The sequence below is a fragment of the Butyrivibrio sp. XPD2006 genome, assembly GCF_000420865.1.
GTDB lineage: Bacteria > Bacillota > Clostridia > Lachnospirales > Lachnospiraceae > Butyrivibrio.
In genome coordinates, this window is sequence record NZ_ATVT01000019.1 from 1 (window position 1) to 57,671 (window position 57,671).

A 57,671-nucleotide genomic window follows, 5' to 3' on the forward strand; every position below is an offset into this window, starting at 1 on the left:
ATGGGATTTTTATGAGAGTGACAGGATCCATGCTGGGCCTGCCCATGTCGGATGAATACTTATCTTCAACAAGGTCATATATAAATGACCAGTCAATGGCTTTATCGATAAGACGTAGCATGTGGTCCTGGGGAACCAGGTCATCCATGCTCACAAACTGCATCTGTTCGCGTTTTCTTTCGGTATTAGAAGTCATCATAAAGGCAATCCCCATTCCCAACTTTGATACTTCTATTATACCAGAAAAAGTGCCTCAATCCCAGATAAATACTGGGTTCATGACACTTTTACAAAGAAAAATCCACGGCGAATGCCGTGGACTTTGTCTACAGTCTGAGCCCCCACCGTATGGTGAGGGCTATTAGCACATTTATTCAGTTATCCTTCGATTGCTATCAGATTCTTTTCAGGAATCTTTTTATCAATGGCCTTCTTGGGCACTGTCAGTGTAAGTACGCCATGTCTGTAGGTTGCCTCGATATCCTCTTTTTCTACATTCTCGCCTATGTAGAAGCTCCTTGTCATGGATCCTGCGTACCTCTCCTGGCGGATCAGTTTGCCTTTCTTGTCGTTCTCATCACGATCAAGGCCTTTGGCAGCGTTGATGGTGAGATATCCGTTATCCAGTTCTACTGTTATCTCCTCTTTCTTGAAGCCCGGAAGATCAATTGATACCTCGTAATTATCATCCTTCTCACGGATATCGGTCTTCATCATACGACCGGCCTTACGACCGTAGAGCTTGCGCTCCATGCCATGTTCCATGTCTTCGAATTCCTTCATGTAAGGGAATCCAAACAGATCATCGATAAAATTCTCTTCAAAAATACTAGGTGTTAACATAATGCTTACCTCCTTTGCACATAAACAATTGGTTAACTGTTAATGAGCATTGGGACGGAGGGTTTAGATCACAGGAAACTGTAAGTCCTAATGGTCTTCTCTGTTCCTTTGTTCTATAATCACTATAACACCATGATTAGCACTCGTCAACCAAGAGTGCTAATTTGGATAAAAAGAGCTTGTATAAAGCAATACAAATTTAATCATCCTCTTAAAACCTACTCACACAGAGCCTCAAAGAACTCCACCAGCGCCTGATGACCTGATTCGTATCCTTCCGGATATTTCTCGGCTCCGGATGACATTATCCATCTGTTGTTTTCATATCCTGCAAGCAGCGAAAATCCCTGATCTTCTACGGAATAATTCTTTTCTTCATCAAAGCCGTCCCATTTATAGATCTCTTTTTCACTTATCAGGTTCTCAAGCTTTTGAACAACCGATATATCTACAGTTTTCTTCGTTTCCAGACCTTCACCACTCACTTCGAATTCCACTGATCCTGTCTTATTCTTTGTAAGATAGTATGTCTTTTTTCCACATTCCGGAGTTTTATATGTATATATGAAATACTCGATGTTTCCTATAACGCCGGGATTTTCCTGTGCAAAAGACACATCATAATTGTCACAAAGTTTTTCAAAGAAAGCTGTAAGCGCCTTATGACCTTCATTATAGGATGATGGCTCTTTTCCATAACCATGTGCAGACAAAATTCTGCCATCAGAATATCCGGCCGCCAGTGAGAAGCCGTACCCATCCATCAAGCCATTGTCACTTTTGTTAAATCCATTCCAGGTATAAATTCTGCTTTCATTGACAATTTCGGTAAGCTCATCCAGACAGGAGGAATCAACGTAGGTATAGATATCCAGATCGACTCCGTTTCCACCTGTTGCTGTAAAAGCCACCGTACCGTCATACCGGCGCACTAACTCATAGGTGTAGTAGCCCCCAAAGTAGCTTCCGTAGTCATAATAGAATGCTGTAATGTCACCTTCCGGCTCTTTGGCCAGCCTATTTCCGGAGGAGCTGAAATTCCACAGAACAAGCAAGAAAACTATACAGGCAATCACACCCCCAAGTATCAAAAACTTTTTCTTATCATACATATGCAAGACCTCGCTTTGTCTCTTTATAAAGTATACACATAAAGAAGCGAAATTGTTGCGGTTATACAAAAAATGGTCCCTTGCCTCCGTCCCCAGGGACCAAAAAAGGAGCCGGCGGATTAACGCCAGCTCTTTTCACGTTCAATTCTTTCATTCTTCGATTCCCACTTTGGAATGGGAATGTTCTTATGTAGTCTGTCAAGAATAGTGTCCAGGCTCTCAGGAATATGATAAAAGTAGCCCTGCCCGAGTTCGCAGCCTGCATCCAGGAGGAACTGCCTTTGCTCTTCGGTCTCCATTCCTTCGCAAAGGGTATGGATTCCCAGCTTGTGAGCAATATCGATCATCCCCTTGATGATGACCTTGTTGGCTCCGTTACGGGCATCCATGTTCATCAGAAGATTCATATCAAACTTGATAAGGTCTATGTCAAAATTGCTGAAAACATTAAGAGATGAATATCCGCTTCCGAAATCGTCCACCCAGAGTTTATAGCCACTTTCCCTTATCTTGGCGAGCTGCTCATAGAATGCATCTGTAGCCGTAGCCAGTCCCTGCTCAGTGATCTCAATTATAAAATAGCTCTTGTCTATGCCATACTGGTCGATATTGTACTCATCGTAAATTCTGTTGAGTTCCCCGACAACATCTATATAGTCAAAGTCCTGCCTAGAAAAATTGATAGAAACAGGTAATAGCGGAAGCCCTTCGTCATAGCGGATTTTAACTTCCTTACATACCGTTTCAAACATATAAAGATCCATCTCATGGGTAAGATGATACTTATCAAGGGCAGGTATAAAATCATCCGGCCTCACCATTCCATAGACAGGATCCACCCACCTTGCCAGAGCTTCAAATCCCATACCGTTGCCGGATTCTATGCGCAAAAAGCACTGGTAAAAGACCTTTATCCAGCCCTCTTCCATAGCCTTATCAAAGTTCTCGACTATATATCTCTGATGATTGTATAAAGTATCATCTTCTGCCGTATAGAATCTGTAAAACTTGTTCAGATCCTCACCAACCAGTTTATTTGCTCTGATAGCATGATCAAGAGCTTCAGTATATGAAACTCCCTCATTGCCCACATAAACTCCGATATTTAATCCCGTTGTTGTACCATAAGCCCTGATCTTGATCTTTGAATTTATATCTTCAATTTTGCTTATTATGTCTTCTTCGCCACTATATTCATCGATAACAGCAAAATGATCGGAGACAATACGCACAACTATACCGTGAGTAAACTCTTCCATAAGAATATTGGCGACCAGGATCAAGAGATCATCGCCTTTTTCGAATCCATATCTCCTGTTGTAGGACTGCATGGAATCTATATCAAGATAAAGAACCACCGGTATTTTACCTCTGGCGGTAATTTCCTGAATCTTGCTGTCTCCGTTCTTGTTAACGTAATTGATGTTCGGAAGACTGGTCAGGCTGTCAAAATAAAACTCATCCTTCTGAAACAGCTTATACCTATTGGATATTTCCAGAAGTGTATCCTCATGCTTTTGAACATCATGGTAAACGATGAAGGCCAGATCTGTTCCATCCTCCATTTTTTGCCAATATCCGATAGAGTGAATAAGATGATATCCCACATCTCTTCTGGCTCTAAAAGTAACGTCATACTCAGTTTTCTTGTCAAGGAAATCGTGGCTGATCGCACGGAGTTTATCCCTTTCACTTGGATGAACTCTTGCGAACAGGCCTTCTTTTAGTCTGCCACCGTAATATCCGTACCAGTCTTCTCTGGATGCGCCATAGTAATTAATAAAGCCATCAGAAATAGCAAGTGGCTCATAATCGCCGCTTGCTGAAGGTCCCATAACGATCATCGGAACTTTGAGACTCTCATATGATTTTTTTATCTCATCAGGGAAAATGTACAAAGGTTTCTCCTTACTCCCAACTTAATCATTTAATCATACAAGACCATTGTACATGCAGACGATAACAAACAACTAAAATATTGATAAACTTTAAGTTAATTTTTCCTTGCATCCTTTGGAATCAAAGTGAACTGATGACTTCTAATACCGTAAGGACAGCCTCACGATCCATTTCTTTGTAATCAACCATTTTCGGATTGCCGGTGCGCTGCCTGAGTTTATTTTCTCTCTCAGAAAGCTCATCAAGCGCATCCCAATCTATAAGACAGGCGTGATGGCGCAGTACCATGTCTTTTCCGACAGAAAGACGCGGAGCGTCGCCCTCTCCTGACTGTTTCCAGGCTTCCAGCTTGCTGACATAATCTTCAGCTCGCTTGCTCCATTCCTCACGGCTCATGTCGCAAAACTCCATGGAATAATGGAACGCACACCATCTCCGGTGCTCTGACTTGGCCAGATTTTCAAGTGTTTCGGGATTTAAATCGTTCTTATCCTTAATACCCAGCTTTTTAAACAGCGCTGACAGATAATCTGCACTGGCACGACTGCTCATTCTGCTGTAGTAATCGCAGTTCATCCAGTTCTGATCAGCAGATCCCTGATTGCCAAGATAATGATGGTTGATCTGTTTGGCAATCTCGTCCATAGCTCCGCCGTAGATGAATTCGGCATCCTGCAGATAATATGACTCTGCCTCTCCTTCCAGCCGCTGGTAGATTACTCCAGACCTTGAACAACGCGCGATTGGCAGCAAGTTACCGGCTCTTTTCAAAAGAGCTAACAGTTCATTTGCAATTTCTCTGCTCTCACGTTCCACTCCGACAGCTACAACTATGTAATCAAGCTCTTTTGCATGTTTTCTGACAAAATTGTAGGACTCAGCACTCTGCGCAGCATACGGATGGAAGCTGACATCATACTGCTCCAGCATAGTGGCATAGCGCTCTTTAAAGAATCCCGCGCGGATATCATTCTGCGGGTCAAAGACATGAACATGGAGGGTACTTCCCTCAAACTGGCCATTTGCAATGATCTTACGCAAAATCTCCTGTCCGGTCCTGCCAAAGCCATAGATAAGCACATTCAGATTGTTTTTGGCACGTCCTTCATCGTCAAAGGCCATCACATCACACAGCGGGAATTTCTGCATCAAAAGTCTTGCTACCAGCTCTTCGCACTCAAACACTTTGACGAAGCCGTAGCCGTATCTTTCGCCCTTTGCCAGAAGAACTGCACCATCAAGCTCCTCCTGTCCAAGCAGAACGAGAGAAGTCTGATGCGGCTTTATTCCGTTTTTCTTAAGGCAGTCCCTTAGATCAAGCGCAAATGTGAGATTGCTGTTAATATCTTCCGATAAAGCGCTTAAAGCAAGCCTTCCGCGGCCTTTCTTGACTGACAGCTTTTTAAGCAGCTCTTTTCCCGGCTTCTGAGCCCATTTCTCTTCCAGCAGAATGGATTTCATCTGCCTGATTGCATTTCGCTGCTCCGCGCCGGCTTTCCCCACAAACACAACCTGAGTTCCGCGTTTCTCCGACAGAACTCTTCCGATTGCAAGTGATGTATCATTGACTCCGTAGATAAGCTCTATGTCACTTACCATATTCAGCAAAAGACGGAGTCTGCGGACCATTCCTTCTCCGAGAGCCAGTATGGCTGCACTTGCCATTGAATAGTACGCCAGAAAATGCACCAGCCAATAAAAGAATGTACACACCTCCAGCGGAATCTTCAACAGTCCCTGCGCAATACCAACTATCTGCTCCATCGGGCCGTTGACACCGACAAACATCCTTCCTACTGCTATAAGTGTGGGCAGGATTGCCATCATTGGACTCTCTGAATTAACGGCAGCCATTTCAACATAATAACTGCTATAGAAAAAGATTCCACCGATCACGGCGATAAAGAAGGATATTCCGGTTATTCTTTTGCGGCTCTCAACCCCCAGTGCCAGATATATTACAAGCCCGGCAAACATAACCAGGGATAGCACCAGCACCAATAAATGCATGCCGGTAATACCATTAAATAAAATTGAATTGTTATTGATCAAAGTGTCTCCTCCCCCAGAGCAGCGGCCAGTTCTTCAAGCACTTCCCAGGACGATTCATCTAGTTTTTTCTCTTCGTAGCTCAATTCTTCAAACGGTACTAATAAAGGATGCAGACGCATCTCATTGTCTCTTTTTTCATTATACTTCCAGTTATTAAGATAGTGGAAGCGGCACCAGCGCTCATGTTCAAGCCACCAGCATTTCTCTTTCTCATCATCTGACAGGCTCTTATACTTATCACCGGCTTTTTTACAAAGATCTTTAGTGATATTTGCGGTATCGGCATCAGGAATAAGCAGACCAACCTTGATCCTCAGATGCTCTGCAGAAGCAATGCTTGAAGCACGCTTCCAGCCGGACAGTTCATCCCATGTGCTGCCCTTTCCGGTTTTCTGACGATACAGCTCATTTAACATGATGGCTGTGCGGTCAATACCATTCTCCATAACGAGATCTCTTGTAAGCAGCTCATCATCTGCGCCGAAACAAATTGTGCCTTCAGGAGCAGTTTCAGAGCGGACATAAATCCCGGCTCTCGTAGGGAAATAATGCATGAGTTCAGCCGCCATAGTGGCATTTTTCGTCATATCGTCGCTGCAGATTATTATACGATCCGCACGGGCGAGCAGGTCATTATCATCGTTCCAAGCTCTCTTTTCAAAAATGACGCAGTCCCTGTCTTTGGTTGCTTCATCTACTGCTACTGCTTCCTTAAGAGATGAGTGGTCACGTCTAAAGTTGTCCCAATCCCCAAAAACATGATATTCAACAGTGTGATTAGGCGGAAACACATTGATGATCAGTGCTTTTTCAAGCATCTGCGCTGCAAAGTGTCCGTCTCCTATCAGAACTACCGTCTTTTCTTGTGCCCTTAAAGGGTTGCGTCTGAAATAGCTTCTGGCCGTGAGATCGCCACAGTCAAGAAGTTTAAGTTTTCGTGGAAAATCAGTAGAACAGGCATCGTTCTCGCAAGTTACATCGATTGGAAAATCATTACCTGCATCATTTATCAGATTCTTGCCGATATTGATGTTGCTCCAGCCGTCTTCGCCCAGAATAAACACGTGACAAGGCTGCAGTCCCGGGCACTTTTTAACCACCGCATCAAGACTGCTATCTACTACCAGAATATGTTTGAGCCCTTCCAGCAGATCATCGGAAAGGACCTTGTTTTCTCCAAGGAAAATCCATGCAGCTTCCGGCTCTTTTTGAGCAATAGACATAGCCAGACCGCATGAACGTGAATCATATGTATTAAATATATACCACGGTCTTTTGCGATTTCTCCGCATCCAGTAAACCGGCAACAACCTTCCGTAAAACACTGAGATAACAATACCAATGATCCAGGCCATGATACCGGCACTCATGATCATAAGTATTGCTCCAATAAATCTTCCTACAGGAGTTACCGGCGCTATATCACCATAGCCTACCGTGGTAAGCGTCGCCATCAGATACCAGATAGCATCAAATGCATTTCCAAATCCTGATGCCTCATCTTCAACATGCAGAAGTGAAGCCAAAAGAACAACATATAATAATATGAGTGATATTATAATGATCGCAATTCGATTACGTTTAAACTTCATCTATAGATACTCCCAACTCTACTTTTTCAAATAATTGCTGTATTTCCCCATATACTACAATACCAAATAGAGGGCTAAAATCAAACTATCGGCTCACAATTTTCTGTCTGATGCCAGAATTATGCAGTTCCATTTCTGTGGGCAAATGATTAAACTGGTGTTTCTGTATATCTGCCTAAGGATTGCCTGACAGAAATGTGTCTGCATAGAAACCACGCCCGGCTTCTCATTGAGCATATTTATCGCAAGTATTCCGTCATCGGATGTCATCTGATATGCCAGCTTGAGTGTACCTTCCGAGAGAAGGCTCTTTGACGCCTTGTTTCCGTCAAAAGCATCAAAAATGATGAAATCATATTTATTATAGTTGCTGTCAACGCCGCATGCCGCCAGCTCTTTTGCCTTATTGGCGATAAATGCTGCTCCGTCGTCGACAACTGCCTTGATCCGGTCGCTTTCTTCAAAGAAGAAGTACTTTATGGCAAGCTCTACCATCTTTTGATCTTTTTCAACAACAGTCATCTGCCCATCCGGAACACAGTTAAGGAAGTATCCGGGAAAAGACATTCCGCCTCCACCGATGAGAAGTGCCCTGTTGAGCCCATCATATTTAAGAGATATCTCTTTTAACGTCTGCATATAGTAAAACAGCGGGTCCCGGTCGCTTCTCTCATCGAGATATATCCCCGATTCTCTTATTCCATCATATGTAAGAAGCCTTACAGGCCTTCCGTTCTCCATACTGTCCGTTATTTCTATATGTCCGTCTTCTGATCTGTACAGGATCTGCGGGACAAAAGAGAGCCTTAGCTTCTGAAACATTGTTAACTTCTGCATTTTAGGTCTCCTGTCGGATTGTTTTGGATTTTATATCCTCCGCTGTATAGGCCAGATGTTCTATCTTTTCATACTCTGAAGGGCACAATGTCCGGATCTCATCCGAATCAACCAACCTGAATCCATCGTACGTAAATTTAGGAGTCGTCGCACATGACATGAAGCAGTAGCTGCTTTTGTCCAGGTTCTCAGCAGCAAAGATGGCACCTTTGGGAATGATCGCCATAGCTGTCTGCCCCTCTCCCATGCCTATAATAGACTCAGAGACTCTCCCATCAACTATCAGCGTGATCTTCAGTGCGCCTCCCTCATGGTGATACCAAATCTCATCGCAGTCGATCTGATGAAAATGAGATATATCTCCGCCTTCAAGAAGGAAATATATACTTCCCATAAAAGCCCGCTTATCATGCGCAAACAGAGAAGTGTAAACCTCTGCAAACCAGCCACCCTCCGGATGCCGCTCAAGTGAATACTTCCTGATAAGTTCCTCTGCTCTTGCCATCTTCATCTGCTCCTCCAGTCTTTGCCTGTTCCTTACATGTTAGCAAATTCAGGCGAGTTTTTCACTTACAATCCGTTTACCTGTCTATCTGCCAAAATGACCCCTTACCCCCGTCCCCAGGGACCAAAAAAGGATGCAAGGCGAACTTGCATCCTGATTGGTTAATCTTCAAATATTTCTTCGATGGCGTCCTTCAGGACTTCGGAGATGTCAGCACCGGACAGCCATGCAAGGAAATCGGTGTCGTTCATGCGACTTAGAGCGCCAAATACCATGTCCTTCACAAGGTTGCTGATCCAGGCTCTGTCGAGAAGCTTAAAGACTTCCTCTTTGTGGTTGTTTCCGGCAAGCTTAATGCCTGTTACTTCGGCAAAAGAGCCTTTGGAAGCATCAACATCCTTAAGCTCCATCACAATTTCTTCCCCCTCGGAAGAAACCGCACCAAGGACTTTTACCTTATAATTCCTCTTATCCGGAACAAGCGATAGATCGCCAGCTACCGGATTGACAGTAAACTTCAATGTATCGCCCTCGCAGGATACCTCGAAAAGAGTTGTTGCAAACTTACCGCCAAGGTAATCCATGCTGCTTCCGTCGTCTTCGTAGAGCTCGTACTTACCGTCAGCACCGGCTACAACTAAAATCTCCATATCTTTAGGATTGGCCGTTGTGTTGCTGCGGTCGTCGGTTGCCAGAGGAAGAATACCTCCCTCCTTCATCAGTACGGGAATTGAAGCTATATCTCTATAGAGCTTTCTTCTCTTGCCGCCGCGGTACACTCTGCCCGTGAGGATATCAACATATCTTCCCTCAGGGATAAGCATATTCACGCAGCCGAGCCTTAATCCCTCGTCAGCAGGCGCTGTAATCGCACCAACTATAAGGTTTTCTCCATATCCGTACTCAGATCTCACGGAATATGCATCCTCACACTCCGGATTGTCGTAGTACATGGGCCTTACAAGAGGCTTATCATCTTTGTAAGCCCTGTAATTCTCAGTGTAGAGATACGGGATCAGTCTGTGCCTGAGTCGTAGGAAATTCTGCATAACTGTGTGATACGGCTCCTCGACTGTCCATGGCTCCTTGTTAAAGAAGGGGCTGCTGGTACTGTGAAGTCTCATGATCGGTGAAAATACGCCGTACTGGATCCATCTGATGAGTCGTTCGTTGCTCTTATCCCCCATCATATGGCCGCCTATATCATGGCTCCACCAGCCATAGCCTATGTTGCTGGCATTAGCGGTGAAGAAAGGCTGGAAATCCAGGCTCTTCCATGTACACACGGTATCTCCGGAAAATCCTACAGGATATCTGTGGCTTCCCGGTCCTGCGTATCTGGAGAATATCATCGGTCTGATATTCCTGCCCTCCTGGTCCTTGTAATGATAGTGATTGAGCAGGATCAGCGGATCCACATCCCCGGCTTTCCTGCCGGTTCCCTGTTGCCAGTCAATCCACCAGAAGTCCACTCCGTCCTCCTCGTAGGGATGCATGATCTTGTCAAAATAAGCATCTCTGAAGGCCGGATCTTCAAAGTCAAACTCCACTGTGGACTCTGTCGCAGGATCCACGCCCATTGATGATGCCACCTCTTTATACATATCTTCAAATGCCCTGACTCCGTCTGCGGGATGAAGGTTCAGTGTCACAGCAAGTCCGCTCTCATGCACATGCTTTAAAAATCTCTTATAATCCGGGAACAGCTCTTTATTCCAGGTATGTCCAGTCCAGCCTGAGCCGTATTTGGGATCGACCTCGGTAACGTGCCAGTCCATATCAATAACTGCCACAGCAAGAGGAATCTGCTCTTTTTCAAAGTTCTCAAGCACCTTGTTGTAAGACTCCTCAGTATATCTGTAGTATCTGCTCCACCAGTTGCCCAGTGCATATCGCGGGATCATAGGTGTCTTTCCGCAAAGTGCATAGAAATCCTTAAGTCCCCCGTAGAAATCCCTGCCATATCCAAAGAAATAAAGATCAAGGGAATCAGCCTGTCTCTGCACAAACTTCCCATCCCTGTTGTCATCGTCATATACAATAACAGGGCTTGAGGAGTCATTTATTACAGCATAGCCGTCTCTTCCGAAAATTCCGGCTTCCAGCTCGCACCCTCCGTCTTTGTTGTCGAGGGTTCTGGCTGTTCCTCTCATATTTCTGCCACTGCCTGTATTATCATGACTGTAATGCCAGGTGGTTCCAAAGCTCTTTAGCTCCACAGAAAGGCCATAGGACGAGAATTCCTCCTCGTTGTACTTAAGAAGAAGCTCATCGGTTTCCACATATAGAAACCCATCCTCATGCCTCATGCTCTTTATATCGCACTGCAAATCCCTGTTTGCCACCATCATTGTAAGACGGTCTTCAAACTTTCCGTTTTCGCTGTATTCAAGCCTTATCAGTCTGTCTGTCAAAACGCAGATCCTGTACTTGTCGCCGCATACCATGTAATTCATTACGTTCTCTCCCAAATTTAATCCAGTTTTATGATATATGCTCCGCACGCCGGAACCTTTATCGTCATATCTCCGTTTTCACATTTTGCGTCAAAAGACCTGCCAAATTCATCCACGTCTCCCAAAGCCCCGTTCGCTCCGATCTCCCAGAGAGGAACAGTCACATCTCTGTCCTCATCTTCCATTGAGATGATTCCGAGATATCTTTCACCGTTTAAAAATCTTGCAACGGCAAGGATACGACCATCGGCCAAAAGAACCTTTCTTCCGCCCTTTGCAAAGGCAGAAACAGTTCTTCTCAGCTCGATCATTCTTCTGTATAATTCATAACGTGCGTTATCTTTATCCTCAGCTCTGTACCAGGGCATAGGATATCTGCATCCGGCATCGCTTACGGTATGTCCGTCAATACCGAGCTCATCGCCGTAGTACACACAGGGAATTCCGGTGAACAGAAGGTATGAAAGAACCACACCCCTGTATTTCTCATCCGTGATCTCCTCATAATTATGGACTCTGGAGACATCATGTGAGTCAAAAAGATTCATCTGACAGTCAGCCACTGCCTGTGGAAGGAAGTTATAGTGATCATCGCTTCTCTTTACCACATCTTCGGCAGTCATGACATATTTTGCCTTCATGATGGTCTCGTTTCTCTGTAAAAAGAGATCCGGAAGTCCCGCAAACTGCCTGATCACTCGCCCGTATCCGTAGTAATTCATCGGTGTGTTCCAAAGATCGCCCTGAAGATACTCATAACAGTCGCCCCAGTGCTCTCCGATTATGAAAGCATCGCGTTTTTCCTGCCTGATGGCATCGCATATTTCTCGCCAGACCTCATCAGCAACCTGGACATCATCGTTTCTGCCAAGGACATCAGCCACGTCAAAGCGCCATCCATCGATATTGTAGGGAGGACGAAGCCATTTTCTTAAGACACTGTCCCTATTTCTGTAGATCAGATCCCTTAATTCTTCGTTGCGATAGTCCATGAAGGGAAGGCTCTTTACTCCTGCCCAGCCCTTAAGTGACCCGTCTGAATCCTTAAAGTAGAACTCTCTCTTTGTCCTTGTCCACTCGTGTTCACTGCCGGTGTGGTTCACCGAGATATCCAGGATCAGCTTCATGTCATTTTTGTGAAGCTCATCAGAAAGCTCGGCAAGAGCCTCGTCTCCGCCAAAGTGCGGATCAACATGAAAATAATCTATGCAGTCGTACTTATGAGTAGAATATGCAGTAAATATCGGGTTCAGATAAATTGCAGTAACGCCAAGTTCCTTGAGATACGGGATCTTGTCTTTTACCCCTTTAAGATCTCCTCCGAAGAAATCCATGCCCCACGACTCTTCCACAGGGAGAGGCGCCATATTCCAGTCGGGCATCCTGATGCATTTACGTCCGAAATACTCGTATTCACCGTCCTTTACATCATTTGATTCATCTCCGTTGCAGAATCTCTCGGGAAATATCTGGTAAAAAACTGCGCCGTCAACCCAGTCGGGTTTGACATAGTCTGTTCTGATAATAAAATCATGCCTGTAGTCCGGGACATAAGTCTGAACTCCGGCCTGTGTGTAGAAATACGCTGCTTTTTCCGTAACCAGTACGAAATGGTACTGAAGAACAGGCTCATTAAGCACCGTCCTTGCACTGTAATAATCAAGTCCGCCTTCACTGTGATCCAATTCCATAGGAATATAGGTCTCAGCACCGTTAACTATCCTCCAGAGCAGAACATCGCTGACCGGCGCTCCGCTCATAAAGCTTAAGCTTATCGTTATCTCTTTTCCCAGAGCAGGCGCAGGATCGCTGACATAGCCTTCCGTTCCGTCGCTGTATATACTTTTAGTCCAATCTCTCATCAAAAACCTCGTAAAAACCTGATTTAACCTTTAACTGAACCTGACAGACCCTCAACATAGAATCTCTGAAGCCAGATAAACAGTATAACTATAGGCACCGCAATAACAACGGCTCCTGCTGCAAACTGTGTGTAGTATGAGTCAATTCTTCTGAAGTCTGTCATCCAGAAAAGACCTACAGCAACAGTGTAAGAACTCTGTCTGTCACCAAAGAGCAGTCTTGGGAAGATGTAGTCCGACCATGCTCCAAGGAATGTACCAAGCACCTGATATACAATGATGGACTTGGACAGAGGAATGGTGATCCTTGTAAATATCTGAAGTCGTGAAGCGCCGTCAATGATGGCAGCTTCGTCAATGGCCTTGGGAATAGTATCAAAGTAGCCCTTTGTTATGTGATATCCCATAGCTGCGCCTGCAGCACCTACAACGATAAGGGCTCCGATACTCTGGTTAAGTCCAAGGCCCTTTAAGATGTTGTACAAAGCTACCATTGACATGAAGCCGGGGAACATTCCGATGATCATAAGAATGTTCATGAACTGCTTTCTTCCGCTGAATCTGGTGCGGCTGAGAATAAATGCAGTTCCAAGCACGATCAGAGTGTTTAATACGCATCCGCATACCGCAACGATCATGGTGTTAACCCACCATTTTCCGAAGGGAACCGCTGAATTGTGGAACAGATCGTAGAAGTTCTTAAGCGTCAGGTGCTTGGGGAAGAAATATCCCACATAGTAGCCCTGCTCTGCACGGAGCGCTGTCAGAAGGATCCAGAGGATCGGGAACATCCACATTACTCCGAGAATCGTGAGTACAATGTAACCTACATTTATCTCTGCAAGCTTCATGATGTAAACAAGGCTGCAGTATGCTGTGATAATTCCGATCCAGAAGCCGATTCCTGCGCTCTTTAAAAGGAAATTGTCCTCAATTCCGCCCTCTTCAAGGATGAGCTTTAATGCAAAAAGAAGCGTTGTCCAAAAGAAAGTTGCAAATATCTGAACAAACATCCATGCCTTTACGATCTTTACACCGGTCCTGAAGTATGAAACAAGTCCGAGAACCAGAGAAACTACTGTAAGTACTACTGCAAAATACAGGAAGAATGATACAGCAGCTGTTTTATCGGCAGACAAAAGAGCTATCGCCGTGCTGACCATGTTCTTTCCGCCCGCATCTTTGCTTGTAAATGGGAGCAGCAGTGCAATAAAGCTCAGTACTACTGCCACAAAGGCCTTAAGGAGGTATTCTGTTTTAAGTCCTATAACTGTCTTATTATTCATTATTGGAAGCCCTCCTCATTCTTCATGGATCCCGATCTCTGGAATGTTATCAGCGTGAATGTGGCTGAAATGATAAAGATAAGGATACCGATGGTAGCTGCCAGGTTGTAGTCGTTGGTATCAGCCGTCAGCTTGTACAGCCATGTAACCAGAAGGTCTGTCTTTCCGGCGCCCTTGTAGTAATCAAGCGTCATTGGGCCACCACCTGTCAGGAAGTAAATAGCACTGAAGTTGTTAAAGTTACCGATCAGATTTGCAATCAGATAAGGTGTTGTAACAAACAACATGTAAGGGAAAGTGATCTTTCTGAAGATCACAAAGGGGCTTGCCCCGTCAATTCTGGCGCTCTCGTAAAGCTCCGCAGGGATGTTCATAAGGATACCGCTGACCATCAGCATGGTAACCGGTACACCGATCCAGAAATTGACTAAAATAACCGAAACTCTTGCGTAACTTGCCTGTGTAAGGAATGGAACCGCAGAAGCTGTCCAGCCCCACTTTTGAATGAGTACATTGAAGATACCCTTCTCCCCAAGCATGGTTCCTACTACCTTCAGTGAGATAAATGCAGGAATACCCATTGTTACTACAAAGATTGTTCTCCAGAATTTCTTGAACTCAATTCCTTTTGAATTGATGATCATTGCAAGTATCATGCCGCCAAAGTAGCAGCTGAAAGTAGCAAAGATTCCCCAGATAAAAGTCCAGCCGAGAACAGGCCAGAATGTCTGTGAAAGCTTATCACTCGACATAAGGAGTGTTTTAAAGTTTTCAAGCTGAACCCAGTCAAAGAGATGTCCCGGGGGCTGATGTTCGTTATCATAGTTGGTAAACGCCATGAGGATCATGTAGATCAGAGGCGTAAACGTAAATATTAAAAGTCCTACTACAGGTATTGCAAGAAGCAGGAAATGAATATTCTCATTAGTTAATGACTTAACGTCTTCGATAAAATTGTTAACGTGATGTCCGTGATCATGATTGAATCTGGCATTTTCTCCCGAAGAAATTGAGAACAGCCATATAGCTACAAAACAGATTGTGACAACGATAGCAACTACTCCGGTAAGGAGAATGATCATTGAGTTGTCACCTGCCTGCATCTCATAGATGCCGAGTGCCTCATTGTAGGCCATACCCTGTTCATGCTCGCCCAGGGTTGCAAGACCGTGTAAAAGATCTATTCCGGTAGTAAACAAAAAAATGAAGTAACATACCTCAAGCAAAAGGAACAGAAGTCCCTTCACAACCTGACCATATCTGATATTTGCAAGTCCGCAAAAGATATAGCTGAGTTTGGAAAAGATGTCACCCCTTGTAAAAGTCGTGATAAAATTTCTGCGCTTATACTCTTTATCCATCTTAAGCTCCCTATATAGTATTATCGGGGCTGCAGATGCAGCCCCGATAAAGAAACTGTTTCAGATTATTCTGAAAGTGTTCCTGTGATGCTGTCTACAAGTGCATCAAGCTTTTCCTGTGCATTTGCTTTTGTGATCTCGCCTGAAACAACGCCCTCACCAAATGCCTGTGCAGGTGTCCAGTAATCACCCATCTTGGAGATTGAAGGCTGGTTTGTAGCCTTTGAAGCCTGTGCATTGAGTGCTGCTGCTACCTCATCGTTTGCAATATCTGAAGAAGATGCAAGTGAGTTGAGTACAGGAACATCACCCTGATTCTTGTATCTTGTAAGGCTGTTCTCAGGATTTGCAAGGAATACTGCAAGCTGCTGAGCTGCAAGAGGGTAAGCTGTTGTTGACTTAACTGTGATAGTCTTGAAATCAACGAAGTTTGAAAGCTGTACTTCCTTGCCACCGATGTTGGCTGTAGGAAGAGCTACTGCACCGAGCTTATCGCCGAGAGACTCTCTGTAAGAAGGAGCGCTCCAAGCACCGTCTGTGATAGCTGCAAGGTTACCTTCCTTGAACTCTGCTCCGCCAACGCCGTCCTTGTTCTCAAGGTATTTAGGGTTGCCTGCAAGATCAATGATGTACTCTGCTGCTGCAAGACCTGTCTCATTGTTCCATGAGCACTCTGAAGGATCTTTTCCGTCAGGTCCGAAGAGTGTGCATCCTGCGCCGAGGAAGAAGCTCTCGATGTACCATGAATTTGTGATATTTGTACTGAAGTTGTACTTAGCACCTGTGTCCTTAGCAAGGATTGTCTCAAGGCTCTTAACATCATCTGCTGTAAGAAGGTCCTTGTTGTAATACATAAAGTATGTATTAGGTGAGAAAGGTGCTGCATATGTAAGACCGTCTACTGTTACAGCTGTAAGTGCGCTCTCAGGAAGGTCTGATGCTATTGTCTCGAAATCCTTTGTGATAGGAAGCAGAAGTCCCTTGTTAACAAGGTCTGCAACTCCGCCTGAAGGAGTATAGAAAATATCTGCTGCTGTATCAGGATCTGTATTGAGCTGCTGAGGTGCCTCATCGATACCTACAACTGCAATCTCATAAGTGATATTGAATTCATCGTGAAGATCATCGAATGCCTTTACTGCTGCATCTGTGTCTTCAACTGCCTCTTCAGGAACCCAGATCTTAAGTGAAACATCCTGTGTCTCAACAGGTGCTGCAGCATTTGAATCAGCCTGTGCTGTCTGTGTTGCTGTTGTGTTGTCTGTCTGTGCCTGTGCGCCGCCCTGTGCGTCGCTTCCACATCCTACAAGAGCAGATGCTGCAAGTACTCCGCTCATAAGTAGTGCGCTTAACTTTTTCATCTTCATTTACGTAATCCTCCTTTAAACTATCCCCCAATGCAATGGGTTCTTTGTATTGGTTAATCGCTTTACGTAGACTATAAACCAACGGCCACCGTGGGTCAATCCCTCGGTGGCCGTTTCTATGTTTTGTATAAAAAATGAGGTTAACAAAAGGTTAACGTTTTTTACTGTTCAAGTAAATTGCGAACGGAGAATCGCTCTGCAACTCTGATTGGAAGCCTTTCATCTACTGAAAGGTCCTTTTCTCCGTTGATCATTCTAAGAAGATACTCCCAGGCCTTTTCAGCCTTTACATCGAAGTTCTGAGCCACGGAAGTCAGCTTGGGCGTCATATATTCGCAATTGGGCAGATTGTCAAATCCTATCACGGAGACGTCGTAAGGAACCCTGATTCCGCACTGTGAAAGCCCCTCTATGACACCGAAGGCAACTATATCGGACAGGCATGCAACCGCTGTGTAGCCTCCGTTGGAGAATCCGATATTCTGCCCTGCTTCTACCGCGTTAATATACGTGGTATCAGTGTAAAAGATATTGCTCTCGCCGAAGGGAACACCGCTCTCCTTGCAGGCTGTAGCAAAACCCTTGTATCTCTCCATGATTACGCCCTCTTCACCGATAACGGGTGTGACCAGAGCAAGGTTTTTGTGCCCTTTACCGATGAGATATCTGGCAGAAAGATATCCGCCTCTGTAGTCCTCAATTCCGACATTAACAATTCCTTCTCCCGGCGCATAAGTATCAATAAATACAACCGGTGAGTCGATTAACTTCTTGATCTCTCTTACCTCATCCGGGAAAATGCCCAAAAAGAAGGCTCCATCTACATTCCAGGATGAAAGAAGAGGAATGATCTCCCTTGGATCGTGCACACATCTCATCATGAGGTAGTAGTCCTCGTTTCTGACGCACCTCTCTATTGCTGCGATAATATGCGCGTTGTAGGGATTGGTAAAAAAGTCCTCATCTGCACCAAGGTATGGAATTACAAGTCCTATGATGCGGCTTTCCTTCTTGGCCAGTGACCTGGCAAGGGCGTTTGGTTTATAATTGGTTTCCTTTATTATCTCGTTAACCCTGCGCCTGGTCTCCTCAGAAACCTTGTGGTTATTGCCGTTGATAACATTTGAAACTGTGGCAGTACTAACCCCTGCTCTCTGGGCAATTGTCTTTAAATTCATTTTTTCCTCCGATGCGGCCTGCGTTTTATCTGGTCGCGATAATGTAAAACTCCCACGGGGCAAAGGTGTGTTTATCACCGGGAAGCTGACCCCCTGCGGTATATTCCGTTGATACTCCGGAAAAGACTACTTCTTCATCTCCTGTCAATATGTTCCCAAGATCAACGTATTCCTGTGCTCTCTTTGAAAGATTGAATATGCAGATGATCTCATCATCCCCGGATGCTCTCTTGTAGGCAAAAATATTTTTGTTTCCAAGATCAAGTACTTCGAATCCCTCTCCTGTATTGGTGCTGCCAAGAGCCGGATGTTCTGACTTGATCATTGAAAGATTACTTATCAGCCCCCTGTAATCCTTGCCTGTTCTGTCCCAGTTTATAGTGTCTTTTTCCATAAAAGCTATATTCTTGTCATAGGCTATCTCATCCCCCGAATAAAGCATCGGAATACCGGGAAGCGTGAAGATCAGACTGTACATGGATGGAAGTACATCCTCCGGAAACGCCTCATCTATGGTTCTGTCCCAGGAGTTAACATCATGGTTATCAAGGTAATACATGGGAAACGTGTTGTTATCTGTAGAAGGCATGTAAAGCTTGATCTTATCAGCTGTCTTGCCGTCCTTGGCAACAGCCAGAAGCGTCTCATAGACCTTTGTGGCGTAGTTTGAGTCAAAGCCGTACTCAAGATTAGCTGCCGCCTGGCCTCCGAGGTCCTCTTCAAGCATGTAGATGTCTTTTACCTTATCCAGCTCTATCCTGGCTTCTCTCCAGAAATCTTCGGGAACTCCAGCTGCATAATCGCATCTGAAACCGTCCACATCGAACTCTTCTACCCAGAACTTCATGCATTCTATCATCTCTTTTCGCATATCAGCGTTGTCGTAGTTGAGATCCGCAACATCGGGCCATCCCATTCCCTCGGGTGATATGATCTTGCCATCCTTCTGAGTGTACCAGTCGGGATGCTCTGTGATCCAGGCGTTGTCCCAGCCTGTGTGGTTAGCAACCCAATCCAGCATCACGTGAAAGCCCATTTCATGCGCCTTATCCACCAATGCCTTAAAATCTTCTTTTGTACCAAATTCGGGATTAACATCTCTGTAGTCGCTTACTGAATAATAAGAGCCCAACCTGCCTGATCTGTTGGTGACAGAGATTGGATGGATAGGCATAAACCAAAGGGTATTAACGCCCATATCCTTTAAAGTATCAAGGTGCTCAGAAAACTCATTTATGGTTCCGGACTTCGTGTACTGTCTGAGGTTAACCTCGTAAAGGACAGCTGTTGCGGTCCAGTCCGGGGCCTCACTCTCAGTGGGAACCGCCTCAGGCCTTGCTGATGAACAGCCTGCACCTAAAACAGTTACTGCAAGTAAAATCCATGCAGTAACGATTTTTTTAACGTAATTCATAACTATCGCTCCTTTGTAATTGTAGTAAAAACATTACATTAAGCGATTAACCTTTCTTTACTATACAAAAAAAGGGACTCTATTGCAAGTCCCTTAAGAAAGCTGGTATTTCATGACTTTGAAATCAGTTCTTCAAATTCAGTAATAGGTATTGGTTTTGAGAAATAGTAACCCTGGAACAGATGACATCCAAGTACTTTGAGTCTTTCGAACTGATCTACGGTCTCTACACCCTCAGCAAGAGAGATGATCTGCAGATCTTCAGCAAGGCGGATCACGTTTTTAACTATAATATCCGCTTTGATCTCATCACTGCTCTTACCCAGGAATTTCATGTCGATCTTCAAAATATCAACCGGCATGTCTTTTAACATGTTAAGAGATGAGTATCCGCTTCCGAAATCGTCCATTTCAACGATAAAGCCCTGTTTTCTGAACTCTTCAAGGATCTTCATCTTGTCATCGGTATCCCTCATCATGCTGGATTCCGTAACTTCAATACGCAGTCTGTGCGGATCGATGTCATACTGTATTACATCGCTGACTATCTCAGCCAGAACGTCTGTCATGTAGAAGTCTTTCGGAGAAACATTCACAGAAATGAAAAGATTCGGATTTGTCTTTTCCCATCGGGAGAGGATTTCGCACGCCGATTTCCAAATATGCTTGTCCAGCTCTGTGATCATGCCATTGTCCTCAAACAGAGGTATGAAATCACCGGGTGACATGAAGCCGTGTACAGGGTGGATCCATCTTACAAGAGCCTCTGCGCCGACAATCTTTCCGTTTTTGTCAGCTATGGGCTGCAGGTAAGGCACTATCTGATTCTCTTCTATCGCTGTGTCAAGCTGGCCCGAAATTTCCTGATCCCAGAGCATTTTATCTCTGATCTTCTTATCAAAGAAAGCGACATGTTTTCTGTAATCATCTTTGATTGAATCCAGCGCCACAAGAGCTCTGTCATAGAGAACAGAGGGATCCTGATCATCTTCCTCTATCTCGCAGAAGCCTACATGTACGGTAATACGATGCTCCACATCCCCCAATCTGACTTTAAAGTGCGACAGGTCGTTCTCGACAATATTCTGTACAAACAGCCTTTTAGGAAGACATGACCCGAAAGTATCACCGGCAATACGACCGTAAATACAGGTCTCATCAGCATATTTCTTGAGCCAGTCTGCAATCTGAATGAGCGCTGCATCACCGAATTCCCGGCCGAATACATCATTAAATACCTTAAAGTCACATATATAAATTGACGCTACATAATAATCCTTCAAAAGATGCTGTTTTAAACGATCAGAGATAACTTTGAAGGTGTACTCTTTATTGTATATGCCTGTCAGTGCATCGTGATTGGCTGCAAAGAGCTCTTTTTCGATACGCTTTTTTTCCTCGGTAATATCCCTGACCTTGACGTAAGTACCCAGATTTCTTTCGTATCTGTCGTTGAACTTGCCGTGTGCGACCATGTAGCTACGCTCATTAGGCGCTGTCCCCAGGGACATTTCAACCTCTTTTGCCTCAGGAAGTTTACTTACATCGCCAAAAAGAGAAATAAGTGTATTCGAAACCTCCTCAAGGTTATCGCTTCTGATTCCCGTAAGCTCTTTTGCCGGCTCATTTACCCATATGCATCTGCCTTCAGGGCCGTATAATACAACCGCCACCTTCGTGTCAGATACGATGTCCGCAAGCATATTGTCCAGGAGCCTGAGCGGTCTGTATAGGATTGAGAAATAATAGATCAGCAGACCCAATATAGTAAATCCAACCATGGATCTGTCAATAGGGATGCGGAAAAAGACATAGTATGCCTGCCAGATAGTGCCAAGGATCAAAGTTATAAGGATGACAATATAGCGCTCCTTGTATAAAACCGGAACCTTTATGGTTATTTTTACGAAAACAAACATTACGATGGCGATGGCGCTGTAACAGGCTACCCTGTGTATTGAAACACCTATATGCGGAACACTGAGAAAATATGGTTTTCCATATGCCGAAACTTCCTGAAGTTCAAAGGCATGTGAAAAGATATTGTTTAAAAGAAGCTGGATCACATCAATTGTAAATAGAATATGGAGCCAGAACGGCACAATATGATCTTTTTGGTTTTTGGCATTTTTAACACCGCAATACTCTCTGGTAAAACGCAAAAGAGCGTACATAGCAATGTCCATGCCAATGTAGTACATATAATACCCCACCAGTGCCACAACTCGTGTGCTGGTGCCGATTATGAACATATTTCCGAGAACAAGGGGAACAAGTGAAAGACAAAACAGGCAAACAGACTTGCCTATCGATTTTTTTGAGCACATGGAAGCATGGCTACAATACAGTAAAGTAGCTATCAATACGGCAAATACTACTATGAAAGCATATCTGAACATATTGCACGCCTCCGGAATAAAGTAAAAAAACGCATAGTTACTCACTTAAATTCTATACTTTATTCGGAGGAAAAGATATCAAAATTGCGCAAATTTATTAAACTTTAATTATTGTATACAAGCTTATTTTTATTCAGCAAAATTAGCGGTCAGACTCTTCTACCAATACACCCAAAACAACGAATTGGAGGTCATCCTTTTTCGTACAGGTTGAAAGGGTAACAACTTTGCTGTCTTTATTGACCGGAATCTCTGAATCCATGTAGGACTTGATCCTGACATGTTCAGCATCCTTTACAAATTCGAGAGCCGCATCCGAGACATAGTCATAGAGGATATAAGTCTCCGAAACATCCATGTACTCGAAAATCAGGTACCTGTAGGCCTTTTGTGGTGTAATGATCTGAAAATACATATGGTCATTATAGTAGGCCGGATCTTTTCTGTATTCTCTGAGAGACCCGAACATCGTGCCATCCTTCATGTTGTGGCCGTATACGATGGAATTGGCATCAGTAAAATCTGCAGCTGAGCGATAATCCAGGAAAATAGCGCCTGTGGGTGCTTCCTCTCCCATGTAATCAAGCTTGCTGTATTTTTCGTTGTCCTCAGACTGCATTATCGGATAACTGATATGGCCGTCCTCAAAATATACCCAGCCAACCATTTCAGGATATGCTTCCATGAGCTTGTCCAGTTCTATGTCGGCTGTGTCCCAGGATTTCTTCTGAGTTGTGGCTGTTGTAGTTCCTTCGTTTGAAGGTTGCTCTGCTGAAGGCTCTTTTTCCTGAGCCGCAGTCTCTTCTACATCCTGCTTGGTGGCATCTGCTACAGCTTCCGCATCTTGGGCTGGCTCTGTTGTGTTTGCTTCTACTGCTTCAGCAGGCTCTGACGTGCTTGTTTCTGCCGCTCCATTGCCTGATTTCGATGTCTCAGGACCGGCTATCCTCTGCGCTGCAAAAATTGCTGCACACAAAAGAACTCCTGCCAACACAATTCCAGCTACTCTCTTACCTGTGGATGCATTCTTCCCAAAGAGGGAGCACACAAAAATGGCAACAGAAAATAAAGCGCTGAGTATTACTATCAGCAGAAGTGCAAAAAAAGTCGTTACTGCCGCGATTGCTCTGTGTTTCTCATTAAAGCCTTTCACTGACAGCATCAGACTCGTTATTATGTTCTTTTTTCTTTCTTCTAATCTACTACTTAACTGCAAAACTAATTACACCTCTCATTTCAACTCGACAATCATATCACATGAGAGGCCAAATTCACAATGAAATTTATAAACTCTTTTCACCGCCTTATTTTATGGCAGAGAGATACTTTTCTATCAGGAAATCTTCTCGTATATCTTCACGAAGTCCACGGATGCTTCGCGGGCCATGTCTGAATCCTTGCCGTCAAAGCCATGTCCTGCACCCTTAACTTCACGCAGTGTCGCGTAGCCGTAGTTGGCAGCTGCAGTTCTGGAATATTCTATGGGCACAACGTCGTCCTTGTTGCCGTGGATCAGGAGCACCGGCTTACCAAAGCCCGTCTGAAGGTCTTTTACATCTATATCGACAGCAACCTTGTCATATTCCGGGCTTATTGACATGCCAAAGACCTCTGTCTCTCCGCTCTCAAGGCGTCTCTTGGAGTCGTCCGGGATGACAAACGCCGGGTACCAGAGGATTAATCCTTTCACATCCTCAGTGTAAGCACGCCCTACAATCGCGGAAACAAAGCCTCCCTGGGACTCTCCCTGAAGGTATAAGCTGTCCTTATCAACATATGAAAGGCACTTTACGCTCTCCATCACATCAACCAGGTCGGAAGCCTCGGTCATTACCGTCATCTCCTGCATAGTGCCGTCACTCTCAGACTCAAGTCCGCCTCCACAGAAGTCGAAGAACACGCATACTATGCCACTTTCAGCATATCCGTTTCCGTGGTGCATCAACTCACGGTAGTTTGAACCGAACCCATGCGAGAATATCACCGTGGGAAAAGAGCCATCTCCATCGGGTCTGTATATCAATCCCCTGATGACACGGCCATTCTCCTTGGTCACTTCAAGTTTCTCTTCAATTGTTTTGTAAGTTTTCTTTTCCATACCTACAATCTTACCACTTTTTCAAATCAGTGGCGCAGCAAAATGGTCCCCCGGGACGGAGGTAAGGGGTCAAAAATGACCCCTTACCTCCGTCCCTAGGGACCATTATTTTGCTTTAGCGTAGTCCGCTTTTCGGATGGCGGATCTGAGGATCTTGCCGTTGGCGTTGTGGGGAAGGCTCTCCTCAAACTTCACCATGCGCGGGTATTTGTAGATGGCTGTCCTCTTTTTGACGTAGTCCTGAAGTTCCACAGCAAGCTTGCTGCCGGGTTCGTAGCCGTCATTGAGGACCACACTGGCTTTGACGAGAGCCCCTCTGTTCTTGGAAGGAAATCCCGTAACTGCGCACTCGAACACAGCCGGATGGCGCATCAGAATGTCCTCTACTTCCGAAGGTCCGATTCTGTAACCGCTGGATTTTATAACGTCATCGTTTCGGCCGACGAAAAAGAAATTTCCATTTTCATCACGGATTGCCATGTCTTTGGTGTGGTAGATCCCGCCTTCCCAGACTTCCCTGTACTGCTCAACAGCACCAAGATAGCCGGAGAATACTCCAACAGGGCGCTTCCCGTTCCTTGGAACGATCACAATCTCGCCTTCTGTCCCAACGGGAACCGGATTATTGTTCTCATCAACCAGCTCAACCTGATACAGCGGCGAAGCCTTTCCTATGCTTCCCGGAATCTGCGTCCCATCTACTGTTGTGCAGATCTGAAGCGCCGTCTCAGTCTGTCCGAAGCCCTCGCGGATCGTAAGCCCCGTCAGTTCCTTAAACTTCGCAGAAACCTCTTTTGGCATGGCTTCTCCTGCAGTGGTAACAAAGTGCAGATTCTCAAGATTATATTTGCTGAAATCTTCCAACACAAAATACTTATATATGGTAGGAGGCGCGCAGAAGGTGTTGACCTTCTCTTCCTCCAGGAGCCTTAGCATATCGCCTGCATAGAACTGCTCATAGTCATAGACCATGATGGCAGCGCCCATGAACCACTGGCCGTAGAGCTTGCCCCAGGCCGTCTTGGCCCATCCCGAGTCCGCCACAGTCAGATGCAGCCACCCATTCTGAACTCCGTGCCAGTTTTTTGCCGTAAAAATGTGCGCCAGCGGATATGAAAAGTCGTGAATCACTGCCTTGGGCGCCCCGTTGGTCCCGGAAGTGAAGTAATACAGCATCGGATCCGTCACATTTGTCTTTACTCTGGCAAAAGAGCTCTCAGCTGCCTCCACGATATCTTCAAAGCACTCGCTGTCCTTGTATCTATTGCCTACAACGATCATTGTCACATGCAGTCCTGACACAGCCTCGGCCACTTTATCACAGATATCATCTGTATTTACACAGATCACTGCCCTGGCGCCGGAGAGCTTCATTCTCTCCCTGATATCCTCGGCTGACACCATGTGCGATGTAGGAATCGCCACAGCTCCCAGCTTGTGGATTGCCAGAATGCTGATCCAGAATTCGTAGCGCCTTTTGAGGAGCAGCATTACGCCATTGCCCTTGCCAATTCCAAGACTTCTCATAGCGTTTGCAGCTTTATCAGACAGCCTCTTTATATCGTCAAAGGTGAATCTTGTGATCCTGCCTTCGGCAGTTTTATGCAAAAGAGCCAGCTGCTTGGGAGTCTCATCGGCAAACCTGTCCATCACATCATAGGCAAAGTTAAAACTATCGGAGTAGTCAAACATAACATCCGTTATGCTACCCTGACTGTCTTTGATCTCTTTATAATAATCCTCATATATCATGGGTTTCTTCCTTTAATAACCGACTTTTCTGAACTTCATGTAGCGCTGAGTAACAAGAGTATCTGTTGGAATCTCCAGAAGCTCATTTATCTGCGCATAGATCTCATCCGAAAGCCCCGGTACATCTTCGCTCTTAATAACCTTATCAATAAGTCCCAACTCATACAGCTTAGATGCCGTAAGCCCAAGAGCCTCCGCCGCCACATCAGCCTTATCCTGGGTCTTCCACAGGATATTGGCACAGCTCTCAGGAGAAACCACGCTAAAATAAGCATCCTCAAGCATCCAGATCCTGTCGGCATGGCTAAGAGCCAGCGCTCCGCCGCTTCCGCCTTCTCCAATAACAATGGACAGGATCGGCACCTTTAAACCAGACATCTCCGCAAGACACCGTGCAATTGCCCTTCCCTGGCCTCTCTCCTCAGCATCAATTCCGCAGTAGGCTCCGGCCGTATCCACAAAACACAGAACCGGCCGTCCGAACTTCTCCGCCTGTTTCATGAGACGAAGAGCCTTCCTGTATCCCTCAGGCATTGCACTTCCAAAATTATGCTCTATGCGCTCCTCTGTGTTCTTGCCCTTTTCTATTCCGATAACGGTTACAGCTATATCATCAATCCTGCCAATCCCGGCTATTACCGCTCTGTCCTCGCCGTACAGCCTGTCCCCATGGAACTCCACAAAGTCTTTTACCACAGACCCTATGAAATCTATGGAAGTCAGGCGATTCTCTGATCTGGCAGCCCTGACTATCTCAATATCATTCATTTTCAAATATCACCTCTGCGCCTTAATATCCATGGAGCTTCAAAACCCTGTCGATATAATCCCTCTGCTCCTGCCTTGGCACTATTGCGTCAATAAAGCCGCACTCCAGCACCCTTTCAGCCTTCTGGAATCCCTCCGGAAGCTTCTGATTAAGCGTCTTCTCAATTACTCTCGGTCCCGCAAATCCAACCCTTGCATGAGGTTCTGACAATGTTATGTCCCCAAGCATGGCAAAAGAGGCATCGACGCCCCCCGTTGTCGGATTTGTCAGAAGCACTATGTAAAGATTTCCCTGCTCGTCATGTCTTTTTACCGCCGCAGAAATCTTGGACATCTGCATAAGAGATATCATTCCCTCCTGCATCCTGGCTCCCCCGGAGACCGTAACTCCGATCACCGGCAGATGCTGCTCTGTAGCATATTCAAAGAGCCTTGTTATCTTCTCGCCCACAACGGCGCCCATAGACCCCATCATGAAATTGCCGTCCATGGCAAAAATACATACTCTGCTTCCGCCGATGGTCGCCTCGCCGCAGATAACTCCCTCGTTTTCACGGCTCTTTTCCCTGGCCGCGGAGAGTTTTTCATCATATCCCGGAAAATTCAGGACATTTTTGGATTCCATGTCCCTGTCCATCTCTACAAAGCTTCTTTTATCCGTAAGCATCAGTATTCTTCTACGGGCTCTCACCGGAAAGTAGTGTCCGCACTCAGGACAGACAAAATTGTTCTTCCTGATCCTTGCCACCGACACCTGCTTGCCGCACTTCTTACAGGTTATCCTCCTGCTCCTGGGCCTGTTTCCGGTATTTTCAAGCTCATTATTGGCTTTCAGAAATAAGCTCTTAAGTTCCATATCTTATAACACCTTCTGGCAGATTCCCGTATCATAGTTACCTATAACAAATCTGCCGTTTTCCATGAATTTCATGTGCATATCCCTGTTGTTGTCAACTCCGAGCAGCACAAACTCAGAGAGAGCACTCTTCATCTTGCGGATCGCGCCGTCTCTGGTATCCGAGCACACAATGAGCTTACCCAGCATTGAGTCGTAGAAAGGCGTAACCTCGTAGCTCTGATAAAGAGCCGAATCGAACCTGACATCCACTCCGCCGGGAACGTGAAGCAGCTCAACCATGCCTGTTGCCGGTGTAAAATCCTTGGCATTTTCCGCACAGATCCTGCACTCAATGGCATGTTTTTTCCTGCTGATCTCCTCCTGTTCAAAGGGAAGCTCTACTCCGGCAGCTGTCCTTATCTGCCACTCAACGATATCTATTCCGCAGACCATTTCGGTCACTGAATGTTCAACCTGCAGTCTCGTGTTCATCTCCATAAAGTAGAACTTATCGCCCTTTACAAGGAATTCCACAGTTCCCACAGTCACATATCCGACGGCCTTGACCAGTCTCTTTGCAGCCTCATACATCCTGCTTCGCAAGTCTTCTGCCAAAAGAGGCGCCGGACACTCCTCAATGAGCTTCTGGTTCTTCCTCTGAACAGAGCAGTCCCTGTCGCCCAAAATCAGGACTTTTCCCTTGGTATCCGCAATTATCTGAACCTCAACATGCTTTACATTTTCGAGATATTTCTCCATGAAGATTGCGTCATCGGCAAAAGAGCTTTCGGCTTCCTTCTTAACCTGCTCAAAGGCCGGAATAAGCTCACTTTCATTTCTGACAACTCTGATACCCTTGCCACCACCACCGGCTCTGGCCTTTAAGATCACCGGATAGCCGATGATCTCTGCATTTCTTATGGCATCATCACCACCGGCAAGAATGTCACTTCCCGGTGTGACAGGAACGTCAGCACTCTTTGCGATCTCTCTTGCAACCTCTTTCTGCCCCATTTTGCGCATGATGTCTTCGCTCGGTCCGATGAGTACGATTCCGTTATCACTGCATTCCTTGGCAAATTCAGGGTTTTCGGACAGCATGCCGTATCCGGGGTGGATTGCCTCGGCGCCGGTCTTTTTTGCCACCGTCAGAATGACGTCCATATTCAGATAGCTGTCTTTTACCATGGGACCGCCGATGCAGTAGCTCTCATCAGCCATTTCCACGTGAAGAGCGCTCTTATCGGCCTTGGAATAAACCGCAACCGTCTGGATTCCCATCTCTTTGCAGGCTCTTATCACGCGCACCGCAACTTCACCTCTGTTGGCAATCAGGATCTTAGAAAACATCTCAGTTCTCCTCCAATATGGCAAAAGAAAAATCGCCGCTCATACACTTTTTTCCATCAACCGTGAGTTCCCCATGTAGCAGATACATGGGATGACTCTGACGAAGAAGCTTCGTATCGATCTGTATCCTGTCTCCGGGCTTTATCATCCCGCGAAATCTCACCTTATCAAGGCCCGTATAGACCGGTGTTGCTGCCTTATTCTGCATTTTGTCCGCGAACATGATGCAGGCGGACTGAGCCATCATCTCGCACTGAATAACTCCGGGAACAATAGGATTTCCGGGGAAATGTCCCTGTAAAAAGAACTCGTCGCCCCTTACGGTGTAATAGCCCGTAGCCGAACCGTCTTCATTGAGATATGCCTCATCTACAAGAAGCATCGGCTCCCTGTGGGGAAGAATTTTCTTAATCTCTTCTCTGTCCATATCGGCCTCCCTTACTCAATGACAAAAAGAACCTGATCAAACTCCACAAGATCACCCTCACCGGCATTAACTTCCGTCACAGTGCCATCCACCGGAGCTTTTACTTCATTCATCATCTTCATGGCTTCCAAAGTGCACAAAACATCACCCTTTGAAACCTTATCACCCACTTCTATAGCTTTTTTGTCCCCTACAGCGCCGTAGAATACGCCGAGCAGGGGTGCCTTAACCTCTACACCTGTAATAACCTTATTTGAGGTTGCCTGCTCCGGTTCCTTTGAAGGTAGTGGGGTTTGAACTGAAATCGGAACCGGTGCAGGACTTTGAGGGGAAGTCATCTCTCTTTTGAGCTTTAATTTAAAGTCCCCCTCCTGGACATCAAGTTCAGTCAGGGAGAGCCTTTCAAATATTTCCTCATAATCTTTTAGCGAATTAGTCATTACTTTGCCTCATATCGTTTAAATGCAATACATGCGTTATGTCCGCCGAAACCGAGAGATGTGCTGATAGCATAATCAACCTGCACATTTGCTGCCTTGTTTACTGTGTAATCAAGGTCGCACTCCTCGTCTGCTTCCTTATAATTTATTGTCGGCGGAATTACGCCATCCTTCAGGGCAAGGACTGAAGCAATCGCTTCAACTGCGCCTGTTGCGCCCATCATATGTCCTGTCATGGACTTGGTCGAGCTTATATGGATGTCATAAGCTCTTTTACCGAATACAGCCTTGATGGCCTTGGTCTCCATGGCGTCGTTTAAGTGTGTCCCCGTGCCGTGGGCATTGATGTAGATTTCCTCGTCATCGCCGATCTTTGCTTCATTTACGGCATTTTTGATTGCCCTGATCGCTCCGTCACCCTCAGGATCCGGTGCCGTGATATGGTAGGCGTCAGCGGTATTTCCGTAGCCAACAACCTCAGCAAGAATATCAGCTCCGCGCTTTTTGGCATGCTCATATTCCTCGAGAATGACTATTCCTGCTCCTTCGCCCATGACAAAGCCGCCTCTTCTCTTATCGAACGGGAGACTGCCCTCCTCGGGGTTCTCCGAGAGATTCAGCGCCTGACAATTGATAAATCCTGCCATTGCCAGCTCATTGATAGATGCCTCGCTTCCGCCGGCAATTATGGCATCGGCATAACCGTGCTTGATGGCTCTGTAAGCCTCTCCCAGAGTGTGAGTTGATGTCGCACATGCTGTGACTACAGGAAGTGTGGGGCCTTTTGCTCCAAACTTAATGGAAACCGCTCCTGCAGCCATGTTGCTGATCATCATCGGCACAAAGAAAGGCGAAACCATGTCAGGTCCCTTGTCTCTTAACTTGTCCTGCTCACGGATCGTGGTATTGATTCCGCCAATACCCGAGCCTATATATACTCCGAAGCGCTCTTTATCAAGATCCGACTCCAGGATCCTGCTCTGCTCCACTGCCTGCTTGGCAGCTGCCATAGCGTACTGCATGAACAGGTCGGATTTTCTGATCTCCTGCATGCTGTCGTAATAGTCCTTCGGATTAAAATCCTTAACTTCCGCATCCAGGCTGACTTTAAGCCCTGATGCATCAAATCTCTTTATTTTGTCTACTCCGCATACCCCGTTCTTTAAATTGTTCCAAAAGGTATCCAGATCATTTCCAACAGGCGAAATAACGCCCATTCCGGTCACAACTACTCTACACATACATTCCTCCATCGACCTTGATCACTTCTCCTGTGATATACTGCGACTCTTCTCCACCCAGGAAAAGCGCAAGGCGAGCCACATCCTCAGGGCTTCCGAGCTTACCCATGGGGATCATTTTTTTCATCTCCTCAGTCTGAGCCTCGCTGAGCCCGGCAGTCATATCTGTGGTTATAAATCCCGGTGCAATCGCGTTGCATCTTATGTTTTTCCTGCCGTATTCTCTGGCTACAGACTTGGTAAATCCAACAATACCGGCCTTTGACGCCGCATAATTGGTCTGACCCTTGTTGCCCATAAGTCCGACAACCGAGCTGATATTTATAATGCTTCCCTTGCGATTTCTTACGAAGCTTCTGATAAAAGACCTTGTGACAAACATGCAGCCTTTGAGATTAACATCAATAACGTTGTCGATATCCATTACTCCAAGGCTCGGAAGCAGGTTATCTTTGGTGATTCCTGCGTTGTTAACCAGGATGTCTATTGATCCGAAATCCGCAATTATCTCCTGAGCTGCACTCTCTACCTGGTCGGGATCCTTGATATCGCAGGTATAAAGCCTTGCTGTTACTCCAAGGTCTGTCAGCTCTTTTATCGTATCCATGGCAGCTTTGCTCTCTTTTGTTACAATGATTGCCACATCTGCTCCGTTTTTGGCAAATTCCAGGGCGATTGCCTTACCTATGCCTCTGCTTCCACCTGTTACAACGGCTTTCTTTCCATTAAGCATCTTTTCCAAGCTCCTCAATTACTTTCTGAAGGGATTCCATGTTATATACGTTATATATCTTCGCTCCCTCAACAGTTCTTTTAACAAATCCCGAAAGAGCCTTGCCGGGGCCACATTCTATGAAGGTGTCCACTCCGTCTCTGGCCATATTGTTAAGGGTTTCCTCCCACTTAACACTGCTCTTAACCTGATCGGAAATCGTGCTGATCATTTCCTCTTCATCGTTTGAATAAGGCTCTGCGGTCTTATTGGCATAAAGAGGTATCTCAGGCTGATTTAAGTTGTATATCTTTCCGCTTTTAAGCTCTTTCTTAAGGTTTTCCGCAGCGCCTTCCATATAAGGCGTGTGGAACGCGCCTCCCACGGGAAGCTCTACAAATCTGGCCTTAAGCTCGGTGAGCTTTTCTTTAAACTTCTCCATCCTGGATTTCTCACCGGATACTACAGTCTGCCCGGGGCAGTTGAAATTAACCGGATAAACCTCATATTCTTTGCAGAGCTCTTTTAACTCGTCATTGTCCATGCGCATTACGGCAAACATGCTTCCTGTGACAGCTTCTGCGGATTTCTGCATGAACTTGCCGCGTTTGCAGACGAGCTTGAACGCATCCTGCTTGGTAAGAATTCCCGAAGCGGTCAGTGCAACGACCTCTCCAAGTGAAAATCCGGCCACGGCATCGGGCTTTATTCCGTTCCTGATAAGAGCCAGCGCTCCCGCCAGATCTGCAAGAAACAGACAGGGCTGCGTATTTTCAGTCTTTCTCAACTCATCCTCTGAACCTGAGAACATCTGTGTAAGAGTTCCCGGGCGGATTGCCTCGGCAACTCCGTAAAAATCGTGCACCTCCGGTACACTTTCAAATAAATCCTTTGTCATGCCGGGATACTGACTTCCCTGGCCGGCAAATAAAAACGCGATCTTTCCCATAAAAACTCCTCTTAGCTTCTTCCCATAAGAGCAAATGCATCCCTGCAGATACCGGTTATGATCTCCTCACAGGTGCCTTCGGAATTTACAAGGCCCGCAATCTGTCCGCACATGCATGAACCGGTCTTTACATCGCCTTCTATAGCAGCACGCCTTAAAGCACCGGCACCCATCTTCTCCAGTTCATCGGGTGTGGTGGCCGGATCGAGCTCTTTTGCCTGAAAATCTCTTGTCATGCGGTTCTTCAGAGCCCTGACGGGATGTCCGAGACTCTTACCTGTGACGATCGTGTCCCTGTCTTTGGCTTTTAAGACCTTTTCCTTATAATTGGCGTGGACATTGCACTCCTTGGCTGTAAGGAACCTGGTTCCCATCTGTACTGCCTGTGCACCCAGCATGAATGCAGCAGCCATTCCTCTTCCGTCTGCAATACCGCCGGCGGCGATAACCGGTATGTTTACTGCGTCCACAACCTGCGGAACAAGTGCCATGGTAGTCGTGTCACCAACGTGACCTCCAGATTCACAGCCCTCAGCCACAACGGCACTGGCGCCCATTCTCTCAACCATCACCGCAAGGGCAACGCTGGCAACGACGCAGATAACCTTCACACCCGCTGCTTTGAGCTGTTCCATGTACCTGGCAGGGTTTCCGGCACCTGTCGTTACTACTTTGATGCCCTCTTCACACACAACCTGAACCGCCTCATCGATATACGGGCTCATGAGCATCAGATTCACGCCAAAGGGCTTATCCGTGAGGGTTTTGGCCTTCTTTATCTGTTCTCTTAGCTGCTCGCCGTTACTGTTCATCGCCGCGATAAGACCGAGGCCTCCGGCGTTTGATACAGCAGCGGCCAGCTCTGCATCTGCTATCCAGGCCATTCCTCCCTGAATGACCGGATATTTGATTCCAAGCATCTCGCAAATAGGATTTGTACTCATTCCTGCTTCCTTTCAGGCAGCGTTGCTGCTTTCGATGAGTTCTACAAGCTTATCGATTGATGTGATCTCCTGTGAAAGCTCAATCTTGCAGTCAAGCTCTTCCTGCATCTGCATTACAAGCTCCATGATGTCAAGAGAATCAAGACCGATCTCTGTAAAGCTTGCTGATGATGATACTTCAGCCTCATTCTTATCAAGATACTCAGCGATTATACGAATGATTGTTCCTTTTACGTCCTTCATTTTTCTTCTCCTTTTTCGTGAACAAAGTTGTTTTTTATCAATTCTTTGTTACAATAATCTTGGGGGTAACCCCCAAGTCAATAGCAATTTTTCGAATTTTTTGAGGTTTTTAATGACAACTTTTCCCGATTACAAAGACAACGAACAGGAATATTCACTCACCGTCAGCCAGTTTGCAAAACTATGTGGGACCACCAGAGATACCTTAAGACACTACTACGAACAGGATATAATCAGGCCCAAGATCGACCCAAACAACGGCTATCACTATTACTCCGCCTCCCAGATCAGCTCTTTTTTCTTCATATCAACCATGAGACAGGCGGGCTGCAGCATTGCGGAGATCAGGGAAATCGTTCACGGTTCATCAAGAGAAGCCATCGAGAAGATCGCAAACTCCAAGATCCTGGAGATGCAGAGGGAGCTCTATCGCATCAATAAAAAGATAAGTGCCCTTCACCTTGGCATGTGGATACTGGGCGAATTCGGCCGTCACAAGCAGGGAACGCCTTTCCTGATGGACATGCCTCAGCTCAGCGTCAGCAGAACACTGATAAAAAACAAGGATTATGCCCACCACACAGCCGATATCGCCAAGGATATTTCTGCGCATCTGAGTAAATCCATCGACAAGGACTCTCTGTCCACGTTCCCCACAGGGGTTTCAATATCCTATGAGGATCTGATCAAAAAGCATTACGTATACAACAACATAATCAGCCTCTCTTTCCTTCCCGCCGACAACGATGAGACTTTTCCGGCCGAGGGAACTCTGGCCGTATGCTGCCATCAGGACAATCAGGTAAAAGACTTTGAGAAGATATATCAGAAGATGGTTAATTACATAAAAAAGAACAGGCTAAAAGCCTGTTCCGATTTATATGTTGTAAGCCTCATCAACCTCTATGACAAGGAGAAAGAGCATACCTACTACAAATATCTGTTTATTTATTGCCGCGCCGACTGATTACCCCAAAAGAAATTTATCTTCGGTAATTATTGATGGTTTAGTCAAAAAATAAACAGTAACGTAATGATAGGTAATGCTTTCCTATAATCTTTGTTTGTAAAAATATATGCTGTTCCAAATAGAAAACCAGCCACCGCAGAAAAAATCCCAACAAGCACGCTACCTTTAGTCAATATGTGAAACAATCCCCATATCAGTCCAAGAACAATTCCCCCATAAGGAATCTTATCGTTCTTAAACCATTTCTCAAATGCCTTCTGACCATAGACAATAACAAGAGAAATAAGGAATCCTTCTGCCAGATAATAAATATATTGGAATATGAACAAAATCGGTTCCTTGGAATTCCATTCAATAAGAACCTTAAAACCATTCCAATCCAGATACTTCGCAATGATATTTACTACGAAACACACCAAGAGTGCTACGTATTGCCATCTCTTTAATTTTTCACGGTGCTCCCAGATATCGAAGTTTGTCGTTTTCTTTCCGATAAAGATTACTATAATTCCGGCAATGACCCACAATACTGTAGTTATTACCCAATGAATTATGTTTTGCGATGCACTGTAGTTACTTACATCAACCCCCATCTTTCCTTCAACGAACTGGATCAGCAATTCTATTGCAAAAGCCGCACATGCATAAAGCGAACACCATAAGAAATCAAAGCCTGTTACTTTCTTTTCACCCATAAAAAAGTTTTCCTCCCAAAACATATTAAATGCAACTTCTCAATGATACTATTTCCATGCAAAGAAAAAAAGAGGCCCTTAAGCATTCTATGTTCACTGTTTAGAATTGTTCCTGATTTCCGACGCTGTGATTTGATTTCCCATCAATCCATCAAATCTGAAACTTTTACCTCTCCATCTGAGATACTACAGCTCCAGTAATCATCTTTAACATTATTAAAATCAGCTGTATCGCTGCGATCAAAAGTATCATATCTATCGTCATCTACAGGATATGCAACGATTCTGTATCTTTTTCCATCAGTTGCTATGTCCTTGCAACAAAGCTCCATACGCTGATTCATGTCAGAATTACTGGTTAATTCCCTCTCCGGAATGATGAAGCGAATGTATACCATTATATTTGGATTTGCTTCATACAGATCATCCAATGTGCTATTGGCATCAAGGTCACTCGAAAGATATCGAATCGTTGGATAAGCCTTATACTCAACAAAAAACTTATCAAAGTATTTGGAGATATACTCAGCTTCATCATCCTGCAATAGGTACGATGCATACTCATCCTTCAGAACGTCCTCACGATAAGATACAGCAATCTTTTCTTGGGGCGCCATTTGGCTGGTCCTGTATCTGTACTGTTGAGTTTCCTCGTCATCGTCTATATATTCGAATCTCTCCCCATACTTTTTTTCCATCTTACGGGCCACATAGCCTTGACTTGGAGCGATAAAACCGCATCCCGTCAACAAGAAAATACAAATAGCCAATATTTCAGCCCTTATAGCCTTTTTCATAAACATTCATATGCCTCCTCGTCAGTTATACTGGAAGTTAAAGACCTGATCTTAACGCATCCCTGACTGCGTCTCAAATACTTCTCCTATATCACCATCAATGCATATACTTCTATCTGCAATTTCCTCCGGGCAATAGCTTTCGCCATAATTTAGGCAGGCATATACCGCTTTTTCATTTGCCAGCGTCATCTGCCAGAACGGATACTTTATTATTACGGGCGTATTAGCTCCTACTCCCAATTCAAGATAAAAAACATGAAGATTCTCATGTCTGCGAATAAAATCAGAATATGCTGCAGATGCCCTATGCCATCCTTCATCTTCGACAAAAGAATCATCAGCTCTCAAATTCATAGTCATATCAGAGCCGTCATCAGGACACTTTGGAATCAGCTCAGAAGGAATTTCCATCAGTAGCTTACCATCAATCGGTACCTGAAATACTCCCTGATCATCTCTTACAAAACCCCCATCCCCTCCTTAAGCTGAGGCAGCCCATGTTTAACCTTTATTTTTATTAATACCTTCCATAACGCTCTTTACTGAGATCACGCTGAAAGGTATTAACAAGCAACAGTATCAAATAATCCCAGCTTCTCGCAGGCATTGTAGATTCCATCTTTATCAACGTCGGAAGTCACATAATCTGCAAGCTTCTTTAGTTCAGGAATAGCATTTCCCATGGCAACCTTTGTCCAATCATCTGTAAACATTGAAATATCATTGCCAGAATCACCAAAAACAATAGCATCATTATAATCAGCTTTAAAATAATCCATTATCTTTTTTATACCTACAGATTTGTAGCTTGGCTCAATAAACAAATAACGTTCATGAAATCTACAACAAGGAAGATTCTCAAGTGCTTTGAGATTTTTCTCCTCTTCTGCTCTGCAGGCTACATATGCTTTATATATATTTTCATAATCTTCAGGATTCAATCCCTTAACTATCTTTTGGTCCATATATGTATCCTTTGCGATTTCATTAAATCGATCATCTGGCACATATCTTACAGCTGAATTTTCAGGCTGAATCCCCCATGGATATCCTTTTTCCTGACATTCTCTTATTAAAGCAACCACGTTTTCTTTTGGAAGTGGCTTAATTCCTAATAGAGCTTTATTAATGGTAATACCATAACCACCATCACTCACCATATTTTCAAAACCTAACTCATTCATTATATCAACTGCAAGAGCCTGGGCTCTGCCTGTTGCAATACATAGAAAATGACCAGCCTTTTTAAGCTTTTGCAGCGCTACAACAGTTGAGTCAGGAATATAGAAATTTTCATATCCTCCTGCGGCTAGTGTGCCATCAATATCAAAAAACAAATACTTTTTCTTACACATTGCTATCTCCTAACAACATTTTATATTTCCGATTGCAGAATGATAATAGCACACATATTAACACTGTTTAATGTTCGTTAATGTTTTATTTGTAAATTTTGGTGGTATAATTATGTTTAATAGAACATTATATCCTCTGAAGGAGCTTTCTATGAAACAGGTAAATGAAAATAATGGAATAAGTCGCCGTGAATCTATATACGAATTATTAAAAGAACAGACTACCGTATATGTAAAGGATTTATCACAAAAATTTTGTGTGTCTGATATGACAATCAGAAGAGACTTACACATAATGGAAGAACAGGGAATACTTGTTACTCATTATGGTGGTGCTACTATTAGGCATCCAAGCTCAGTTATACACACTTTTGACATGCGAAAAGAAAGCTTTTTCGAGGCTAAAGCCGCAATTGCCCGCCGCGCTGTAGAATTTATCAAAGAAAATGATGTAATTTATCTAGATCCAAGTACCACAGTATTGCTTATGACTAGATATCTTCCACCTTTGCATCACACCGTTGTAACAAGCTCATTGGCTGTAATGCATGAGTGTTCTCACAATCCATATGTCACATTATACATAGCTCCTGGCAAATATCAGGACTCAAACGACGGCCCTATGGATATGGATACTGTGACATATCTTTCAAATTTTCATTTTAACGCTGCCTTTCTAGGAACAGGTTTTATAGATACTGTCTATGGTGTTACCAGCACAGAAATGGATTGTTCAATAAAACAAGCAGTAATGAGAAATTCGGAGCAAAATATTCTTCTAGTTGACCACTCAAAATTCGGGCAACATACCATGAAAAAGTTCGGAGATATCAAAGACTTTAATACTATTATCACAGACTCTGATATCTCCGATGAGGATCAATATAATATTTTTAAAAAAAAGATAAATCTAAACATAACACATTGTTAAGGTGCCCCATGGTGATGGTGTTATATTTTCTTCCATTAAGGATTATGTATTACATTTCTCTTTCCACTATTGGCAGTTCCTCTTACTTCTTCGTGGTAAAAGTAATCTACGATTGTTGGATGTCCTTTCTCTACTCTCTCATACGGAGTTTCATTATCAACAAACCTGCAATCATACTTTTTAGCCAGCTCTTCTGCTTTCTTTTCCAGTGCTTCAAAATAGCTGCGGTTCTTTTTGTTATAAATTTCGTCATACAGCGGCACCAAATCCGGATGTTTATCGGAAATGTATTTCATGATATCTGCCTTAAAACCTCCGCGAAGATTCAGATTCTCAAGCCATACAAGGTCACACTGATCTTTTGTCCTGTCTATGATTGCTTCTATATCCGTAATCCCCGGGAACACGGGTGAAATGAAGCAAATTGTACGAATGCCTGCCGCATAGACCTCTTTCATTGCAGCAAGCCTTCTTTCTATGCTTACTGCCGCATCCATATCATCTTTAAACTCTTCATCGAGAGTATTGATTGACCATGATACTGTAAGTCTGCTATTTTCATTGATCTCTTTTAGAAGATCCAGATCTCTTAGTACAAGGTCTGACTTTGTACAGATAAGTATGTCCGCACCACTGTCCTTTAGTTCTTCCAGAAGTCTTCTTGTATTTTTATATGTTTCCTCTAGCGGATTATAACCATCCGTAACTGTTCCAATGATCACCTTCTGGCCGGCATACTTCTTTGGATTCTTTATTTCAGGCCAGTCTTTCACATCCATGAAAGTTCCCCATTCCTCCGTATGCCCTGTAAAGCGTTTCATAAAAGATGCGTAGCAGTATTTACAGGCATGGGGACACCCCACATAGGGATTCACCGAATATCCTCCAATAGGAGTATTCGATTTTGTCATTACACTTTTTGTTTCTATATGATTTACTTTGATTTCTGGTTGTTCCATATTCTCTGTTCCTCCAGCACTTTGTTAAAAGCATCCGGCATTTCCTGTATCATTTCTTCTCCCATAATCGGAACAAGATCTTCTTTCCAGAATACCGGAATGTTCAGTTCATGAGCCTGTTCTGTCAATGAATAAACCCACCCGGGATCTGTTTTAACAGTCCTGCTCTTTGCACCTGTCATAGTTCCCACCACAATCCAGTCAATGCCTGTAAGATCAACCTTACCCGGATCATCGAACAAAGGCTCAAAGGTAACATGATATTTTTTGGCCTTCACATTGCTCCGCAGTGCATCAATACGCCATAACTCAGATTTTCTCGTAACTGTAACGCCAAACCATGCATTATCAAGATCTGTTTCAAAAGACAGAAGATCCGGTCGTTTGGTAAGAAAAAGAAACTGGTGCTGAGGATTCTCTGCTATCTTTTTAAAGACTTCCTCTCTCCATTCCTCATGCCAGCCCGAGAGATCGCTCATACCGGTCAGCAGAAAATTCTGCGGCTTTTTCTTTTCCATCATACGAAGCTTGCCTTGAAAAAACTGTGGCTTTTCAAAATCATCTATGATGTGATAACGCCTCGTATTGTTTCTGGCATAGCAGTACGGACATCCAACAGTGCACCCTATAACAAGATTCATGTTCTGAATCTGATCTTTAATACAGATACTCATTTGTCACTCCATTCCTCAAGGTTTACCCTGATGCGGTTAAGATACTCTTCAAACTGAAGAATCTCTTTATCCGTAAAATCACGATAATAAATATTCCCCATCTCATTGGATACGGAGTCATAAGCTTCTTTAAGTTCTTTGGCTTTATCTGTGAGGAACAGAAGAGTTTTTCTCTTATCAGCTTCATCAGTTTTGCGGCTTATCAGTCCGTTTTTTTCCATCCGCTCAAGCATGGTTGTAAGTGAAGTAATTGCAAGTCCGCTTTTCTCGGAAATAATTTTAATAGGAACACCATCTTCCTGCCATAAGACATAAAGAATCCTTCCCTGAGCTCCGTTAAATGCATCAATGTTTTTTTCTGCCAGTATCCTTTCAAATATACGATCACCCAGCTGTTTTATTTTTGTAACAAGAAATCCACCATTTGTCTTCATAATCAAATACTCCTATATCGTAGTTTTATACTACGATATAGGAGTATTTTTGTCAAGCACACATATCATAACTTCGGATTTTATGTTCTATCATTCATCTCAAAAAACCTGAATCTGATAACGTGTTCCATCTGCTATAGTCTTCTACCAAACTCCCTAATTTCATCAAGTTTTTCCTTTATTACACCTACGTTTAACTTTTCAGACACAAAACCATGTTCAATCATTTCTTTTCTTCTTTCGAGAATAGAATTTTGCTCTCCAACAGAAGTAATCACCCCGATATCTTCTACCCCCATGATTTTTGCGCAGGCATTTCTGAGTTGGATTCCCGCATATGTTGGATGCAGTTTGCGACACCCTTCTGAATCACACAGCTCGTCACTGCGAGACTCGGCATGGTTATGGAAAAAGCTGGTGTCTTTTGAGGATCAGTACATCACTGCATCCTCTGCAGTGAATCCACCAATTGAACCTGCCTTGACCTGGATACATGCATAGCTTAACTCTGAATCTTCCGCAGCAAGAAACTGTCTCTTTCCTTCAGGTGAAATTCTAACCACATCACCTTTAGCGATTTCAACATCCTCTCCATCAATTACAGCCTTACCCTTTCCGGAAAGAATAAGATAGATTTCCTCATTATTTTTATGTGAGTGTACAAAGGGAACACCTGCTCCTGCAGGAAGATGATTGATACTTATCTCTGCTCCCGTTAAACCAAGAGCATCATGAAGTTCTGTTCTAGGAGCCTCTGTTACGTTTACTTTTTTGAAATTTGACATTTTTGTTTTCCTCCATGTATTTGATATTTGTTTTTGTTTGTTGTATCATCATTTTATCCCTTAGGCAATTTCAAACAAGTACGAACATTTACAATACATAGTCACATTTTTGATACTATTGCGGAAATACAAGGAGAAAATTTTAATGAAAAGCATTTACGGTCAATGTCCTTATGCCACAACTCAAAGAGTCCTTCAAGGTAAGTGGGCCATAGTTATACTCTTTCAGCTTAGTACAGGAACACAACGTTTTAACGAACTTGAAAGGAATATTCCGGACATCACCAGAGCTATGCTGACCAGACAGTTAAGACAATTGGAAAATGACAAACTGATAACCAGAAAGGTATATGCCGAAGTTCCTCCCAGAGTTGAATATAGTCTTAGCGAAATGGGCGAAAAATTCAGGAAGGTCTTGGATCAGATTGAACTTTTCGGCTTTGAATATATTAAAGAAATAGAAAAAGCTGAAGGTTGAGCCCTCAGCTTTTTCATTATTGTAAATTGTTGTCCATCAAAAGAGCTTCTTTCCATCTGAAAAAGCCTCTCCGACTCTTCCGGACACCTTATAATAACCATGTGTGTAAGGATCAAAAGGCGATAGCTTCAAGAGAATCTATATTAACCTTGTCTCCAGACATATTTGCTTCCTCAATAGAGGTTTTTACGACTTTTCCGATAACTCCCATAACTGATTCATCAAAATAGTCCGGAACTCCTGAAGTGTGATTCAATAGATGTCTTACTGTCACACAGGGATCGATGTGTTTAAGATCAAAATCCAGAATTGCTCCGATAGTATCTTCAAATTTCAGCTTCTCTGCTTCAATCAATTGCAAGATGCCCACAGCAACAAAAGTCTTACTCATGGAAGCAGACGCAAATCTTGTTTCAATCGTATTGGGAATCTCATTTGCCAAGTCAGCAAACCCGCCGCTGTAATTCAGTAATACTTCTTTGTGTTTTACTATATATGCATTCCCTCTAAAATCTTTATCCATCACCATAGTAATCTCCCCTAAGCAAGATAAAACTGTAATTTAATCGCTCTACAAATTTGAATTCATATAAGCGTATAACCTCTGAACCCGCGCACGGAATAGTACGAATCCGCCCCGTTATGGAATGTGAAAACCGTTCCGTAACGTCGTTCGCAGAACAATGCACCGCCCTTGTCGCGAATATCATCCGGCGTAGTGATCCAACTTGACGTTTTCAAATCAAATTCCCCGAGACTTTGCAGTCGGCTATTGAGTTCCTCCGTCATGATCAAAACGCCGATTTCTTTTGCTTTCCATTCGGCGCTGCCTGACGGCGGGTTTTTAGCACGCCCCTGTAATGCCTTTTCGTCATAGCACAGGCTTCTGCGCCCAGAAGGGGACTCCTTTGCGCAGTCGCAGAAAATTAGTTTTCCCGTCTTTTCGTCATAGCCGATGGTATCCGGTTCTCCTCCGCTCTCCTCCATCCTTCTCAAAACATCCATGGAGCCCGGATGCTCAAGCAAACGTTTCTCCACGTCAAGCCAACTCAGTTCCATATGAAGATTCTTATTATCCTGAAACCTCGCTTTTAATATTTCTAACATGGTTTACCCCTCCAATCCACCGATTTGTCATAGTCTATTAAACTGAAATTTATCGCTCAATCCCCAATATGTGAGATTTCATTTTGAAACCATACTTCTCATACAAATGAATCGTCTTGTTACCATCAACCACTTTTACTTCGATATGTCTGACATTATTTTGGTCAAACATTAGCATAGCCCAGTCCATGAGTTCTTTACCAAACCCTTTTCCCCGGAATTCTTCCTTCACCACCAAATAGTCCAGTTTACCGATTTCTCCTATAATATCTACTTTGCAGAAGCCGATAATCCGGTCTTCAATTTCAGTGACTGCAATATAGGATTCTTTCTCTCGTAATGCAGCCTCAAATGATTCCAGGGTCTTTTCATATGGATTTAAAGGATAAAATCCTTTGAAATTCACAGAAGTTGTATTGTGATAGTCTGATAACTCACGAATACAATCGTACAGTTTGCTTACCTCGTTCGGTGTTATTTCTCTCATACTATTCCTCCTACAGATTCGTCAGTACCATACATTCTGTAGAATCAGTAAAGCCCATACTTTCATAGAGTGGTCTTCCCATTGCGGTTGCATCAAGACTGATCTCCGTTGCACCTTTTTCCCATGTTTTCTCGATCAGCATTTCAACCATTTTTCGCGCTATTCCCTGACGACGGTATTCACTTCTTGTGTAGACATTCATAAGATGGGCTCGTTTTCCGGTTGGATGACTAAACGTTGGCATTATCCTAAAAAAACACATCGATGCACAACCAATAACCATGTCATCATCCACCGCAATAACATTTATATGATCTCCATTGCAAAAGTAATCGCGACTCTCTTTTATAACTTTATCTGAAAACTCATAATCTTCTGGTAGATTATTCACAACCTTAAGCATCTCCAGGCGAACACTCATCAAGAAATCTATATCATTTTTTGTAGCAACTCTTATTTCCATCATCTTTCACCTACATTCTTTTAGTCAGTTATACTTTCTTTCGCACTGTTGATAAGACCGAGAAGACCCATCTCCTTAATTAGAGCTATACCCTGGAATTCATCTCCGAGGACAATCAAATTGTCGCCTGTTTTAATATCGAAGATCTTTCTTGCTTTGGCAGGAATGACGATCTGACCCTTATCCCCCACTTTGACCATTCCAAAGATATGTTTTCCTTTCGGCGGTATAGCATATCCCAGGTTGTCCGAATCATTCTTTTCATATGAGATAAGGTCGTCCATGGATACACCAAAGAGGTCAGCCAGCATCTTACATCTCTCTATGTCCGGCAGCGACTCGCCGGTCTCATATTTTGAAAGCGTCTGTCTGGATACGCCTATCTTCTCTGCAATTTCCTCCTGTGACAGGTTATTAAGCTTTCTCAATTCCATAAGATTATCTGCAAAACTCATTCATTCTTCTCCTTTTTTATTCCCAGAACACACCACCTTATGAAAGGTATGCGGCTCATGATTTCATACAGAAGGTAGGAGCCTGCGAATGCTGCTATTGCAACCAACAGGTATACGATGACAGGAGCAAGGGACGGACATAATGTATGCAGATACCATCCGCTGACCGCGATCATCAGATAATGGAATACATAGAGGCCCCATGATTTTCGGCACATCCACCTTGAGAAGGCATTCTCAAAATTGCCCCATTTTTTCATGAAGGCAAGTATACCGAGTGTTCCAAACCATGCGTATACATTGCACATGATTGTATCCAGAACCACGTGATCCGGATAAGGCTGACCTATATATAAAATCACGAAGGCTACGCAGGATGCGAGGGCAAGAATGCTTAATAACAGCCAGCTTTCGCCAAGCCGATCCATCACTTCGTCATGGGACAGCACAAAGTAGCCGATCAAAAAGCCCAGTCCGTAAATACCGAATCTGTATACCACTATTATCGGTGTGTTAAGTATCTGCGCTGCTCCGTATACGGGTATGACAAGAAGTATAAGTGTCAAAAGATTTGCTTTGCCACAAATATTATAAAATCCGTCTTTTTCAATCCTTCTGATCAGTACCAGTATCAGGCTGAAGAGCCAAAGCATCTGAATGTACCACAGCGGACCTGATCCGCTGACTGCCATTATCAGGAAAAGGATTGGCCCCGGTACGTTGTTCATGGAATTAAAAGCACCGGACATCAGCATGTTGTAATAGCCAAGAACCCAGCCGAAAACCAGAAGGCCGATTGTTGATGGCACAAGATATTTTCTCGTCCTTACTCTGATGAATTCCTTTTCTGTTCGTTTAATTAGTTCAAAGCGAGCTGACATGCCGGATACCACAAACAGAAGTAACATGAACCAAGGATATACAATGTACTGATATGTATCCTGGGGCTGATATTTACTGAAAGGTCCGATGATTCCATGTTGTGTTACACTGTTGAATATGTAAATTACATGATAGATTACAACCAGCACTACTGTTATCCAACGAATATTATCCAAATATGCCTTTCTCATATTTCTACCACCTTTGCTAAATATTTTAACATTTTTCTTAATCATAAAAAAGTAAGCTCCGCCTGTCTACCAAGCGAAGCTTACAAATTTTGCTATTTTTTGTTAAATTTGGTTGCGAGCGCATAGTTTTATAAAAACCGCTCATTGGTGCCGTCAAGCAACTCAAAGATTTTTCATCCCCAAGCCGCAGCTCTTCTAAACTCTTTTCACCAACTTAATTATTTAATAATCTATCCATCAAAAGAGGTCGAGCGTCCTTAACCTGATACAGTTGCTTCGACGCTTCCAAAATGATCAACAAAGATCTGTTTCTGTGATTCACTCATATGAAATATCGAAAACACCTAAGTGCTGCTAAACATAAGAATACATCGATGCTTTGAGGCTTATGCAGTAAGGCATGTTTCCTCCACATAAAAAGAGCTCTGCAGTATTGCCTGCAAAGCCCTTGGTTATTAAAAATTCAGCGAGAAAACCCCTTCCGATGAAGTCGGGCTTGATAGTAAAACTAAATTCTACATAGCGAAAACCTAGGGATTATGCAGATTTTAATTCTACTTTTCCTCGCAGATTCTTGTTTGTCAGAACAATATTGGAGTATCACCATACATAATAATTCTTATGATTCCAATAACAACAAGATGTGCCGGATAGTAAATATAGAAAAACCATTTTAGCCATTTAGCTTTTCCTCGCTGTCCGTCATAACGTTTCATAAGCGGATATACAAGGATAACAAACAATTCTATGATTCCGTGAACTTTATTTACAAAGAAAAACGACACTACTGCATACAACATAACCCATAGCATCATGATAAGCGTTTGTTTTTTTAGATCACCGCGATGTCTGTGAATGCCTATGATCGCCAACACCGCGATACAACTCCAATCCGCAGGAAAAGCACTCCATACAAGTACAAAAATCAGGATATGTTTCAGCACTTTATACCTGAACTCTGAATCCTGAAGCCACAGTACCAACACTGCTATAAACAATGGGTACATGACGCTTGTCTGATTAAAGATACCTGTTTTAAGCGGAACGAAGTTTATTCCAAAAGCAAAACAGTACGCAAAATGCGAGATTATGGCAAATATGCCCAGTCTAAGCAGATACTTTTTTATGTTGTGTGTGTAATGATAGCCCTCTGCGATGAAAAACCACATAATCGGAGCCGTCAGCCTTCCTATAATATGTAACGCAATAGGAAGTGGCTGTGCGGGGAACGATGGATAGAATAAATTGGCAGCATGATCTATCGTCATGGCAATAATTGCTATTATTTTAAGATGATTGGAGTTTAGTTTCTTTTCCATTTTATCCCTATCATAAATTATCCTGAAAGATAAAGCTTTTCTTTATGTCTTAAAGCATTTTTTTCTTATTGCAGTTTATCTCTGTCTTTTTATTCTCCAGGAAAGCTATCAGCTCAGACGAGCAGTTTTCTTTTGGAACTATCATCATCTGTCTCGCTGAGGGCTTAAGGAAAAAGAAGTTTTTGTCCTCGACAATCCTGTAGATAGCGCTGTAATTTGATCTGGCGCTAACCTTTGGAGATGTCCACTCGAAATCTTCTTCATTGAAGGTGTAATGCACATTTAAATTTCCCAAGGCTTTATTGGTCTTTACCTGTCTGCGAACACTGAAATCAATTACAAAAGCATAGACAACTATTAGAAAAATTGGGGCACTTGCACCTGCGATAATATCGCTGACATTATTCTTCATTATGCCGGATATGATTAATTTGCCCGGCATAGCTATGTAAATAAGGAGAAATAACCACCAGTATTCCTTTAGCATAGTAATCAGTCTAGCTCTTGTCGCCTTCTTTAACCCCTTATAATCACAAAAAAAATCTGCTTCATATGGCATTAATGTTTTCCTCCAAACAATACTTTTTTCTTATGCTATTGCACAAGATCACAGAGAATTATATAACTTACCAGCACGGATATCCAGCCAGTTAAGCTGAAATATTAGTTAGTCTCTTATTGAATCGATATGTCCTCTGTTTTATCAAATACTTTGAGCAGGTAGGATAGATATCCTCCCAAAACAGCAAGAATTAACACTAAATTGATTACCATTTCTGCCAGGAAATTACTCATCCCATTTGCAGAAAAAACTTTGAGTGCATTATTTACAGAGTGGAATAAAATACATGGGACAAGAGACTTCCCATAATAAAAGATTATAACCAACACAAATCCAACCATAACAGCAAACACAATCTGGGTGACGGATGAAATCAAATCTTTTCCACTTCCATTAAAAAGATTTACGATATGCCCCAGACCAAATGTAATCGCAGAAACAATAATTGCGCTCCTCAAGAACCGGACCCACAATGGATTTTATTACCTTAGTCTTATTGAGCAAAGCTTTTACCACAATTTCATTAGCTGCTTTTTCATTTCACACATCATTGGTATCATCCTGCCGATAGCCCATATGTAAAGGGTAGATTTGTTATTATGTACATGATAGCTCTTCCAGCCCGAAGCCACGTTATACAAAGGATGAATCGCGGCACAGCCGGGAATAGTCAGCTCTACATGTTGTTTGTCATAGTTAATCTTGGCGCCATCATAGACAAGCATTATTTCTGACAAAATAGCAGCCAGCCCCATGAAAAGGTCATACATCTCTTCCTCATTATCGGGAGTTATCTCTGCTTCCCTTTTATCCCACAGCACTTCATCAATACGTTTCAGCTTATCCTCTGCGGATTCAATTGAAAGAATATGATAGATAGCATCATACTTTTCTACCAACTCTTTTCTATGCTCTTTAAAATACTGCTTTCTTTCAGGTGTTTCAAAAGGATCCTCCTGGACAGGACCCTTGTCCGTTAGCATCTCTTCCAGGATTGCAGGGGCCTTTTCCTTTAAAAATGAAGCAAAGAATTCTATTACTTTTATGAACTCCTCGTCTGTTTCAGCCTCCCAGTTTCTCTTGTTCTTATACTCAGGTAGAACCTTACCTATTTCCACAATATCATGCCCTCTGGCAGATGTGTAGATCATCAGCATGTACTCTTTTTGAACCCGGCTTTCCTGCTGAATAGATATGCACTGCTCTACGCTTCCAACGGTTCTTGAGAAAGTCCATATGACACCAAATAATTTACGCTTGTAAGTAAAGCCCATATCCTTTACGGCCTGGCCTATAACATCTTTTATTACTTTTTTTCTATTTAGCATAATCGTATTCCTCTGTGTCTTATCATATTTTTAATGGCCTCCGCATCCTACAATCGCATATGCAATCAATTATTTACCTTATCATTAGCAAATTCATTGTCTTTCAGAACTTCCATTCAAGTGAATCATATAGTCCTTACAGCTATCTCCCATGAGGCTAAGTACCTCTTTTAGATCAGTATAGTATTGTTCACCTTTATTTATCAGTAATCCTGTAACAATCTCAGTCATCTTTCTCTTTTTTTCCAACAATCATTACACAGATTGCCTCTGACTCATAACCGTCAAGATCATCTTCTTCAAGCCAGGTGGGTTCATCATCGCGGAACTTGTGAAATCTCATGGTGATGTTCCCATCCTTTTCAGCGATTACAATATGAAACTCTTCTTGGGGAAATAAATTACTAAGCTTCATAGCCCACATGTCTGCTATAGTGAATGCCAGCTTGAGTCTTTCGTCATCGTTTTCCACTTCAAAAAAATCATTAATACGGCAATCACTACATCCGGCCTCAAGATAAGTAGCATAATCGTGCATTTCAAGCATTCTATCACGATCCAGATTGTCATACTTCTCCCCATCGCGGATGCGCATAAAATAAAATCCTGATGCTTCATAGAACTCAGGGCAAAGAACAGATAATTCGCCTTTAATCTCGATGCTGTTGCTCAGGTCTTTAAGTTTATCCATCTTTTCTTTCATTGCAGAATTATATATATACATAAGTTATTGTCTTTTCTGAGATTATTGTCCTTTCTCTCTTAATTTCGTTTCATGTTATCCTGTAATTCATGCCTCATCCATTATCAGCCATTGATCCATTCCGGGTCCCTTTTCTTTATCCTCCTGCAAATTCTATTCCAAAATAACTTACTATTCGATTGTGAAACTCTCCGTCTTCAAATCACAATAGTACCTTCCGCTCTCAGCGGTGAACTTCAATACACAATAATCTGGATCGGTAACCCCGCCCTTATAGAACATCGTATCACCTTTACGCCAGATCATATCTTTGGTCTCTTGGTCTGTCAGTACTTCCATTTTACCTTTCAGCATAACACCTACGTACTATATCAATCCTTTATGATAGAAGTAAATACAGGCATTGGGATTATTCATGTACTGTTTTACTCTCATTGAAGATGTGTTTGTCGAAAAATAGAAACTCTTTATGCCTTCCATCTTTCTCGGCTTCAACATAGCTTTCACATTCGGAAATCCCTCTTCATCAACTGAACAGATGAAAGCAACCTTCTGTTTTCTGATAAAACTCTCAATAATACTGTTATCCATATTGCTCCTCTATTATTCTGAAAGTTATATTTTTCCTCATGTCCATAATGATGTTATAAACATCGGTGAAGCATCGTTGCTCTTTTCAAAACCACAGTTTTCATAAAAATGAACTTCTTTATCGTATGCTATTACTGCCATGCGTAGATAATCCTTATAATGTTCTTTCGCCATTCCAACAAGAGTTCTTCCGATTGTGTTTCCATGGTAATCTGGATCAACAAGGAGGTGCAGTATGATGAGATGCCCGTAAGAGTAGAATACAATCTTACTGAGAAAACAAAAAGCCTCATCCCCATTCTCCTTGAACTGAAAAAATGGGGCGAGGACAATCTATAGTTTTAGCTATAAGTTTCAGCTCTTGCATACAGTGAATATTTATAGAGCATATCACCATCGCCATTTGCCCGGACATAGGCTCCCAGTGTTTTTTTCATCATTTCATCCTGGGCCGCCACTTCAGAAGGAGTACCACAGACAACAATCTCTCCGCCATCCAGCACGCATATCCTATCGCTTATGGAAAAACTCATGGGAATATCATGTGATGCTATAAGGATTCCTGTCCCGGACTTTTTGAGATTCTCAAGTATTTTACATATATGCAGCTTGTGCGGAATATCAATGTCTGAAAGCGGCTCGTCCAAAAGCATATATCTGCTTTTTTGGGCAATAACCATCGCCAGATAAGAAAGCGTCCGCTCTCCTCCTGAGAGATCAGAAACCTTCTTCTGTCTGTAACTTTCAAGTCTTACCATTTTCAGCGCATCTTCAATTGCTGCTTTATCCTCAGCGTTTAATGTATGAGAAAAATCGCCAAACGAGAATCTACCATGTGAAATCAGCAGCGCAACACTCATATCTACAGGCAGAACCTGCTGTGGAAGAAATGAAATCATCCTTGCACGCTTTTTAGCGGGAAGTCTAGACACTTCTTTCTCGTCAATAAGTACATTCCCTCTATATTCAAGTTGTCCGTCAATTGTTTTTAAAAGTGTGGATTTTCCACTCCCATTGTTGCCAATAATTGATACTATCTCCGATGGTTTAAGGGCAAAACGATCAATATGAAGTTTTTGTACTCCGCCATATCCGGCAGTTAAGTTTGTGAGTTCTATCATCAGATCTGTCCTTTTACTTAATTCTCTTTTTTCGTGATATTATCATCAGGATAAAGAACGGGGCACCCAGGATTGACAGAATCATTCCCACTGGAAGTTCATAGGGATAGAATAAAGTCTTCGCTAGAGTATCTGCAAAAAGAACCAGTGCGCCGCCCCAGACTACACACAAAAGAACCTGCATTCTCGATCTTTCCGTCTCCATTCTTCTAACAAGATTGGGAATTATAAGTCCCACAAAGCTGATCAGTCCGCAACTGGTAACAGCAGCAGCGGACAAAAAAGCTGCCAGAAAAACACACAGATATCTGTAGGACCTAACTGAAAGCCCCAGTCCCATCGCCATCTCATCACCAAGCTTAAACAGTTCCATTCCCGGTGCAAGAAACAGTGCGCCGAAAGTTCCTATAACTACACATATCGTTGTCAAAACTATGAGCGGCATTGGTATACTCTGAAGGGAACCCAGCTGAAAAGCCGCCTTATCCGATACAGAATCGGGTCTTAATGTAATTATCAGGTTTGTGAATGCGCTCATCATTGCAGAAACCGCAACACCGGACAGGATCATTGTACTCTTTCTGCTTCCTGAATAGACAGATATAAGAAGAACCAGAGCAATCGAAACAATCGCTCCGGCAAAAGAAAATGCCCCTCTTAACAAGGCGCTGCCGTGAAGCAGGCATGAACCCACCAGGGCAAAAAGCCCTGCTCCACTATTTATTCCCATAACACTGGGAGCAGCAAGCTGGTTGTTCAAGGCTTCCTGCATTAGAAGTCCGGCTACAGAAAGACCGATTCCGCAGAATATTCCTGCAACGGCTCTTGGAGCCCTCACCCCTGAAAGGATAAGAAATGCCGTTTCATCTGCACCTTCCCTGCCAGTCAGAGCCTGTAAGAAATCAATAAATGACAAGCTCGCATTTGAGCTAAGCAAAGCCAGAACAATCGCCGTAACGAGCAGGAAAAGTCCCACAATCATCCACTTATTCTTTTTCCAAGATGTCCTTAACATATTTGTACGCTTCATCCCACCTAGCATTTGGTTTGTAGTTAAAAAGATCTTTAGGAAGAATTATCAGTTTATCCTCCTTTACAGCTCTAAGCTCTTTAAACACAGCCTGGCTTTCAAATTCATCAGCAAAACTCTGCGCTGCCTTATCGTCATCTCCCATAAATACAACAAATATATAGTCAGGATCCTGAAGCGCAATCTCCTCAATGCTTAAGTCATTAAGTGCACTGTCATCATCTGCAATATTGTAAAGGCACAGATCATCCATGATATTACATGCGAAATGATCCTTCTTTAATGCTTTAGTTTTTGTGGCAGAAGCCTTGATACAAAGATAAGATGTTCCTTCAAACTTATCCCCCACTTCCGAAACAATACTGTCTATCCTTTTCTTTACTTCTGTGACATTCTTTTGATAAAGGTCGTCTCTTCCATTCATTTCCGAAAACATGTAGATCACATTATCGTAATCCTCAAAAGAATCCACAGTTATTGCAATTGTATAAACTGATAACTTATCCAGCTCAGCCTTAAGCTGTTCATGTGCCGCCAGCTCTCCTGAAAGAAGAACCAGATCAGGCTTAAGTGACAGGATTGCTTCTGTGCTTGGTTTTGATATCGTTCCAACACTTTCAGCTCCATCACTCAAGCCGTCAAGCTCAAAGGCATCCTCGGTCACCCCTTTCAGTGTGCCGCCTGATATGAGCCACATGTCCGCTATAGATTTAGACAGCGCCACTACACATTCATAATTGCTTTTCTGTATGCCCACAGTGTCATCTTTTTCCTGGGAATTCTCCGCATAAGAAGATGCGCAGCCACTCATAAAAGTGGCTGCGATCATACATAACACACTGATTACTGCTATTTTTTTCTTAACCGCCATACTTAGCATAGTTTTTTCCGCCCCAATAGATTCTGTCATTCACTTCTGCCTTAGGTCCCAGTTCAACCCCTTCAAAGATCCATTTCTTGAATTCCTCAAATCCGGTCCTGTCTACTATGTAGCCGATATGCTCCTTGTGTTCAACAGCATTAGGGTCAATATATTCCTCAATATAGGCGTATGTGTTTTTGACCATCTTAAGGATGCTCTCTTCATCTGCCCACTTGATAAAGTCCTCAGCAAGCCTTGGATTCTTTTTTCCTGTCCTTCCAAGAAGAACCACCCTGAAATAGTGCTCCCTGCTTCTGGTCCAGGCCCTTGTGGGGCAGTAAACAACGCATACACCGCAGCCTATGCACTTGTCTGTATCCCTTACAACCTTGCCGTTTACCAACTGCAAAGCACCTACAGATCTTCTCTTACAGTAATCAACGCAGGCTCCGCAGGCAACGCATCTGTCCTTGTTGTACTGGGGCTCCGTCATTCCAATGATTCCAAAATCCGCCATCCTTACCTTGCCGCAGTCGTTAGAACATCCGGTAAAGGCAATCTTTACATGTCTGTCATTGGGGTAGATGTTGTTTTCCATCTTCTGGGCAAAGGCCGTAGTATCATAACAGCCAAAGGGACAGAGCCTCGCACCGGGACAGGCTATCACATTTCGAGTTCCGGATGAAGGATAGCCTTTACCCTTTTCCGGCTGGTTAATCCTGAGGGCATCAATAACCTCCTGCACCTCAGCATTAACTTTGTCGACGTCCTCCAGTTTTATCCCCGGAATCTCAATACCCTGTCTGTTAGTTATATTGATAACGCCAGTGCCGTACTTCTCTGCAATTTCCACAACCTTGGCCATGGAAGCAGAATCAATCACGCCACCCGGGATACGGATTCTTGAGGCAGTCTCACCTCTTACCTTTGAGTATCTGAATGCATTCTTTTTAAGCTTTCCTACATTAACATCTAAATTTGCCATATCACGCCTCCTTAATCCACAAAGTCTTTTGCAACTTCATAGCTGAACACAGGGCCATCAAGGCAGATGTAGTGATCATTTACACGGCAGTGACCGCACTTGCCAAGGCCACAGCACATCTTCCTCTCGTGTGATACAGTGATGTTTGCATCAGTAAATCCCTTTTTCTTGAGCTCTATTATAGTAAATTTCATCATTGGAGGCGGGCCTACCACAACGGCTCTGGCCTTTGAAGGTTCTTTCAAAGGAAGCCCCTCAATGTATTTGGTAACAAGTCCGATGTTACCCTGATAACCTTCAGGCGCCCCATCAACAGTAAGCGTGAGATTCAGCTTAGAATCCCAGGCCTTTAGGTCATCTCTAAAGAGCATGTCCTCCGGTGATCTGAAACCCGCAACAACATATTTATCCGATGCATCAGGCATATCGGAAAGAGCCTGGATAACGCCTCTTACGGGGGATACTCCGGTTCCGCCTGCAACAACTACAACTTCGCAGTCTCTATATAGGTCAACGTCAAAGCCATTTCCGTAGGGGCCTCTAAGAAGAAGTGACTGCCCTTCATATCGCTCAAATACTTCATTGGTAACCCTGCCAACGCGGCGGATTGTCAGGTCAACAAAATTCTCTCCGATGCCACTGACCGAAATAGGTGCCTCTCCGTACTTAGGAATTGAAACTTCAAAAAACTGTCCGGGCTTTACTTCGCCCTTAAACTCCATCCTGAAGGTATACTCCTTCTCGGTGTGCTTTATAACTTCCAGGATTTTAGATGAAAAAGGAAGATATGGATTCAGAGTATTCATGAGTTCACCTCCTTTTTAACCGCATCGTTTACCTTGTTTATGATATTGGAAAAAGAGATGTACTCAGGGCAGATGTCATCGCATCTTCCGCAGCCAACGCACATCTGATAGCCAAATCTCTTCTTGAAATCGGAGATCTTGTGAAGAACCTTAAACCTCATCCTCTCTCCGTTCTTTCTTCTGTACTGACCTCCTCCGGCCACATCGGTGTAGCCATCAACCATACAGGAAGCAGATACTCTTCTTCTCTCTCCGACCCTGCCGTTGTCTGAGTAAAAGACATCCTGCATCGTATAACATGTGCAGGTAGGGCAGACGAAGTTGCATCTTCCACAGTTAATGCACCTGGTGGTGTACTCATCCCACAGATCGTCAGTGATGATCCTGCCCGGTATCTCATCAGGGATCTCAACTTTAACTTCATTTTCTGTTACAAATCGCGGAGTTACATCAAGCTCTTTTGCTCCTGCAGCAGCTTTAAAGAAGCTATCAAATTCCTTATCAAGGACATTTGAATGAATCTCACCGTCAATCAGATCCACAGAAAAAGCATACCCTTCCTCAAATTTATTTGAGTCCATGGATACACAGAAGCAGTTATCATAGGAATGGCCGCAGCCGATAAGGACAGGCTTAATCAGGTCTCTGCGGCGCTTATAGAAGGGATCTTTTGCGAGGCCATTATCAAGATAGATCTGGTCAAGACGTTTTAATCCGTTCAGATCGCAGCTCCTGCCAAATATCAGCACTTTCTTTTCACAAAGATCTGCCTCTTTTACTTCCTCTTCAGTGAAATACAAAAGCGTCTCCGAAAGAGGCGTAAGAAACTCCTTTGACGCATAGTCTGACTTCTTCTCCAGCTCAATTTCAGATGCATCTTTTATCTCATCATAGATTACGCAGTCCACGTCAGTGAATCTGCCTGCGCCTTTTTTGAGGACCGGAGCAAAGATGCGGTAATCTTTAAGAAGAGCGCTGACTAGGTCAGAAAAGCTCTCCTTATTAAGTACATAGCCCATAAAAACCTCCTTCCAAATAATTGCTTTATGGCCTCTTGCCTTTCCCGAGCAACATCCTCAGGAAGTTTAGAAGTACATATCCAACCAGCATGGAGGTCAGGAATATCTGAAGACCTGACAGCTGGGTCAATGCAAAACCTGCGTTTTCACTTCCATGACCATTTAGGTACGCAGCCATCTTGTTTGTTGCCACTATCCCTATTGCCATCGGGAAAGTAAGCCCTGCGAATCCCGGAGTAAAATCAAATGAAAAGAAATCCGGGAGTTTGATGATAATAAACAAGAGTGATGCCAAAACGCAAAAATATAAAAAGTACAAAAGTACCTGATTAGGAGCTTCATATACATTTAACAGGCTCACCACACAGAGGCTGCAAGGCGCCAGCACAACCGGCATGGTGTGATAGACCTGCGGCTTAACCGGCACCTTGATGAGTCTTACTATCATTACCGGAATGAGAATCAGATATATGATTATGCCGTACACAGTTATCACTTTTAAAAGGCCTGTCATGTTCATGGCACCGCCCGTGACACAGGCCACCATGATTCCGTTATAAGTAACAAACCAGCTGGGCACGGTGGTATTCACATCTCTTTTCAGGATCACGTTTCTGATAGTGAAAATGCAGATATGAACTGCATGGATGATAATTGCTAAAAGCCATATCCATTTTCCAAATGCCATTCCTTTCTCAAAGAAGAAGCTGCCAAGGATCATGAGGCACATGGTAAATCCCGCATAGAGACTGCAGGGAACCGTCTGCTTGTACTCCTCTATGCATGTTGATGAGCAGAGAATGATTTTAAAGATATAAGCCAGCACAACAGCTGTAGCACATATCATTATCAGCACTCTAAACCATGTATAGCCCATACCTCCATACACATTTCCAAGCGTGAGCGTTCCCACAAAAGTCGGAAGAACAGGAACCGGAAGCTTCTTTAATCGCTCCTTCATCAGCACCTCCTTTCATCAAAGGTCATATGCAAATTCCAGATTGGTTCTCTCATGGAAAAAGTCTGAGTAGTCAATCTCAAACAGTGGCTTCTTAACCTTCCTTACGTCTATCTTTCTGGCGATCATCTGCTGAAGGACACCGCCATAAGCAAGATCTCCCTGCAAAAGAGCTCCAACAATAATTCCATCCTTGGAGACAACCTTTTTGTATACGCCGTCCTTGTCATAAACATCAACTCTGTAGGTATCGTCAGGCGGCGTTACTGTTCCCAGAGACATTGTGTGTATACCTAAAAAGCTCATGGTAGATTTGCTTGCGAAAAAGTCAGTCATCTTCTCTTTCTTGCCTGCCATGTTTGCCGCTGCCACCATTCCCTCTTTTACTGCAACAGGCCAGATAGGACTTGTACCTGACACATCACCTGCACCGTAAACATCAGGATCGGATGTCTTACCGGTCTCGTCGTATACCAGGCCGAACTTAGAAAGCTCAAGTCCTGAATCCTGCAGGAATTCAACGTTGGATCGGACACCGGCTGTAACCACGAAATAATCGCAGGGAAGGACTTTTCCATCGCTAAGCTCTATTTCGTAGATCTTTCCATCTTTTACATGAACTTCATTCACTCCAACGCCGTAATATTGCTCCACTCCGTTTTCCTTAAAGGCATCAATATAGGTCTTAGCTGCCCTCTCATCCAACTGCCTGTTGAGGAGCCAGCCTGCAAAATCAACCAGTGTAACCTTTACTCCCATGTGAAGATAACCGGCAGCACAGTCGATGCCAATTAGC

60 protein-coding genes and 3 pseudogenes (1 of these 63 running past the window's edge) are annotated in these 57,671 nt (G+C 43.6%); 4 read left to right on the forward strand and 59 right to left on the reverse strand.

Annotated elements, in window-relative coordinates:
* The 29 genes and pseudogenes from G590_RS0116370 to G590_RS0116510 form a co-directional block, all read right to left on the reverse strand.
* Positions 1-199: pseudogene (locus tag G590_RS0116370) on the reverse strand (IS5/IS1182 family transposase); the annotation flags it as partial.
* A 179-nt stretch (positions 200-378) separates the two neighbouring features.
* Positions 379-843 carry an Hsp20/alpha crystallin family protein gene (locus G590_RS0116375; protein ID WP_022766735.1) on the reverse strand — a complete coding sequence of 155 codons (465 nt, stop codon included), beginning with the start codon at positions 841-843 and terminating at the stop codon, positions 379-381.
* Between the two features lie 218 nt (positions 844-1,061).
* Positions 1,062-1,955, reverse strand: a complete 894-nt coding sequence (locus G590_RS0116380; protein WP_022766736.1) for a hypothetical protein — start codon at positions 1,953-1,955, stop codon at positions 1,062-1,064.
* Between the two features lie 119 nt (positions 1,956-2,074).
* On the reverse strand, positions 2,075-3,853 hold the full coding sequence (locus tag G590_RS0116385) for an EAL domain-containing protein (protein WP_022766737.1): 1,779 nt from the start codon (positions 3,851-3,853) through the stop codon (positions 2,075-2,077).
* Positions 3,854-3,974: 121 nt separating this feature from the next.
* Positions 3,975-5,906: a hypothetical protein gene (locus G590_RS0116390; protein ID WP_022766738.1), complete on the reverse strand. Its 1,932-nt coding sequence runs from the start codon at positions 5,904-5,906 to the stop codon at positions 3,975-3,977.
* A complete protein-coding gene (locus G590_RS0116395; protein ID WP_022766739.1) occupies positions 5,903-7,498 on the reverse strand; it encodes an ion channel in 1,596 nt (531 codons plus the stop codon). Before G590_RS0116395 ends, G590_RS0116390 begins: the two co-directional genes overlap by 4 nt.
* 93 nt (positions 7,499-7,591) lie before the next feature.
* Positions 7,592-8,335, reverse strand: coding sequence for a spermidine synthase (locus G590_RS0116400; protein ID WP_022766740.1), 744 nt, complete (start codon positions 8,333-8,335; stop codon positions 7,592-7,594).
* Position 8,336: 1 nt separating this feature from the next.
* Positions 8,337-8,846, reverse strand: coding sequence for a cupin domain-containing protein (locus G590_RS19975; RefSeq protein WP_022766741.1), 510 nt, complete (start codon positions 8,844-8,846; stop codon positions 8,337-8,339).
* 155 nt (positions 8,847-9,001) lie between these two features.
* On the reverse strand, positions 9,002-11,296 hold the full coding sequence (locus G590_RS0116410) for a glycoside hydrolase family 31 protein (protein ID WP_022766742.1): 2,295 nt from the start codon (positions 11,294-11,296) through the stop codon (positions 9,002-9,004).
* A gap of 17 nt (positions 11,297-11,313) precedes the next feature.
* Complete coding sequence (locus G590_RS19980) at positions 11,314-13,158, reverse strand: alpha-amylase family glycosyl hydrolase (protein WP_022766743.1); 1,845 nt, start codon at positions 13,156-13,158, stop codon at positions 11,314-11,316.
* A 23-nt stretch (positions 13,159-13,181) separates the two neighbouring features.
* On the reverse strand, positions 13,182-14,444 hold the full coding sequence (locus G590_RS0116420) for a sugar ABC transporter permease (protein ID WP_022766744.1): 1,263 nt from the start codon (positions 14,442-14,444) through the stop codon (positions 13,182-13,184).
* On the reverse strand, positions 14,444-15,805 hold the full coding sequence (locus G590_RS0116425) for a carbohydrate ABC transporter permease (RefSeq protein WP_022766745.1): 1,362 nt from the start codon (positions 15,803-15,805) through the stop codon (positions 14,444-14,446). Before G590_RS0116425 ends, G590_RS0116420 begins: the two co-directional genes overlap by 1 nt.
* Positions 15,806-15,870: 65 nt before the next feature.
* Positions 15,871-17,172, reverse strand: a complete 1,302-nt coding sequence (locus G590_RS0116430) for an extracellular solute-binding protein (RefSeq protein WP_022766746.1) — start codon at positions 17,170-17,172, stop codon at positions 15,871-15,873.
* A 161-nt stretch (positions 17,173-17,333) separates the two neighbouring features.
* Positions 17,334-18,350, reverse strand: coding sequence for a LacI family DNA-binding transcriptional regulator (locus tag G590_RS19985; protein ID WP_022766747.1), 1,017 nt, complete (start codon positions 18,348-18,350; stop codon positions 17,334-17,336).
* Positions 18,351-18,375: 25 nt separating this feature from the next.
* Entirely contained in the window at positions 18,376-19,764 is a 1,389-nt protein-coding gene (locus G590_RS19990; RefSeq protein ID WP_022766748.1) for an alpha-amylase family glycosyl hydrolase, read from the reverse strand.
* Between the two features lie 110 nt (positions 19,765-19,874).
* Complete coding sequence (locus G590_RS20885; RefSeq protein WP_051142177.1) at positions 19,875-22,163, reverse strand: EAL domain-containing protein; 2,289 nt, start codon at positions 22,161-22,163, stop codon at positions 19,875-19,877.
* A gap of 142 nt (positions 22,164-22,305) precedes the next feature.
* Positions 22,306-23,379, reverse strand: a complete 1,074-nt coding sequence (locus G590_RS20890) for a class B sortase (RefSeq protein ID WP_155828790.1) — start codon at positions 23,377-23,379, stop codon at positions 22,306-22,308.
* 117 nt (positions 23,380-23,496) lie between these two features.
* A complete protein-coding gene (locus G590_RS20005; RefSeq protein ID WP_022766750.1) occupies positions 23,497-24,261 on the reverse strand; it encodes an alpha/beta hydrolase family protein in 765 nt (254 codons plus the stop codon).
* 105 nt (positions 24,262-24,366) lie between these two features.
* The gene (locus tag G590_RS20010) at positions 24,367-26,013 is read right to left on the reverse strand and encodes an AMP-binding protein (protein ID WP_022766751.1); all 1,647 of its coding nucleotides are present in this window, start codon (positions 26,011-26,013) and stop codon (positions 24,367-24,369) included.
* A gap of 12 nt (positions 26,014-26,025) precedes the next feature.
* Positions 26,026-26,781 (reverse strand): carboxyltransferase subunit alpha, encoded by a 756-nt coding sequence (accA, locus tag G590_RS0116465; RefSeq protein ID WP_022766752.1) that lies wholly within the window; start codon positions 26,779-26,781, stop codon positions 26,026-26,028.
* 22 nt (positions 26,782-26,803) lie between these two features.
* Positions 26,804-27,637 carry an acetyl-CoA carboxylase, carboxyltransferase subunit beta gene (gene accD, locus G590_RS21435; protein WP_022766753.1) on the reverse strand — a complete coding sequence of 278 codons (834 nt, stop codon included), beginning with the start codon at positions 27,635-27,637 and terminating at the stop codon, positions 26,804-26,806.
* Positions 27,638-27,640: 3 nt separating this feature from the next.
* Entirely contained in the window at positions 27,641-28,969 is a 1,329-nt protein-coding gene (locus G590_RS21440; RefSeq protein ID WP_022766754.1) for an acetyl-CoA carboxylase biotin carboxylase subunit, read from the reverse strand.
* Position 28,970: 1 nt separating this feature from the next.
* Complete coding sequence (gene fabZ / locus G590_RS0116480) at positions 28,971-29,396, reverse strand: 3-hydroxyacyl-ACP dehydratase FabZ (protein ID WP_022766755.1); 426 nt, start codon at positions 29,394-29,396, stop codon at positions 28,971-28,973.
* Between the two features lie 11 nt (positions 29,397-29,407).
* Positions 29,408-29,836, reverse strand: coding sequence for an acetyl-CoA carboxylase biotin carboxyl carrier protein (locus G590_RS0116485; protein ID WP_022766756.1), 429 nt, complete (start codon positions 29,834-29,836; stop codon positions 29,408-29,410).
* On the reverse strand, positions 29,836-31,077 hold the full coding sequence (fabF, locus tag G590_RS0116490; protein WP_022766757.1) for a beta-ketoacyl-ACP synthase II: 1,242 nt from the start codon (positions 31,075-31,077) through the stop codon (positions 29,836-29,838). Before fabF ends, G590_RS0116485 begins: the two co-directional genes overlap by 1 nt.
* Complete coding sequence (fabG, locus tag G590_RS0116495; RefSeq protein ID WP_022766758.1) at positions 31,070-31,810, reverse strand: 3-oxoacyl-[acyl-carrier-protein] reductase; 741 nt, start codon at positions 31,808-31,810, stop codon at positions 31,070-31,072. The genes fabF and fabG overlap by 8 nt, the downstream gene beginning before the upstream one ends.
* A complete protein-coding gene (locus G590_RS0116500; protein WP_022766759.1) occupies positions 31,803-32,738 on the reverse strand; it encodes an ACP S-malonyltransferase in 936 nt (311 codons plus the stop codon). Before G590_RS0116500 ends, fabG begins: the two co-directional genes overlap by 8 nt.
* Positions 32,739-32,749: 11 nt before the next feature.
* A complete protein-coding gene (gene fabK / locus G590_RS0116505; RefSeq protein ID WP_022766760.1) occupies positions 32,750-33,682 on the reverse strand; it encodes an enoyl-[acyl-carrier-protein] reductase FabK in 933 nt (310 codons plus the stop codon).
* A gap of 12 nt (positions 33,683-33,694) precedes the next feature.
* A complete protein-coding gene (locus G590_RS0116510; protein ID WP_022766761.1) occupies positions 33,695-33,925 on the reverse strand; it encodes an acyl carrier protein in 231 nt (76 codons plus the stop codon).
* Positions 33,926-34,037: 112 nt separating this feature from the next.
* On the opposite strand from G590_RS0116510, the gene G590_RS0116515 reads away from it, so the two are divergent.
* On the forward strand, positions 34,038-34,892 hold the full coding sequence (locus G590_RS0116515) for a MerR family transcriptional regulator (RefSeq protein WP_022766762.1): 855 nt from the start codon (positions 34,038-34,040) through the stop codon (positions 34,890-34,892).
* A gap of 44 nt (positions 34,893-34,936) precedes the next feature.
* Here the strand turns inward: G590_RS0116515 and G590_RS0116520 are convergent, their stop codons facing one another.
* From G590_RS0116520 to G590_RS0116535, 4 genes and pseudogenes are all read right to left on the reverse strand, one after another.
* Positions 34,937-35,590, reverse strand: coding sequence for a hypothetical protein (locus G590_RS0116520; protein ID WP_022766763.1), 654 nt, complete (start codon positions 35,588-35,590; stop codon positions 34,937-34,939).
* Positions 35,591-35,733: 143 nt separating this feature from the next.
* Positions 35,734-36,387 carry a hypothetical protein gene (locus G590_RS0116525; RefSeq protein WP_155828792.1) on the reverse strand — a complete coding sequence of 218 codons (654 nt, stop codon included), beginning with the start codon at positions 36,385-36,387 and terminating at the stop codon, positions 35,734-35,736.
* A gap of 51 nt (positions 36,388-36,438) precedes the next feature.
* Positions 36,439-36,858, reverse strand: a pseudogene (locus G590_RS20015) (hypothetical protein); the annotation flags it as partial.
* 95 nt (positions 36,859-36,953) lie between these two features.
* On the reverse strand, positions 36,954-37,745 hold the full coding sequence (locus G590_RS0116535) for an HAD-IIB family hydrolase (RefSeq protein ID WP_022766766.1): 792 nt from the start codon (positions 37,743-37,745) through the stop codon (positions 36,954-36,956).
* A gap of 151 nt (positions 37,746-37,896) precedes the next feature.
* Between G590_RS0116535 and G590_RS0116540 the strand changes: the two genes are divergently transcribed.
* On the forward strand, positions 37,897-38,676 hold the full coding sequence (locus G590_RS0116540; protein WP_022766767.1) for a DeoR/GlpR family DNA-binding transcription regulator: 780 nt from the start codon (positions 37,897-37,899) through the stop codon (positions 38,674-38,676).
* Between the two features lie 35 nt (positions 38,677-38,711).
* Here the strand turns inward: G590_RS0116540 and G590_RS0116545 are convergent, their stop codons facing one another.
* From G590_RS0116545 to G590_RS0116565, 5 genes are all read right to left on the reverse strand, one after another.
* Positions 38,712-39,635 carry a radical SAM mobile pair protein B gene (locus tag G590_RS0116545; RefSeq protein ID WP_022755164.1) on the reverse strand — a complete coding sequence of 308 codons (924 nt, stop codon included), beginning with the start codon at positions 39,633-39,635 and terminating at the stop codon, positions 38,712-38,714.
* Complete coding sequence (locus G590_RS0116550; protein WP_022766768.1) at positions 39,611-40,309, reverse strand: radical SAM mobile pair protein A; 699 nt, start codon at positions 40,307-40,309, stop codon at positions 39,611-39,613. Before G590_RS0116550 ends, G590_RS0116545 begins: the two co-directional genes overlap by 25 nt.
* Positions 40,306-40,743: a radical SAM mobile pair system MarR family transcriptional regulator gene (locus G590_RS0116555; protein ID WP_013282512.1), complete on the reverse strand. Its 438-nt coding sequence runs from the start codon at positions 40,741-40,743 to the stop codon at positions 40,306-40,308. The genes G590_RS0116550 and G590_RS0116555 overlap by 4 nt, the downstream gene beginning before the upstream one ends.
* A 134-nt stretch (positions 40,744-40,877) precedes the next feature.
* Positions 40,878-41,042, reverse strand: a complete 165-nt coding sequence (locus tag G590_RS21445; RefSeq protein ID WP_013282513.1) for a hypothetical protein — start codon at positions 41,040-41,042, stop codon at positions 40,878-40,880.
* 132 nt (positions 41,043-41,174) lie between these two features.
* The gene (locus G590_RS0116565; protein ID WP_013282514.1) at positions 41,175-41,528 is read right to left on the reverse strand and encodes a cupin domain-containing protein; all 354 of its coding nucleotides are present in this window, start codon (positions 41,526-41,528) and stop codon (positions 41,175-41,177) included.
* 145 nt (positions 41,529-41,673) lie between these two features.
* On the opposite strand from G590_RS0116565, the gene G590_RS0116570 reads away from it, so the two are divergent.
* Positions 41,674-42,006: a winged helix-turn-helix transcriptional regulator gene (locus tag G590_RS0116570; RefSeq protein ID WP_013282515.1), complete on the forward strand. Its 333-nt coding sequence runs from the start codon at positions 41,674-41,676 to the stop codon at positions 42,004-42,006.
* 112 nt (positions 42,007-42,118) lie between these two features.
* Here the strand turns inward: G590_RS0116570 and G590_RS21875 are convergent, their stop codons facing one another.
* The 13 genes and pseudogenes from G590_RS21875 to G590_RS21205 form a co-directional block, all read right to left on the reverse strand.
* Positions 42,119-42,529, reverse strand: a complete 411-nt coding sequence (locus tag G590_RS21875) for a serine hydrolase domain-containing protein (protein ID WP_330361688.1) — start codon at positions 42,527-42,529, stop codon at positions 42,119-42,121.
* A 62-nt stretch (positions 42,530-42,591) separates the two neighbouring features.
* Complete coding sequence (locus tag G590_RS0116580) at positions 42,592-43,113, reverse strand: DUF4256 domain-containing protein (RefSeq protein WP_022766770.1); 522 nt, start codon at positions 43,111-43,113, stop codon at positions 42,592-42,594.
* A 49-nt stretch (positions 43,114-43,162) separates the two neighbouring features.
* Positions 43,163-43,600, reverse strand: a complete 438-nt coding sequence (locus G590_RS20895; protein ID WP_022766771.1) for a GNAT family N-acetyltransferase — start codon at positions 43,598-43,600, stop codon at positions 43,163-43,165.
* 10 nt (positions 43,601-43,610) lie between these two features.
* Positions 43,611-44,066, reverse strand: coding sequence for a GNAT family N-acetyltransferase (locus tag G590_RS0116590; protein ID WP_196802510.1), 456 nt, complete (start codon positions 44,064-44,066; stop codon positions 43,611-43,613).
* A 17-nt stretch (positions 44,067-44,083) separates the two neighbouring features.
* The gene (locus G590_RS0116595) at positions 44,084-44,518 is read right to left on the reverse strand and encodes a helix-turn-helix domain-containing protein (protein ID WP_022766773.1); all 435 of its coding nucleotides are present in this window, start codon (positions 44,516-44,518) and stop codon (positions 44,084-44,086) included.
* A complete protein-coding gene (locus G590_RS0116600) occupies positions 44,515-45,591 on the reverse strand; it encodes an acyltransferase family protein (RefSeq protein WP_022766774.1) in 1,077 nt (358 codons plus the stop codon). The genes G590_RS0116595 and G590_RS0116600 overlap by 4 nt, the downstream gene beginning before the upstream one ends.
* 581 nt (positions 45,592-46,172) lie before the next feature.
* Entirely contained in the window at positions 46,173-46,910 is a 738-nt protein-coding gene (locus G590_RS0116605; protein WP_022766775.1) for a TraX family protein, read from the reverse strand.
* 49 nt (positions 46,911-46,959) lie between these two features.
* Positions 46,960-47,469, reverse strand: coding sequence for a YcxB family protein (locus G590_RS0116610; RefSeq protein WP_022766776.1), 510 nt, complete (start codon positions 47,467-47,469; stop codon positions 46,960-46,962).
* Positions 47,470-47,585: 116 nt separating this feature from the next.
* A complete protein-coding gene (locus G590_RS20025) occupies positions 47,586-47,930 on the reverse strand; it encodes a CPBP family intramembrane glutamic endopeptidase (RefSeq protein WP_022766777.1) in 345 nt (114 codons plus the stop codon).
* 51 nt (positions 47,931-47,981) lie between these two features.
* A complete protein-coding gene (locus G590_RS0116620) occupies positions 47,982-48,800 on the reverse strand; it encodes a hypothetical protein (RefSeq protein WP_022766778.1) in 819 nt (272 codons plus the stop codon).
* A 223-nt stretch (positions 48,801-49,023) separates the two neighbouring features.
* On the reverse strand, positions 49,024-49,491 hold the full coding sequence (locus G590_RS0116630; protein ID WP_155828793.1) for a hypothetical protein: 468 nt from the start codon (positions 49,489-49,491) through the stop codon (positions 49,024-49,026).
* A gap of 183 nt (positions 49,492-49,674) precedes the next feature.
* Positions 49,675-50,094, reverse strand: a pseudogene (locus G590_RS21950) (pyridoxamine 5'-phosphate oxidase family protein).
* 36 nt (positions 50,095-50,130) lie between these two features.
* The gene (locus tag G590_RS21205) at positions 50,131-50,361 is read right to left on the reverse strand and encodes a GNAT family N-acetyltransferase (protein WP_334291218.1); all 231 of its coding nucleotides are present in this window, start codon (positions 50,359-50,361) and stop codon (positions 50,131-50,133) included.
* Here G590_RS21205 and G590_RS21955 point away from each other — a divergent pair.
* Complete coding sequence (locus G590_RS21955) at positions 50,299-50,433, forward strand: winged helix-turn-helix transcriptional regulator (RefSeq protein WP_022766781.1); 135 nt, start codon at positions 50,299-50,301, stop codon at positions 50,431-50,433. The two genes, G590_RS21205 and G590_RS21955, sit on opposite strands and share 63 nt — an antisense overlap.
* Positions 50,434-50,435: 2 nt before the next feature.
* On the opposite strand, the gene G590_RS0116645 is transcribed toward G590_RS21955, so the two are convergent.
* The 8 genes in view from G590_RS0116645 to G590_RS0116680 are tightly spaced (at most 25 nt apart) and all read right to left on the reverse strand, a layout consistent with a single transcriptional unit that may run on beyond the window.
* Entirely contained in the window at positions 50,436-51,215 is a 780-nt protein-coding gene (locus G590_RS0116645) for an ABC transporter ATP-binding protein (RefSeq protein ID WP_022766782.1), read from the reverse strand.
* 13 nt (positions 51,216-51,228) lie between these two features.
* Positions 51,229-52,230 (reverse strand): FecCD family ABC transporter permease, encoded by a 1,002-nt coding sequence (locus G590_RS0116650; RefSeq protein ID WP_022766783.1) that lies wholly within the window; start codon positions 52,228-52,230, stop codon positions 51,229-51,231.
* Positions 52,202-53,125 (reverse strand): ABC transporter substrate-binding protein, encoded by a 924-nt coding sequence (locus G590_RS0116655; protein ID WP_022766784.1) that lies wholly within the window; start codon positions 53,123-53,125, stop codon positions 52,202-52,204. The genes G590_RS0116650 and G590_RS0116655 overlap by 29 nt, the downstream gene beginning before the upstream one ends.
* Positions 53,106-54,092: a sulfite reductase subunit C gene (gene asrC / locus G590_RS0116660; RefSeq protein WP_022766785.1), complete on the reverse strand. Its 987-nt coding sequence runs from the start codon at positions 54,090-54,092 to the stop codon at positions 53,106-53,108. Before asrC ends, G590_RS0116655 begins: the two co-directional genes overlap by 20 nt.
* A gap of 11 nt (positions 54,093-54,103) precedes the next feature.
* Positions 54,104-54,898 (reverse strand): anaerobic sulfite reductase subunit AsrB, encoded by a 795-nt coding sequence (gene asrB / locus G590_RS0116665; protein ID WP_022766786.1) that lies wholly within the window; start codon positions 54,896-54,898, stop codon positions 54,104-54,106.
* Positions 54,895-55,917: an anaerobic sulfite reductase subunit AsrA gene (gene asrA / locus G590_RS0116670; RefSeq protein ID WP_022766787.1), complete on the reverse strand. Its 1,023-nt coding sequence runs from the start codon at positions 55,915-55,917 to the stop codon at positions 54,895-54,897. The genes asrB and asrA overlap by 4 nt, the downstream gene beginning before the upstream one ends.
* A 25-nt stretch (positions 55,918-55,942) precedes the next feature.
* Entirely contained in the window at positions 55,943-56,878 is a 936-nt protein-coding gene (locus tag G590_RS0116675) for a TDT family transporter (RefSeq protein ID WP_022766788.1), read from the reverse strand.
* A 15-nt stretch (positions 56,879-56,893) separates the two neighbouring features.
* Positions 56,894-57,671 carry the 3' portion of an NAD(P)/FAD-dependent oxidoreductase gene (locus G590_RS0116680; RefSeq protein WP_022766789.1) on the reverse strand. 449 nt of this gene lie beyond the right edge of the window, so only the last 778 of its 1,227 coding nucleotides appear in the window; its start codon lies beyond the right edge, outside the window — the gene reads right to left on this strand; it ends in the stop codon at positions 56,894-56,896.

Coding starts and splice junctions, on each gene's coding strand:
- G590_RS0116375 (WP_022766735.1), bottom strand. CDS start 843: ATGTTAACACCTAGTATTTTTGAAGAGAATTTTATCGATGATCTGTTT.
- G590_RS0116380 (WP_022766736.1), bottom strand. CDS start 1,955: ATGTATGATAAGAAAAAGTTTTTGATACTTGGGGGTGTGATTGCCTGT.
- G590_RS0116395 (WP_022766739.1), bottom strand. CDS start 7,498: ATGAAGTTTAAACGTAATCGAATTGCGATCATTATAATATCACTCATA.
- G590_RS0116400 (WP_022766740.1), bottom strand. CDS start 8,335: ATGCAGAAGTTAACAATGTTTCAGAAGCTAAGGCTCTCTTTTGTCCCG.
- G590_RS19975 (WP_022766741.1), bottom strand. CDS start 8,846: ATGAAGATGGCAAGAGCAGAGGAACTTATCAGGAAGTATTCACTTGAG.
- G590_RS0116410 (WP_022766742.1), bottom strand. CDS start 11,296: ATGAATTACATGGTATGCGGCGACAAGTACAGGATCTGCGTTTTGACA.
- G590_RS19980 (WP_022766743.1), bottom strand. CDS start 13,158: ATGAGAGATTGGACTAAAAGTATATACAGCGACGGAACGGAAGGCTAT.
- G590_RS0116420 (WP_022766744.1), bottom strand. CDS start 14,444: ATGAATAATAAGACAGTTATAGGACTTAAAACAGAATACCTCCTTAAG.
- G590_RS0116425 (WP_022766745.1), bottom strand. CDS start 15,805: ATGGATAAAGAGTATAAGCGCAGAAATTTTATCACGACTTTTACAAGG.
- G590_RS0116430 (WP_022766746.1), bottom strand. CDS start 17,172: ATGAAGATGAAAAAGTTAAGCGCACTACTTATGAGCGGAGTACTTGCA.
- G590_RS19985 (WP_022766747.1), bottom strand. CDS start 18,350: ATGAATTTAAAGACAATTGCCCAGAGAGCAGGGGTTAGTACTGCCACA.
- G590_RS19990 (WP_022766748.1), bottom strand. CDS start 19,764: ATGAATTACGTTAAAAAAATCGTTACTGCATGGATTTTACTTGCAGTA.
- G590_RS20885 (WP_051142177.1), bottom strand. CDS start 22,163: ATGTTCAGATATGCTTTCATAGTAGTATTTGCCGTATTGATAGCTACT.
- G590_RS20005 (WP_022766750.1), bottom strand. CDS start 24,261: ATGGAAAAGAAAACTTACAAAACAATTGAAGAGAAACTTGAAGTGACC.
- G590_RS20010 (WP_022766751.1), bottom strand. CDS start 26,013: ATGATATATGAGGATTATTATAAAGAGATCAAAGACAGTCAGGGTAGC.
- accA (WP_022766752.1), bottom strand. CDS start 26,781: ATGAATGATATTGAGATAGTCAGGGCTGCCAGATCAGAGAATCGCCTG.
- accD (WP_022766753.1), bottom strand. CDS start 27,637: ATGGAACTTAAGAGCTTATTTCTGAAAGCCAATAATGAGCTTGAAAAT.
- G590_RS21440 (WP_022766754.1), bottom strand. CDS start 28,969: ATGTTTTCTAAGATCCTGATTGCCAACAGAGGTGAAGTTGCGGTGCGC.
- fabZ (WP_022766755.1), bottom strand. CDS start 29,396: ATGGACAGAGAAGAGATTAAGAAAATTCTTCCCCACAGGGAGCCGATG.
- G590_RS0116485 (WP_022766756.1), bottom strand. CDS start 29,836: ATGACTAATTCGCTAAAAGATTATGAGGAAATATTTGAAAGGCTCTCC.
- fabF (WP_022766757.1), bottom strand. CDS start 31,077: ATGTGTAGAGTAGTTGTGACCGGAATGGGCGTTATTTCGCCTGTTGGA.
- fabG (WP_022766758.1), bottom strand. CDS start 31,810: ATGCTTAATGGAAAGAAAGCCGTTGTAACAGGTGGAAGCAGAGGCATA.
- G590_RS0116500 (WP_022766759.1), bottom strand. CDS start 32,738: ATGGGAAAGATCGCGTTTTTATTTGCCGGCCAGGGAAGTCAGTATCCC.
- fabK (WP_022766760.1), bottom strand. CDS start 33,682: ATGAGTACAAATCCTATTTGCGAGATGCTTGGAATCAAATATCCGGTC.
- G590_RS0116510 (WP_022766761.1), bottom strand. CDS start 33,925: ATGAAGGACGTAAAAGGAACAATCATTCGTATAATCGCTGAGTATCTT.
- G590_RS0116515 (WP_022766762.1), top strand. CDS start 34,038: ATGACAACTTTTCCCGATTACAAAGACAACGAACAGGAATATTCACTC.
- G590_RS0116520 (WP_022766763.1), bottom strand. CDS start 35,590: ATGGGTGAAAAGAAAGTAACAGGCTTTGATTTCTTATGGTGTTCGCTT.
- G590_RS0116525 (WP_155828792.1), bottom strand. CDS start 36,387: ATGAAAAAGGCTATAAGGGCTGAAATATTGGCTATTTGTATTTTCTTG.
- G590_RS0116535 (WP_022766766.1), bottom strand. CDS start 37,745: ATGTGTAAGAAAAAGTATTTGTTTTTTGATATTGATGGCACACTAGCC.
- G590_RS0116540 (WP_022766767.1), top strand. CDS start 37,897: ATGAAACAGGTAAATGAAAATAATGGAATAAGTCGCCGTGAATCTATA.
- G590_RS0116545 (WP_022755164.1), bottom strand. CDS start 39,635: ATGGAACAACCAGAAATCAAAGTAAATCATATAGAAACAAAAAGTGTA.
- G590_RS0116550 (WP_022766768.1), bottom strand. CDS start 40,309: ATGAGTATCTGTATTAAAGATCAGATTCAGAACATGAATCTTGTTATA.
- G590_RS0116555 (WP_013282512.1), bottom strand. CDS start 40,743: ATGAAGACAAATGGTGGATTTCTTGTTACAAAAATAAAACAGCTGGGT.
- G590_RS21445 (WP_013282513.1), bottom strand. CDS start 41,042: ATGGGGGTAGAAGATATCGGGGTGATTACTTCTGTTGGAGAGCAAAAT.
- G590_RS0116565 (WP_013282514.1), bottom strand. CDS start 41,528: ATGTCAAATTTCAAAAAAGTAAACGTAACAGAGGCTCCTAGAACAGAA.
- G590_RS0116570 (WP_013282515.1), top strand. CDS start 41,674: ATGAAAAGCATTTACGGTCAATGTCCTTATGCCACAACTCAAAGAGTC.
- G590_RS21875 (WP_330361688.1), bottom strand. CDS start 42,529: ATGGATAAAGATTTTAGAGGGAATGCATATATAGTAAAACACAAAGAA.
- G590_RS0116580 (WP_022766770.1), bottom strand. CDS start 43,113: ATGTTAGAAATATTAAAAGCGAGGTTTCAGGATAATAAGAATCTTCAT.
- G590_RS20895 (WP_022766771.1), bottom strand. CDS start 43,600: ATGAGAGAAATAACACCGAACGAGGTAAGCAAACTGTACGATTGTATT.
- G590_RS0116590 (WP_196802510.1), bottom strand. CDS start 44,066: ATGATGGAAATAAGAGTTGCTACAAAAAATGATATAGATTTCTTGATG.
- G590_RS0116595 (WP_022766773.1), bottom strand. CDS start 44,518: ATGAGTTTTGCAGATAATCTTATGGAATTGAGAAAGCTTAATAACCTG.
- G590_RS0116600 (WP_022766774.1), bottom strand. CDS start 45,591: ATGAGAAAGGCATATTTGGATAATATTCGTTGGATAACAGTAGTGCTG.
- G590_RS0116605 (WP_022766775.1), bottom strand. CDS start 46,910: ATGGAAAAGAAACTAAACTCCAATCATCTTAAAATAATAGCAATTATT.
- G590_RS0116610 (WP_022766776.1), bottom strand. CDS start 47,469: ATGCCATATGAAGCAGATTTTTTTTGTGATTATAAGGGGTTAAAGAAG.
- G590_RS0116620 (WP_022766778.1), bottom strand. CDS start 48,800: ATGCTAAATAGAAAAAAAGTAATAAAAGATGTTATAGGCCAGGCCGTA.
- G590_RS0116630 (WP_155828793.1), bottom strand. CDS start 49,491: ATGGATAAACTTAAAGACCTGAGCAACAGCATCGAGATTAAAGGCGAA.
- G590_RS21955 (WP_022766781.1), top strand. CDS start 50,299: ATGGTAATCTGGATCAACAAGGAGGTGCAGTATGATGAGATGCCCGTA.
- G590_RS0116645 (WP_022766782.1), bottom strand. CDS start 51,215: ATGATAGAACTCACAAACTTAACTGCCGGATATGGCGGAGTACAAAAA.
- G590_RS0116650 (WP_022766783.1), bottom strand. CDS start 52,230: ATGTTAAGGACATCTTGGAAAAAGAATAAGTGGATGATTGTGGGACTT.
- G590_RS0116655 (WP_022766784.1), bottom strand. CDS start 53,125: ATGCTAAGTATGGCGGTTAAGAAAAAAATAGCAGTAATCAGTGTGTTA.
- asrC (WP_022766785.1), bottom strand. CDS start 54,092: ATGGCAAATTTAGATGTTAATGTAGGAAAGCTTAAAAAGAATGCATTC.
- asrB (WP_022766786.1), bottom strand. CDS start 54,898: ATGAATACTCTGAATCCATATCTTCCTTTTTCATCTAAAATCCTGGAA.
- asrA (WP_022766787.1), bottom strand. CDS start 55,917: ATGGGCTATGTACTTAATAAGGAGAGCTTTTCTGACCTAGTCAGCGCT.
- G590_RS0116675 (WP_022766788.1), bottom strand. CDS start 56,878: ATGAAGGAGCGATTAAAGAAGCTTCCGGTTCCTGTTCTTCCGACTTTT.